The following is a 55848-nucleotide window of genomic DNA, read 5'->3' on the forward strand; positions in this document are numbered from 1 at the left end:
AGTTTATTGACACTGATTACTTCGGCGTTAGTTGGTATAATAATGTTTATAGTGATGATTTGGCGTTTATGTCTATTATCAAAAGAAGAATGGTACACTTTACCAAAAGGGGATAAGGTATACAACTTCTTAGAACGAAAGGGAAACTTATGCGATTAGATAAATATTTAAAGGTAGCACGCTTAATTAAGCGCCGTTCAGTAGCAAAGGACATTTCAGACCAAGGGCGAATTGATATTAATGGTAAAACTGCCAAGTCATCTAGTGATGTTAAAGCTGGTGATGAATTGACTATTCGTTTCGGAAACAAAACGTCAGTTATTTCAGTAGATGAAATTGTTGAGACAACCAAGAAGAATGAGGCGCAACATATGTACAGTATCGTCTCAGAGTCTTATGAACAAAATTTTGACGAGGACGTAAAGTAACGCTCTGTTACTTTTTTATATGAAAATGTTAAGAAACACTAACGAGAGTTAAGAAATTTTAATTCTTGCGGTAAAGTTGTGATAATAAAAAAGTAAGTAAACGATTGGAACAACTCGGAAGGCAATTAGTGATGCGTAAAACAAAAGAACAATCAAATATACGGCCACTAAATGCTGCCGGTAAACACCATATCGCGATTGAAGAACAACAAGCGAAATATACACGTTATATTCACTTGCGGCGCCGCTTTCTTTTGGGTGTCTTCATGATTATTGTGGCAGTTTTTGCTATGGTGAATTTTCATAAGCAGTATACCAAATATACGACAGCTTCTGCCGGTCTGGCTGAAACGACTAAGACACTTGCAACTGCCAAGACATCACATTCTGATTTAAAACAAGAAGTTAAAGATTTGGATGATGATAGCTACTTAGAAAAGTTAGTACGTGAGAAGTACATGTATACAAAAGATGGCGAGACCGTCTTTAATATTCCAAACTAGAATTTATAGACTTATAATTAATACATTTTTAGCGCAAAAAGTGGTTGGGACATTTGCTTTGTCTCAACCACTTTTGTTTTAGTCAAAAAAGAAATAGACTGATGTCTAGATTCAACCCGCTTTGGTTCACACTATGTATTTTTAGCCTATAATAGACTTAGCCAGAAAAAGGAGTACGTGTATAGGAATGCAACCTAGAGTTTTACGAGCTAATTTAATCCGCCACATTCGTGAACAACAGTTATTTGATGCAACAGATCATGTATTGGTTGCTGTGTCGGGTGGACAAGATTCATTACGATTATTAAGATGGTTAACGGAAGGTGATTTACCACAAGACCTGCAACCAAAGGTTAGTGCAATCTACATTAATCATCAACTGCGTTCTGATGCTCCGCATGAAGAAGCGTTGGTCAGGCAAGTTTTTGCGCAAACACCGCATTTGCAGTCAGCAACTGTCAGAACATTGGATTGGGCAGCAGCGCCAACCGTTTCAGTCGAGGAACAAGCACGCGAAAAACGATATGGCATCATGTTTTCAGTTGCCAAACAGGTTGGTGCCAATATGATTGTGACCGCTCATCATCGGAACGATCAGGTTGAGACTATTTTATACAAATTAGCACGTGGTAGTCGTTTAGAGCAGCTGACCGGGATGCCCGCTAAACAAAGACTAGCGAATGGCTTGCAATTAGTACGACCATTTTTAGGATTGTCTAAGATGGCATTAAAGGATATTGTTAAGGAACCTGTGCAAGAATGGATTGATGATTATACAAATGATGATCAACGCTATGCTCGTAATCGTTTACGCCATGCGGTTATTCCAGACTTGCAGCATATAAATAAGCAAGCTATGACGCATATTATTGATTTTGCCGATCAATTAACAGCGTTACAAGCATTAGCTGCACCACAAATTGACCAATATGTAGTAGCATTGGAAGCAGGCCAATTGGACTGGGAGTTACCTCAGGAACAATTGCTGTTAGTGTTACAACAATGGTTAAAAAAACAACAAGTGTTAGATATTAAGAATCGCCAATTACAACAGGCGATTCAATTAATGAAAAATAAAAATGTTGCTGCTGGTACTATTCATTTGAATGACCATCAAAGACTAATTAGAGACCATCAATGGTTGAGTTTAGTAAAAAGTTAAAAGTTTTTCAGTTCTTTTAGTTATTGACTAAACATTTAGGGTCAAACATGGTATTCTTAAATTTATGTAACAGTAGGGGAATTAAGATTTAGGAGATTAATAAAACATGAACCAACCGGACATGAACAATGATATCGAACGGGTATTGTATAGCGAGGCAGAAATTGCACAAGCTGCCAAACGAGTTGGCGAACAATTAGCTGCTGACTACCAAGATCGAACACCAATTATCTTATCAGTATTAAAAGGTGCGGTTTTGTGGACAGTTGATGTGATGCGTCATATGCAATATGCAGAAGTCGAGTTCATCGATGTTTCCAGTTATAATGGTGGTATTGCCTCATCAGGTAATGTAGATTTGGTAACAGACCTACAGTCTGATATCAATGGACGCGATATTGTCATTATGGAAGATATTGTTGATACAGGTCGGTCACTAAAGTTCATGATTGAATTATTAAAGAGCCGTGGCGCAAAATCAGTGAAAACTGCTAGCTTGTTGGACAAAAAAGACGGACGTGTTGTCGAAGCAACTGTTGATTATGTTGGTTTTGACGTACCGAAAGCCTTTGTGGTAGGGTATGGACTGGATTACAAGCAGTTATACCGTAATTTGCCATATGTTGGCGTTTTGAAGCGCGAAGTTTATGATCCACAACATGCTGATATTGTTGACACGGTGGATATCACACCAAATCACTAATTTAAACTGGAAAATGAATTAATAGGATCGTACATAATATAAGGTAGTAACTGCTATTGCTATCTATAGGAGGAATTGATGAAAAACCAACGAAAAGGGAATTTTGTCCGTAATAGTTTGTTTTACGTAATCGTAGTCCTCGGTATTATGGGGTTGATATATTGGGTAGCCGGGCCCACACAGACCTCTAATATTAAGACTATCTCTACGTCAACATTTATGACGGAATTACGTGACAAAAAGATTGATAAAGTCACGATTCAACCTGACGATGGGGTCTACACCGTTAAGGGTGATTATACAAAAGCGCAATCAAGTAAAAAGTCTAGCAACAATGACGCCTTTACCTCGTTGTTAGGTGGTGGTCAATCGGGGAAGGCAACTTCCTTTGAGACAAAGTTGGTTGGTAGTGACGATGTTATTGCAAATGTGCAAAAGACTGCTGATAAAGCAGATACAGATATCACGACAAAGGCGCAGCCTACTAATTTCTGGGGAACGTTCCTAGTAACTATTTTGCCATTGATCTTGATGGTTGGTTTGTTCTACCTAATGATGGGTGGTATGAACCAAGGTGGTCAAGGTGGCCGTGGTAATATGATGGGAATGGGTAAGTCAAAGGCTAAGCCCGCTGATCCATCAGAAAACAAAAAGCGCTTTAAGGACGTTGCTGGTGCTGAAGAAGAAAAGCAAGAACTGGTTGAAGTTGTTGAATTCTTGAAGGATCCAAAGAAGTTCTTAAAGTTAGGTGCTCGTATACCATCTGGTGTGCTTCTAGAGGGACCTCCCGGAACTGGTAAAACTTTGTTAGCCAAGGCAGTTGCTGGTGAAGCTGGTGTACCATTCTTCTCAATTTCTGGTTCTGACTTCGTTGAGATGTTCGTTGGTGTTGGTGCAAGTCGTGTTCGTGACTTGTTTGAAAATGCTAAAAAATCTGCACCATCAATTATCTTTATCGATGAGATTGATGCGGTTGGACGTCAACGTGGTAACGGCATGGGCGGTGGTCACGATGAACGTGAACAAACGCTGAACCAAATGTTGGTTGAGATGGATGGATTCGAAGGTAATGAGGGTGTTATCGTCATGGCGGCCACAAACCGTTCTGATGTACTTGACCCAGCGTTGCTTCGTCCAGGTCGTTTCGACCGTAAGATTTTGGTTGGCCGTCCTGATATCAAGGGCCGTGAGTCTATCTTGAAGGTCCACGCCAAGAATAAGCCGATCGATTCAAGTGTTGACTTAACAGAAATTGCTAAGCAAACACCTGGCTTTGTCGGAGCTGACTTGGAAAACTTGTTGAACGAAGCGGCATTGTTAGCTGCTCGTCGTAACAGTACTACCATTACAGGTAAGGATTTGGATGAAGCTGAAGACCGTGTTATTGCTGGTCCAGCTAAGAAGGATCGTGTTGTATCAGCCAAGGAACGTAAGACTGTTGCTTACCATGAGGCAGGACACGCCATTGTCGGTCTTGTTTTGAACGAGGCGCGTGTTGTCCATAAGGTTACGATTGTTCCTCGTGGACGTGCTGGTGGATATGCCATCATGCTACCTCGTGAAGATCAAATGTTGATGAATAAGACGGACGCTATGGATCAGGTTGCTGGTTTGATGGGTGGACGTGCTGCTGAGGTATTGATATTTAATCAACAGTCTTCAGGAGCTTCAAATGACTTTGAGCAAGCTACTGGCATTGCCCGCGCTATGGTCACACAGTATGGTATGTCGGATAAGCTTGGTATGGTGCAATTGGAAAAAGATGGTGGTCAGCAATATGGTCAACCACTTTACTCAGACACCACTTCACGCCTAGTTGATGAAGAAGTACGTAAAATCACGACTGATGGTTATAACACAGCTGCTGACATCATTACTAAGTACAAGGATAAGCATGAGGCAATTGCCCAAGCTTTGCTAGAGTACGAGACGTTGGATGAGAAGCAAATCTTGAGCTTGTTCAACACTGGTAAAATGCCTGATGAATCTGCTTCTGAATCTGAAAAGTCAACACCAATGTCATATGAGCAGGCTAAGCAAGCTGCCAATGATAAATTGACTGAAGATGAAGATGTTGCATCTGAAAAGGCAACGGCTTCAGAGTCATTAACACATGATGATGAGTCATCAGATAATGATAACGATGATGATCGTGCTTAATGTTTAATAAATAAGCAATATAAAGTGGTTGAGACAGAATAAATGTCTCAACCATTTTTTGTTTAAAGTGCATTCGTTACAACCAGCTTCAAAACGACTTTTGTCACGCTCTCCATAAACGTGTTCCAAAAAACTGAAGCCTTAATGTAACAACAATGGCGTAATTCAGCCCCTTCGCTGCGCTACGAGTCAAAATAACGCCGTCATTGTTACAACCGGCTTCAAAGCGTTTTTTGTCACACTCTCCTTTTTAGGCGCTGTATGTTACACTTGATAACGGAAAAACAATCAGAAAAGGGAAATCAATATGGCAGATAAATTAGTACGTGCGGTAACAAATGATGGTAAGTTTCGTGCCATTGCAATTGAAGCAACGGACATGATGAAAACAGTTGCCACGTTTCATGATGCTTCACAATTAGGCATTACGGTTTTGGGACGCGCTTTACTTGGTTCATTGATGGTATCGAATGCTATTCTGAAAGGTGATGAGCGTTTGGCTATCAGCATTGATGGCCAAGGACCTGCGGGCAAAATAGTTGTTGAAGCGTCAGCACAAGGAGAGGTTCGTGGATATGTATCTAATCCACAAGTAACTTTACCTTTAACTTCTCAGGGACAACCCGATGTGGCAAAAGCTGTCGGCACAGATGGCTATCTTTCAGTTAGAAAAGATTTTGGAACGGATGAACCATTTACAGGGCAAGTTGCTTTGGTGACTGGTGGAATTGGAGATGATTTAACTTATTACATGGCTAAGTCTGAGCAAATTCCTTCAGCTGTAGCAGTGTCTGTACTAGTTGATCCAGATGGTTCCGTGGTGACGGCAGGTGGATTTATGATTTCGACATTGCCTGACGCAACTGATGAAGATATCGCATCGTTGGAAGATAAGTTGGCTAATTTTCCAGCAATCTCAACGCAAATGCTTGAAGGGTTTACACCAACTGATTTACTAAATAAACTATTTGGGGCTGATCAAGTGAAAGTGTTGACAACAACTGAAGTTAATCTATACCCAGAAATTGCCAAGCATGATTATGCACGTATGTTAGCAACATTGCCGTTGTCAGAATTACAAGAAATTTTGGCTGAAGACCATGGCATTGAAATTGTTGATCGTTTTACGGGTAAGATTATTAACTTTGACGAAAATGAATTACAAGCTATTATTGCTAGTAAAGATGCAAATGGTTTGTAAAATTAGTCCTGAGACTTGCAAAATGGACGGAAGATTGGCAAACTTATAAATATGTATGGTGGCAACATCAACGAATCAATAAAGGAAAAATGAGGCAGGAATAGGAATATGGCTGACCAACAAGTGTCGTTAAACGACCAAATGATCAAGCGCCGTGAAAAGATGACTGAACTGCGTGATGCAGGTATCGATCCATTTGGTCACCGCTTTGATCGGACGCATATGGCATCTGAACTACATACATTGTATGATGATGTTTCAGGCGAAGATTTAGAAACACAAGCAAATGAAGTTGCAATTGCTGGACGTATGATGACAAAACGTCGTTCAGGTAAGATTAGTTTTGCTGACATTAAGGATCGTTCAGGACGTATCCAAGTGTTCGTACAAAAGCCAGTTGTAGGTGAAGACATCTATGAGTGGTTTAAGAAATCTGATTTGGGTGACTGGTTAGGTTTCAAAGGAACAATGATGAAGACTCGTGCCGGAGAGTTATCATTGAACGTTACTGAAATCACGCATCTTTCAAAGGCTTTGCGTCCTTTGCCAGATAAGTTCCATGGTTTGACTGATGTTGAAACAAAGTATCGTCAACGTTACTTGGACTTAATTGCTAACGATGATTCATTTGAACGTTTCCAAAAGCGTTCAAAAATCATTTCTGCTGTGCGTGCTTACATGGACGGTGATGGCTTTACTGAAGTTGAAACACCAATGCTACAAAATGCAGCCGGTGGTGCAGCTGCACGTCCATTTATTACGCATCACAATGCATTGAACATTGACCTATACATGCGTATTGCGCTTGAGCTACATTTGAAGCGTCTAATCGTTGGTGGTATGGAACGTGTTTATGAAATTGGTCGTGTTTTCCGTAATGAAGGAATGGATCCAAAGCATAACCCTGAGTTTACTGTTATGGAATCTTATGCTGCATTCTGGGACTTAGGCGATGTCATGACTGAAACAGAAAATATCTTTAAGGCAGCTGCTAAAGCTGTTTCTGAAGATCTGACAGTTACTTATCAAGGACAGACGATTGACTTGAGCAAGACGTTTGCTCGTAAGCATATGGTTGATTTAATTAAAGAACAAACTGGTGTTGATTTCTGGCAAGAATATACACTAGAAGAAGCTCGTGCAATTGCCGATGAAAAGGGTGTTAAGTATGAACAATACTGGGGTGTTGGTCATATTATTAACGAGTTCTTTGAAGAATTTGTTGAATCTACTTTAGTTGAGCCAACGTTTGTCTATGGACATCCTGTTGAAATCTCACCATTAGCAAAGAAGGCTGATGATGACCGTTTTGCACAACGTTTTGAATTGTTCATCGCCGGTGGCGAGTATGCTAACGCCTTTACTGAATTGAACGACCCAATCGATCAACGTGAGCGTTTTGAAGCACAAGCGGCAGAACGTGATGCTGGTAACGATGAAGCGGAAGGCATTGACGAAGACTTTATTGAGTCTTTGGAATACGGTATGCCGCCTACAGGTGGATTAGGTATTGGTATTGATCGTTTGATCATGCTATTAACAGATGCTGAAACAATTCGTGATGTTTTGTTGTTCCCAACAATGCGTTAATAGAATTACAAATAAGTATAAAAGGCGATTGAGACATTTATTTTGTCTCAATCGCCTTTTTGTTTTTGATAAAATTAAAGCTTGCATTTTACCGTGCATAGTCGTATTATATAAAAGTTGGGTTTTGGAGATGGTGAAAATAATCAATTCAAAATCCATCAAAACTTATCTAAATTAGAGTGTTGACATTTACAAATGCATACTGTAATATAGTTTAAGTTGTGAGTCGCAACGCTTATTCAAAATTTTGATTTTGAATTTAGTAGTTGACAACCGTTGCGGTTGTTGATATACTGATTAAGTTATGAGACACAACGTAGACCATTGAAAACTGAATATCGTTTCGATGAAACAAATGTGTAGGGTCATCAAGTATTTTACTTGATACAAAACATTTGCGAAGTCAATTCGCTAGTAAATTCGTTTAACTTCTGTTAAACAACAAATAACAAATGAGTTATACTCAAGCTTTTAAAATGAGAGTTTGATCCTGGCTCAGGATGAACGCTGGCGGCGTGCCTAATACATGCAAGTCGAACGCTTTGTCTTTAATTGATATGAAGAGCTTGCTCTGATTTGATTTTATCTGACAAAGAGTGGCGAACGGGTGAGTAACACGTGGGTAACCTACCTCTTAGCAGGGGATAACATTTGGAAACAAGTGCTAATACCGTATAATACTAACAACCGCATGGTTGTTAGTTGAAAGATGGTTCTGCTATCACTAAGAGATGGACCCGCGGTGCATTAGCTAGTTGGTAAGGTAATGGCTTACCAAGGCGATGATGCGTAGCCGAGTTGAGAGACTGATCGGCCACAATGGGACTGAGACACGGCCCATACTCCTACGGGAGGCAGCAGTAGGGAATCTTCCACAATGGGCGCAAGCCTGATGGAGCAACGCCGCGTGTGTGATGAAGGGTTTCGGCTCGTAAAACACTGTTATAAGAGAAGAACGACATTGAGAGTAACTGTTCAGTGTGTGACGGTATCTTATCAGAAAGGAACGGCTAAATACGTGCCAGCAGCCGCGGTAATACGTATGTTCCAAGCGTTATCCGGATTTATTGGGCGTAAAGCGAGCGCAGACGGTTATTTAAGTCTGAAGTGAAAGCCCTCAGCTCAACTGAGGAAGGGCTTTGGAAACTGGATAACTTGAGTGCAGTAGAGGAAAGTGGAACTCCATGTGTAGCGGTGAAATGCGTAGATATATGGAAGAACACCGGTGGCGAAAGCGGCTTTCTGGACTGTAACTGACGTTGAGGCTCGAAAGTGTGGGTAGCAAACAGGATTAGATACCCTGGTAGTCCACACCGTAAACGATGAGTGCTAGATGTTCGAGGGTTTCCGCCCTTGAGTGTCGCAGCTAACGCATTAAGCACTCCGCCTGGGGAGTACGACCGCAAGGTTGAAACTCAAAGGAATTGACGGGGACCCGCACAAGCGGTGGAGCATGTGGTTTAATTCGAAGCAACGCGAAGAACCTTACCAGGTCTTGACATCCCTTGCCAATCCTAGAAATAGGATGTTCCCTTCGGGGACAAGGTGACAGGTGGTGCATGGTTGTCGTCAGCTCGTGTCGTGAGATGTTGGGTTAAGTCCCGCAACGAGCGCAACCCTTATTATTAGTTGCCAGCATTCAGTTGGGCACTCTAGTGAGACTGCCGGTGACAAACCGGAGGAAGGTGGGGATGACGTCAAATCATCATGCCCCTTATGACCTGGGCTACACACGTGCTACAATGGCATATACAACGAGTCGCTAACCCGCGAGGGTACGCTAATCTCTTAAAGTATGTCTCAGTTCGGATTGTAGGCTGCAACTCGCCTACATGAAGTCGGAATCGCTAGTAATCGCGGATCAGCACGCCGCGGTGAATACGTTCCCGGGTCTTGTACACACCGCCCGTCACACCATGAGAGTTTGTAACACCCAAAGCCGGTGCGGTAACCTTTTAGGAGCCAACCGTCTAAGGTGGGACAGATGATTAGGGTGAAGTCGTAACAAGGTAGCCGTAGGAGAACCTGCGGCTGGATCACCTCCTTTCTAAGGAAAATCGGAATCCTGCACATTCAACGAAACGATATTTAGTTTTGAGTGGTTTACACTCAATGAAGACAGAGAGTCGAATCTCTGGGACTGTAGCTCAGCTGGTTTAGAGCGCACCCCTGATAAGGGTGAGGTCGGAGGTTCGAGTCCTCTCAGTCCCATGATATGGGGAATTAGCTCAGCTGGGAGAGCACCTGCTTTGCAAGCAGGGGGTCATCGGTTCGAACCCGATATTCTCCATAGCAACCTGATGGGTTGCTATTAGTTCTTTGAAAACTGAATCATAATTGTAAATTTTTAAATTCATTTAAATTGATTTTTATCAATTAAATTGAGCCGAAAAAATACACCGCGTAATTTTTTGAGTTTTTTAAATAAGTTTAAAATCGCTTGTGACCATTGTGTCACAATACTCAAACGAAATCATCAACGTAAGTTGATCGGTTAAGTTATTAAGGGCGCATGGTGAATGCCTTGGCACTAGGAGCCGATGAAGGACGGGACTAACACCGATATGCCTCGGGGAGCTGTAAGTAAGCTTTGATCCGGGGATTTCCGAATGGGGGAACCCAACTTGTTATGCAAGTTATCGTTTTAATGAATACATAGTTAAACGATGGTAGACGTTGTGAACTGAAACATCTCATTAGCAACAGGAGAATAAAGAAAAATCGATTTCGTCAGTAGCGGCGAGCGAACACGGAGAAGCCCAAACCAGAGTGCTTGCACTCTGGGGTTGTAGGACTACCGTTGTGGAGTTACAAATTTGTTTATTAGCAGAATCAGCTGGGAAGCTGAGCGACACTGGGTGATAGCCCCGTATGCGAAAGTAAGCAAACTCCCGTGTAGGATCCTGAGTACGGCTGGACACGTGAAATCCAGTTGGAAACTGCGAGGACCATCTCGTAAGGCTAAATACTCCCTAGTGACCGATAGTGAACCAGTACCGTGAGGGAAAGGTGAAAAGCACCCCGGAAGGGGAGTGAAAAAGTTCCTGAAACCATGTGCCTACAACAAGTTAGAGCCCGTTAATGGGTGATAGCGTGCCTTTTGTAGAATGAACCGGCGAGTTACGATAATATGCAAGGTTAAGGTGGAAAGACCGGAGCCGTAGCGAAAGCGAGTCTGAAATGGGCGACTGAGTATGTTGTTGTAGACCCGAAACCAGGTGACCTACCCATGTCCAGGGTGAAGGTGTGGTAAAACGCACTGGAGGCCCGAACCCATACATGTTGAAAAATGTTGGGATGAGGTGTGGGTAGCGGTGAAATTCCAATCGAACTTGGAGATAGCTGGTTCTCTCCGAAATAGCTTTAGGGCTAGCCTCGGAAGAAAGCGTGTTGGAGGTAGAGCACTGTTTTGGTGCGGGGCCCATCTCGGGTTACTAAACTAAGATAAACTCCGAATGCCAATCACGTATGTCCGGGAGTCAGACAGTGAGTGATAAGATCCATTGTCGAAAGGGGAACAGCCCAGATCGTCAGTTAAGGTCCCTAAGTGTGTGTTAAGTGGAAAAGGATGTGAAGTTGCATAGACAACTAGGATGTTGGCTCAGAAGCAGCCACCATTTAAAGAGTGCGTAATAGCTCACTAGTCGAGTGATTTTGCGCCGAAAATGTACCGGGGCTAAACACACCACCGAAACTACGGGTGCCACGTAAGTGGCGCGATAGGAGAGCGTTCTAAGCGCAATGAAGTCAGACCGTGAGGACTGGTGGAGCGCTTAGAAGTGAGAATGCCGGTATGAGTAGCGAAAGACAGGTGAGAATCCTGTCCACCATATGACTAAGGTTTCCTGGGGAAGGCTCGTCCTCCCAGGGTTAGTCGGGACCTAAGGCGAGGCCGAAAGGCGTAGTCGATGGCTAACAGGTTGAGATTCCTGTACCAGGTGAACATGTTTGAACGATGGAGGGACGCAGAAGGCTAACGGATCCCAGCTGCTGGAAATGCTGGGCCAAGCAATGAGTCTTAGTGTGAGTTAAATGCTTGCACTTATACGGACAAGTTGTGATGGGGACCGAAATAAAGTAGGGAAGTCTGTGATGTCACGCTGCCGAGAAAAGCTTCTAGTTAGTGTTTACCTGCCCGTACCGCAAACCGACACAGGTAGTCGAGGAGAGCATCCTAAGGTGAGCGAGTGAACTCTCGTTAAGGAACTCGGCAAAATGACCCCGTAACTTCGGGAGAAGGGGTGCTCAGCGCAAGCTGAGCCGCAGTGAATAGGCCCAGGCGACTGTTTATCAAAAACACAGGTTTCTGCAAAATCGTAAGATGACGTATAGGGGCTGACACCTGCCCGGTGCTGGAAGGTTAAAAGGAGTACTTAGTTTCGACGAAGGTACGAATTGAAGCCCCAGTAAACGGCGGCCGTAACTATAACGGTCCTAAGGTAGCGAAATTCCTTGTCGGGTAAGTTCCGACCCGCACGAAAGGTGTAACGATCTGGGCGCTGTCTCAACGAGAGACTCGGTGAAATTTAAAGACCCGTGAAGATGCGGGTTACCCGCGACAGGACGGAAAGACCCCATGGAGCTTTACTGTAGCTTGATATTGAGTGTTTGTGCAGCTTGTACAGCATAGGTAGGAGCCGTAGAAATCGGGACGCTAGTTTCGATGGAGGCAAACGTGGGATACTACCCTCGTTGTATGAACACTCTAACTCACACCACTAAGCGTGGTGGAAGACAGTGTCTGGCAGGCAGTTTGACTGGGGCGGTCGCCTCCCAAAAAGTAACGGAGGCGCCCAAAGGTTCCCTCAGAATGGTTGGAAATCATTCGCAGAGTGTAAAGGCACAAGGGAGCTTGACTGTGAGACTTACCAGTCGAGCAGGTACGAAAGTAGGGCTTAGTGATCCGGTGGTTCCGCATGGAAGGGCCATCGCTCAACGGACAAAAGCTACCCTGGGGATAACAGGCTTATCTCCCCCAAGAGTCCACATCGACGGGGAGGTTTGGCACCTCGATGTCGGCTCATCGCATCCTGGGGCTGTAGTCGGTCCCAAGGGTTGGGCTGTTCGCCCATTAAAGCGGTACGCGAGCTGGGTTCAGAACGTCGTGAGACAGTTCGGTCCCTATCCGTCGCGGGCGTAGGAAATTTGAGAGGAGCTGCCCTTAGTACGAGAGGACCGGGGTGGACGTACCACTGGTGTATCAGTTGTTCCGCCAGGAGCATCGCTGAGTAGCTATGTACGGATGAGATAAACGCTGAAAGCATCTAAGTGTGAAACTCGCCTCGAGATGAGATTTCCCATTCAGAAATGAAGTAAGACCCCTCAGAGATGATGAGGTAGATAGGCTAGAAGTGGACGTGTGGTGACACATGGAGCGGACTAGTACTAATGGTTCGAGGACTTAACCAAGTAGCAAGTGGTGTAAGGCAAGAAATAAGCAATTATGATTCAGTTTTGAGGGAACTAAGTTCACTCAATAAAAACGTGTCGTGATGATGGCACTGAGGTCACACCTGTTCCCATACCGAACACAGTAGTTAAGCTCAGTAGCGCCAAAAGTAGTTGGAGGATCGCCTCCTGCGAGGATAGGACGTCGCGATGCATAATTCCGAATTAGCTCAGTTGGTAGAGCACACGACTGTTAATCGTGCTGTCGTCGGTTCGAGCCCGACATTCGGAGTAATTGCCGACTTAGCTCAGTTGGTAGAGCAACGGTATCGTAAACCGTAGGTCGAGGGTTCGAATCCCCCAGTCGGCATGCGTTCACTCTTACAACCCTTGGTACGAAGGCATTTGTAAGAGTATTTTTTTATTTTGTAGCACTTTTGTAGCACTAGAGATTATTTAGTAGTGCCATTGACTTGTTAGTTTGGTCATTTCTTTGAGTTTGTAGTAAATGAGTGTAAACTGATAATGTAATATCTATGCTTGAATGACCAAGTCTTTCAGAGACATATTTCACATCAACTCCTTGAGATAATAACCAACTAGCATGTGTGTGACGTAGTCCATGAAATGTAATCATTTTATCAGAGTTAATTTCTTTTAGATTACGTGTTAATTGTTTATTAGCTGCTTCATTTGTTGGTGGATAACTGTTAAATCCAGTAAATACAAATCTGGTATTTTGATGTAGTTTGTACCATTCAGTTAAATCTTTAATTAATACATCAGGAACATCAACTTTTCTAGTTGATGTTTTTGTTTTTGTTGGTTTAAACGACTTACGTGGACTATCCCAAGTCTTGTTGATTGAAATAATATTGCTAGTAAAATTAATATCCGTCCATTCTAGCGCTGCAATTTGAGTAGCGACATCCTGTATGAAGTCCCATTAAAATCATCATATCTGTAACAGGGCGTTCTTCAACAGGGCGAGAGACTAAATTACCAACTAATAATTTCATTGTATCGGCTTCTAAAAATTTTAAATTTCGGTCTTTACCAGCAAGACCTGTTGTATTGGTTCCTTGCGTAAAGTCTTTCACTATAACATCTTCTGAAATGGCTGATGTAACCATTTGATGAACATGCATTTTTATTTTCTTAGTTGTTTCTATTGCGTATTTCTTTCCCATGTCATTTAAAAATTTTTGAAATCGTGCTCTAGTCATATTTTCGATTGTGACATTTTCAAATGCTCTATGCAGATGTTTACTAGTTAGCTCATACCATTTTATTGTAGAGTATGTTATAAATGGCTTTTTATATATCTCAAACCAATTATCAAAGTAGACAGGAAATGGCGTTTTGGTATTAAAAGTAATCGCATGTTTTTGTTTTGCCACCTCCACTTCATTTGCCCAGCCTTGAGCTTCTGATTTTGTCCTGAAGCCTGATTTTGTTTTTCTACGACGCTCACCATCCATCAATACAAAAACGTTTGCAGTCCAAGTCTTACCACGTTTATAAATGCTTGCCATTAGTTTAAACCTAACCTTTCTTGCTAAAAATTAGACAGTTTATTGACTTATCTGGGTCTTGTTATACTTGTTGATAGAACAAAAGCGCACTAATGCTTTGTTAATATTATTTGCACATCCATCTGTTTGGCGACGGGGGATGTGTTTTTTTTGGTATTTTATAATGTCAATATTGTTGGTGAAAATACATTTGGTAAATCAAGTTTAGAAAAATCTTTATCATTAGAAAGAATTGCTGCACCTTTTTCTGATGCAATTTGAACCAAAACAGCATCTGTGAAGTCGAGTTTTGCTCGGGTCATTAATTCTAAAGTCGATTTTGATAAATTATCAATGGTGTCAACATATTGAACGGTTAATCCTTGTTGATCAAGAAAATAATATAAAGTAGTTACAACTTCTTTTATAATTTCATTATATTTTTCAGTATTTCTAAAATTGTGTTTAAACCCATAATTTGATAGTACATCTACGCCGTTAAATTCATTTGGATGTTCTTTTGCATATGTCCTGAGATAAAGATTGATATATTCTGAAACAACATGACTGTTAATAAATATTGGTACTTTTTTAATTATCAATTCTTTTAGTACATCACCAGAAGTTCCAGAAGTTGTATTGCTTCCAGGTATTGGCATCCAAGAATATAAAATATTTGTATCAATTAAAACAGGTTTAGTCTTTTTAAGATATTCTAATGCGGGATGTGTAATTGGTTTTGACATAATTAATATTCTCCATTTTTATCCCTTGCATTCTCAATAACCTTTAATATCGTTTTATACTGAGGTATATTAATTTTTTGTGTATCAACTTTGACTAGTTCAGATATAGTTTTTCCATCAGCAACCTTGTATAAATTACCTATTGCTTCGTTCAAAAAAGAAGTCGTCAAAGTTTCAATGTCAGAAAAGTCTAATTCTGAAATAATTGATTTTTGAATATTTTTAGAAATAATGTTAAATATTATTTGTGCATCGTCAGAAGTGACTGCAATCTTTCCATCTATTTTTTTTGAAATATTAATTTTTTGAGTTTCCATAAATAATTTTCTCCCTAACTAAAAAGGTAATTCAGCAGAAATGGTCGTTGAAGTTTGATTTGTATCTTGTTTTTTAATTCTATCATTTAAAAATGAGATTCTAACATAAGTTCCATTAAACTTTTGACTAAGAGTATTTTTCGATATAATTCCATCTCTATTGAGCTTCCAAAATCCGTTTCCAGATACAATAATTAATTCACCGTTACCAATTAAAGAGTCCCCAATATAGGATAGACCCATTCCTCTTGGTTGTTTGCCACTTTTTGAAGTATTACCTGGTTTCGTGGCCCAATCAATCAAGTTTACATCGGTATCATTTATTTGTGCGCCGGTTTTAACAGTTAAAGGAATACCTAATCCATTATCTGAAATAGCAAGCCTAAATTCATTTTTATTAGGATAATATTGACCTGCAAATATTAAGTTCTCTGATCTTGAATGATCTGATATGTTTCTCGCTAATTCAAAAATAGATTCACTGAATCCTAATTGATTCTCATAAGTTTCAAAGTTAGCTCCCCATTTAGGGTGAGAAAAAAGTTCTTCGTGTAGATATTCGGAAACACTTGATAAATCTGATTTTTTTAATCCACCATTGGTTATCTTTATTACTGAAAATTTAACTGTATATCCAGTAGTGGTTGCATGGTAGTTGGAATCACTAAGGTAATGTTCAAGAAAGTTATTTTTAAAAAGTAATTTTTCTGATTCTGTAGGTTTAGTATGATGCCGTAAAAAAAGGGTTAAATCTGGACGTCTAGTATTTAAATTTTCAAATAAAGCTCCAAGTAATGCTGATATTTCACTATCAATCCATTTCAAATTTTCTGTGTCAAATATAACATCGGAATATTCGGGTGTAATACCATGAAATTGATTCAAAATATTATTTATGCTTTGTACATTAGTATATAGTGAACTTGGAAATGTTATTTTGTAACTTTTACCCAAAATATTTTCCTCCATTTGGTTAATACATTTGTCACCGGCAGGGTGGTTTTTTATTTACTGTTTATTTCTGCACGTAAGGCTTCATTTTGCCGTTGCAATTGTTTAATTTCTTTAACATTCATATCAATTAAGCGAAAATCATCGGAGTAATTTTCATGATGTTGCTTTTCCCAAACTCCTACAGCTTTTAACGTGAATCCTTTCTGCACGTATATGTATGCCACCAGTAGGGTGGCTTTTTTATTTGATTCGATCATGACATCGTGTGCCTTATAACATCATCAGGTGCTATTCAATGTTAAAATAAATGAAAAGCAAATCATGAGGAGGGAACAATGAGAATCGATTTAAATAAAAACGATGCTGCTAAACTCAATTACTTGTTAGATTTATTAAAGACATTGGCAGATAATTTTGATACTTATTATTTTTATGAAATAGAAAATTATGTAATGTTTGACAAAAATGGAAATCTTATCAAAGAATCATTACAAATTGATAATATGAATTTTATTGATCGGATTCAACATGAGCTTTCTTATAATTCAGAGAAGGAATAAAGTAATGTTCATATGCTCTTTTTAGAGCTGTAAATAAAGTTTCAACCTCTTGCACATTGGCAAATCCTGAATCATGATGTGAAACTGCATTTCTTGTTAAATATCCACGTTCCATATCAAGCACTTCTGCATTCCCAAATCTAATCTGTTGGTCTTCGGGAAAATTCTTAGTGAAGTTACGCAATTCTCTCATTTTGTCTTGGAAGTCAATATGCGTTGGATTGTCTCTATGTATTGCAAAGCGTGATTTTCCATAGTTGACAGCTGTTTCATAGTAGATATACTCCATCAAACTTCCTATCGATGATGCCGCAACGAAGAACCAACCATTGTTGTATGCGCCTAAAATTTGGCTTAAGTTGTAAGTAAATTGTTCGTCATCTATCGTTTCAATTAATTCCTGGAAATCAAACTTTGATTTATTAAAAAGATTAGTATTAAAAGTGACCAACTCAAATTGCTTTTTTGACAGTAAATCTGTTTTTTGTGTTATCTCTCTTTTTAACCAATGATCCGTAAAGTCCCTTGATGCACTGATTGGATCAAGCACTGCTATTATTTTGTTAAATGACTCTGGAATTATTAACTCAAGGTTGATGTTCTGAAGCAAATTTTGCTTAATTAGGTAGGCTATATATTTTTCATCATCAAAAATGTCATCAACATTTAAATCTCCATCTAATTGACCTCTAAAGTCTCGTTCTATAAAGGAGTCTTTAGATTTATTGTTAATCACGGCAAAGACAGTATATCTTGGTTGAACAAAATAAATATCAAAGTGATTCTGTGTTATTGTTAACAATTTTTGATTTTCTTCGTTAATCTGATTCTTTTCAATTAAAAAATCAATACGATTTCTAAAATTTTTAATAAATTCAGAGTCTTGTATCATTATAATTTCTCCTTGCCATCTTCATGGGTGGCTTTTTTATTAGCGTTGGACTTAATTTCGTTCCTAGTTTCATCAAATATTTTTTTCCACTGCTTCATCTTTTCAAGTTCTTCATCAGTAAAATCACCATTATGAGTATTTTCACTTAATTCACGTAATATTTGCATGTTCGATTTACTATTGGACATTCTTAAACCCTCCTTAGCCATCTTCACGAGTGGTTTCTTTGTTTATTCATAAATCAGATCTTTAACCAGTGGCTCAAACCAACTAGGTAGGTTAAATTCGGTCATAAAATCTGACCAGTTGCGATATTCATTAGGTGTATCTATGTATACTAGCCTTGCAATTATACGGATAGCTCGTTCGTTAGTTTCTCGTTCCTCTTTATTTTTGATGTAAGGGGAGAACCTGTATAAAAATGACGGGTTAGAGAATTCAATGTGACTAATCTCATGAGCTAACCTAAAAGCAACACTAATACGTGAATTATAGTTACGATTTATGTTAATAATTCTATCGTTGCAAAAAGCAACGTCTGGGTCATTTGGCCCGCCTAAAATATCAGTTATTACAATGCCTGACTTTTCAGCCATAGCTAATAACTGCCTTAAAAGTTCTTCGTGCATAGGCTTACTTACCGTTATCTTTCATGGTATTAAGCATAGCAAGAAGGGCTCTCTTATATTCTTCTGATAATGGTTGGCCATCAAACATAGCCATACCTTCTTCTGACAATGCTTTGTCTAGATCTACTGGTTCCTTTCCAGTAGATTTTTTATTTGTTTCCGTTTTATCTTCTACTAAGTCTGCTTTAGTAATGCCAAAGTAATCAGCTAGAAGTTCTATTTTGTCAATTCGAGGGTAGGTTTCAGCAGATAACCAATTATAAAAAGTAGAGTTTTTAATATTTAGATCATCTATGATGTTAGTCCCGTTTTTCCCGTTTTTATTCATGTAGTAACGTAAATTGTCGGCAAATATTTGCTTGCTTTTATTATCAGCCATAATGCCTCCTTCCTAATATATCAACTATTATACGTTGTTATTAAGCTAAAATCTATTAAAATACAACAATAATGTTGACACCCCGTTAAACGGGGTTTATAATTTATGTATACCTTATCGAAAGGAGAGAAGATGTGAGTGGTAAATATACGTTAGCCCAACTAAGGGCAGGAAAGAATTGGTCACAAGCAAACACTGCAAGTGCCTTGGGTGTTAGCACAAATTCTTGGTTTAAATGGGAGAACGGTATCTCATTTCCAACTCAACCAAATGTTGATAAGATTCTTAGAGTTTTTAACGTCAAATATGATGACGTTATTTTTTAAATCAAAAACCCCGTTTAAAGGGGTTTTAAAAATAACAAAAGGGGTAACTTATGACTACAGTAGAACAACTAGTTGAACTTCAAAATGGAGAACCAACGACAACATCATTACAGGTAGCAGAAACATTTGGTAAGAAACATGAAAATGTCTTAAAAGCTATCGATAACATCGTTAAAGGGGGTCTCGTCAATATTAACGAGACCCTCAGAAACAAAGCTATGGCTTACTTTGAGCTAAGTAGCTACAAAAACGAACAGAATCACCAAAGGTATCGCATGTACAAAATGAACTATAAGGGTTTCACATTGTTAGCAGGCGGGTTTACAGATAAAAAGTTCATGGAATACAAAGTAATGTTCGTTGAGCAATTTGACCACATGCAGTATTACATCCAAGAACAACAGCAACAATTCTTCGCACCAGAAACAGTTGATCAACAAATCAAGCGGGAGCAATTAGCAATCGCTAAGGATAATAGCAATAATGCAAAAAGTCGGGAAGTTCGTTCATGGTTGAAGTTAATGAAGAACAAACCTGAAGCAGTTGAAATGGCAGCACCAAAGGTCATGAGCATTCTGTTGGACTTGCCAGAAGAACAATTGCAAATTGAACCTGCTCATCGATACATCTACAGTGCTGAAGAAATTGGCAAAAGATTAGGTGTTGATGCATATGCCATTGGTATTGCAGCACAAAAGCTAGGTTTAAAGGCTACTCGCAAAGAACATCAAAACCGTTGGTCACAAAATAATCTAGTGGGTGCTACAAGCGATGATCAGAAAAGCCGGTGGATGTATACAGAAGAGGCATTTAAGGAAATCAAGAGTTACTTGGAGGTATAGAAAATGGTAGAAGGAGCAACAATACAACTGCCAATAGAAATGCTGACACATTTGAGTGAGTCAGTCGTTGAACAAGCAGTTGCTTTGGCTGAACAAAACATCCTACATCATGATGAATTTGTTCAATTAAATCGCACCGCAAAAACACCAAATAATAAACGAACTTTGGAAGATTATTTAGGTGGCATGAGTTTAAGGGACTTTAATTACTACTGGCGAAGAAGAGTTGAAGCTGAACCTGGTCTAACAATCCCAAAGGGGGAAAGACAACTGTTGTATCACGGTCGAAAAGTCCAACAGTATATTGCAGAACATGCAGATGAAGCTCGAAATAGGAGGAGATAGAACATGAACGAGTTGTTAATGGCGTTACAAATAATTTCAGATCATGGGGCACAAATACTGCTTACTTGGATAGCGGTAATGCTAACAATTTTGGTGTTAGCAAAATATGGAGAAATGATTTGGAAAATCATCCAAGGCTTAGTCCTAATGATTTGCTGGTTACCAATATTCTTGGTAGCTGGTCAAGAGAGAGCCGATGCTATTAAGCCAAAGAAGGTTGCTGATGATATCGATTGAGTTAGCAATAGCATTGAATAATGAACGTAATCATGTGTTTGGCAGTTACTTATTTGCACCGGATATGGCGGTACAAGTCTTACGTATGCGGGCTGAATTGGAACAAGAAATTAACGCAGATATACGAAAAAACGCCTAACCATGGCACTGGTAAGACGTTCGGGTAATTGAGTATGATAGCCAAATTACCCTTCTAACTTAACACAAGGAGGCACTATATGCCAAATGACTGGATAGATCCACCAGATGATGAAGCACCTTGGGGCTATGACTTCGAGGGTGACGAAATCTATTTAGGAGACAGAATTGTGGAAATAGATGGTGAGTACATTCCACTAGAAAAGTCTGAAACATGGATAAAAAACAACGGTTACAAAGTTAATACGGAGGAAAGACAATGACAGAGACATTCAATATTGCAAAAACTGCATCACAACAATTAGTTGCCAACTCAGTAACTAAAGATTTTCAGGATCTAGTTGAAGCACAAGGCTTTAAAGTACCTGACGGGTACCATGTTGCAAATGCACTACAAGAGGTGGTGGCAACATTGCCAACGGTAAAGGGTATTACCAGCGTATCGGCAGATTCAATCAAAAAGACATTGTTTGACATGGTTGTACAGGGGCTAAACCCGGCAAAGACTCAAGTTTATTTCATTGCATACGGTAATCAACTACAAATGCAACGATCATATTTTGGAACACAACAAGTTCTAAAACGTTTGAAAGATATCAAGGATATTCAAGCATATGTTGTACGCAAAGATGAAGAATTTGATGTTGATTACGATGAGAATGGCGGCTTGATTGTCAAAGCACATCACACTGATTTCATGAAGCTAGACAACGAAATTGTCGGAGCCTATGCAGTAATTACTAAGGCTGATGGGGAAAAGCAATACGAGGTCATGACTAAGAAACAAATTGATACATCATGGGGACAAGCAAGGTCTACCAATGTTCATAAAAAGTTCCCTGAAGAAATGGCAAAACGTACGGTTATCAACCGAGCAGCTAAGAATATTATCAATACTTCAGGAGATGACGATAACTTGATTGCAGCGATTAATAGCACCACGGCCAATGAGAATAATTATGATGACGAGCCTAAAGATGTAACGCCAGCACCAAAGCAAAATGCCTTATCTCGCATGGCTAAGGTTGCTGTAAAGGAACCAGAAAAAGTTAAACCAGAACCTGTTGAAGAAGTCAGTGAACCTGAGCCAGAACCAGCTGAAAAGCAGAACGTCATAAGCGACGCAGAATTGCCGTTTAACGACGAAACGACCCAAACTGAAGAATTACCCGAAGAACCAGTTAAAAGCGCACTTGAGCAAGTAAATAGCGAAAATACGGTAGTAGAAATAAAACACTGGTTAGATCAACATCATATGTTGTATCAACAGAGCGCAACTAAAGCCCAATTGCTAGAACGAGTAGCAGATTACTTGAATGAGCAAGAGACTAACCCTGATGAAGAGATTGACATGGGTGACACGCCTTATCAACCAGATGAATTTTGGGGATAAATCATGGCAGAAGAATTAGATTATTACGACCCAAGAGAAGCGTATATTCACATGCACGCATCTACTTTCAAGAACTTCTTGTTCAACGGGGAAGCAGAAGCATTAGCAAATATGGCAGGCACTTATAACATCTTTGATGACGATAAAGCCGTGCTAGTAGGTAATTTCTTACATTCGTATTTTGAAAGTCCACAGGCTCATCAAGCGTTTATTTATGAACATCCTGAAATCATTTCACAACGTGGCAAGACAAAGGGTGATTTAAAAACGGAATTCAAAGTTGCTCAAAAAATGATTAAACGCATTGAAGCAGACCCAGTCATTATGACATTAGTAAACGGTGCGCCTGATAAAGAGTATGTCATTGACGGTTCAATAAATGGTGTTGATTGGCGTGGCAAGTTAGATGCGGTGAACTTAGAAGAACAGTATTTTATCGATTTCAAAACAGTTAGATCACTGAAAGAATTTCACGGTTTGATTGGTGGTGAATGGTCTGACTACTACAACGAATACGAGAATTTTTTCATCAGTAGGGGCTACCACATTCAAATGGCAGCTTATCAAGAAATGTTACGCCAAATGACTGGCAAAGAATTTGAAGTCTACATTGTGGCAGTGAGTAAAGAAGATGAGCCATTAGCTGATATTTACAAGATTGAGCAGGAAACATTGGATCGTGGCATGCGTGAAATTTTAGCAAAGCAAGACCATATCGTCAGGCTAATCAATGGCGAAGAGAAACCGGTTCAAGCAAAAACATACAGTAGATTGTATCGGTCAACATATCGTGTTGATCCAGAAAATGTAGGAGTTTTGTAATGGATTTATGGGGGAAAATTACAGCGATAAAGGGTAATCAAGTAGTTATCACGCTTGAAAATCGTGAAGAGTTGGCTAATTTATCCCTATTCACAACTGCAGAGCAACCACAAGTAATTGTGGACGTGCAAGATGAACGGCATTTAAGTAAACTGCAGCGCAAAAAAGCGTATGCAATCATTGCAGAAATTGCTAAATGGTCGGGAATGTTTCCCGAAGAGTGTAAAGAGTGGATGAAGTATTACTTTACTGCTGAAACAGGTAATCCATACTTTAGCTTTTCCGACACGGATATGACCACGGCTAGACGATTTATCACATTTCTATTGGACTTTGCGATTAGAAACAAAGTGCCGATGAAGCATAGCGGTATGACCTATCAAGACGATTTGGATATGTACATGTATATGTCACTGAAACATCGGTCATGCGTAATTTGTGGCAAAGATGCGCAGATACATCATATCGACACTGTTGGAATGGGTAATGACCGTAAATTGGTTGATCATCGACGCAAACATTTAATTGCTTTGTGTGAAGAACACCATGAAGAGACACATCGAATTGGCTGGCCAACGTTCAAATCTAAATATCATGTCAAAGGCATTTTATTAGATTCGAAAACGCTAAATCAGCTCGGAATTATGGCTTATAAACGAATGGAGGAAATTGATAATGATACGCAGAGAAAGACGTAAAAGTAATTTCAGTCAGATCCCGAATGAAACTTTACGTGATGCAGATTTATCAAACAGCGCATACAGATTACTGATGTACATGTTATCAATGTCAGATGATTGGATATTCAGAAATAGCAAGGTTGCAAAAGACCTAGGGCACAACGCTCGTTGGGTATCAAATAATATTTCTGAACTCGAAAAAGCCGGTTATATCACTCGCAATAGGGTTAGAAATAAGCGTGGTCAAATCATTGAATGGGAACGGATTTTGCATGAATCACCACATGTCGCAAAAGGGACATCTGGTAAACGTTGATATGACGGGATTAGCCACATGTCGCAAAACCGACATGTAGTAAAAGGACACCCTAAGAATATCAATATTATAAGAATATCAATTATTAAAGAATATCAAGCGGTTGTTAGCTAGAGTGAGTCTCATCTCATTAGGAAATTTTATACGTTCACTCGCTAACAAAAAGGATAAATAAAATGATTAATCAAAAACAAATCATGATCGAATGGGAAAAAGCAGAATTACCACGAAATGATAAGACCTATGGGGATATTTCAGCCATTTATAGCGACTTATCTAGTAATGCTGATAATGAATTAGAAGCCAATAAGATGTTTATTCTCGCAATCCGTAAAGCTGCAATGAACGGAGCAAGTACAGGGTTATCCGTTCAAAACAATGTTAGTAGATGGTTAAATGCTGGAGCCACTAATGCAGAGGCAGTAGGAAAATATGAAGATGATTTACAACGAAGGAGACAAAAAGGACGTTTTGGTCAGCCAATCAAACAAGAAAGCAAAGTCTTAGTACCAACAAGCGATGAAATCAAACAACAAAATGAACGTTGGGCCAAAGAACTTGGCTATGAGAATGTTAAGGCAATGGCAAAAGGCACCCGTGACATATTTGTAAATTTAAGGAAAACTCGTGCAGAGCGATTGGCAAATAAACCTAAAACTGGATTAACAGCCAACGGTAACCGAGTATTAAAGAGGTTTTAATGGCAAAGATAGTAATTCCATTGAGTGCATTTATTCTGCCCATGAAAAAGAAAGGCAAGATGCAGCTAGTAAAAATGACCTTAAATAATTGGATTATGATTCATGGTATGAAGGCAGGTCGAATGATTGCTAATAAACGCAAGCATCAGATCCAAGCAAAAATCATCCCATTAGTCGACCAGAGAATTGTTGACGGTCTTGACCCAATTGGCAAACATACGAAATTTCATTTTGAGTGGTACTTTCCTGACAGACGAACTGACTTAGACAACTGGACCTTTACGCACAAATTCATTTTTGACGCCTTTCAGGCCAGTTCAGTCCGGGGTAGGGTATTTATGCCAAACGACAATTTAAACTTCGTGGTGGCCACGTATGACGATTTTATGGGGGTTAATAAGGACGACCCAAGAGTTGAAATAGATTGGAGCCAATCACATGATTAAAAACAACCATGAATATAAGTACCAACTATTCGTTGAAATGTGGGAAGACGACTACACAGTGGCAGAGATTGCTAAAAGGTTGCATTTAAGAGAGTTCACAGTAGCTGGTAAAAATTTTAAGGGTAGATATTACCGTGAACACCCACATGTGAAGCCTGGCAGAATTAATGTCGACAGAATGATGGCGTTAGTCCATGAGCTAGAAAGCCGATATGGCAAGCTTACTGATGAGATATCAGAAGACGACAGGCAATTGATGAAGCTACGCAAAGTGGTACACGCTAATTAGAACAAACAGCCGAGGGTGGAAAGACTGCGAGCCCGTATTAAAGATGAAAATTAGTCAATTGATTGATGAGTTGGAGAACCGCAAACAAAACTATGGTGACATGCCAGTAACTGATATTACTGGTCGAGAGTTAGATCACACAGCAATGGTTTACGAAAAAAATGAGATTTATTTACAGCTTGTTGAATGACGTTTTAAAGCGTTTTAAGCGCTAGACATGTAATTACTAATAAATTGAATTTAAACGTAATAGGGACCAAATCATGAGGGAAAGAGGGGTGAATAACGTGGAATATACAAGCCTAATCAATGCCCAAAATATCGGTGAATTAATCACTGAATTACAAAAGTTAGACCCAAAAACAAAGATCAACTATGAATATGCCAGAATAGAGGTTTTGAAGAATATTTACACGGGCAAGCAGGTATTACGGATAGGAGAATTGAATTGATGAAGAATATTGCACCAGTTAAATTAGCAATGATCCTGATAGCTTTGATGGTTATCGTCGGGATGATTTGCGAAACCATAATTGAGATGGTGGGCTAATGGGACAAAACAAAAATATTGATGAAACAGCAACTCAAGAAGTTATGAAGATTGAAGATGAGTTAGTTACTTCAATTGCTTCATCAGTTGCTGATATTAAAACAAAACGTGACAAAGAGTTGGACCGCATAAGTGAAGATTTGACGTTCACAATGGTTGCGCTATGCATTGTAGCCGTGTTGCTACTCATAACAGCTATCTTCCTGATATTTGCAATTAATAAGGTGGGTATATAAAAACGAATAAGGTGTTGAAATGAAAACATTAATTATTGTAATTGCGATTGTGCTCCTGGTTTTCATTCTGATCATTGGTAGTTTCATTATTAAATTTTTTCAAATGGTATTTAAACAAATGAAAGACAGCAACGCCAAACGCATTGAAATGAGAAAAGACTTTGAACGGATGAAACGTGAAGTTGAAGATAGACATAATAAGTTGAGGTGAAAATATGAAAGCAATTAAGAAACCAATTCCAGTAGACGTGTGGCAAGCAGTTGCTGAAAAACAATTTAACGGCAAAACATTTATTGTGATTGATGGTGCGGACCCGGATGAAGTGAAGAAGCTTGTAGCAGAGGGATATAAGTCAATTGGAAATCAAAAGGATCTACATTTTGAAGTTGAGACATTGGAAGGAACAATGCGAGGAGAGATAGATGATTATCTGGTTCGAGGCGTTCAAGGGGAGTTATATGTGATCAAGAAATATATTTTTGAACAAACATATGATGTGATTGGGTGAATAAAAGGATGGATAAAGCAATAGCAGTAATATTGTTCTTAATACTACTAGCTCTAGTGGTATTCGGATATGTAGGTGTGCTGTAATAGATTTAAAACCGTTTTATGCAAGTGATTGTGTAAGTCGGTTTTGTTTGGTTTAACAGATGTCAATAAAAAATAAGATAAAGGGTTTGCGTGGAGGTTGTTCTAATGGGGTTGTTAGGATTATTAGGTGATTTTGAGTTAGATGAAAAAGCAACAATTAATAATGTCCGTCGTTTCTTTGAACACGATTGGCCAATTATTCAAACAAGGGCACATATTAGTTTTGTGGATGTGAAGTCCCCTGTTATTAGCGGTATGCCAAGTAGTGGTATGACAAGGAATGCAAATGATGATAAGTATTCTATCCATGCACAAGCATCAAAATGGGTAGATGATGTTATTCAGGCTTGTCAGGGGATGCGAGAGCCGCACAGAACATTCCTAGAATTGCGTTATTTCAAGGCTTTGACGTGGCTAGATATAGAAGAAGCAACAGATTACTCATCTAAGCGGGGGCAAGAAATTATAAATGAGGCATTTTTAGGATTTGCGGAAGCTTTTGCAGATACATACGATTATCGAGAATACAAAGTGTGAAAAGTTCGCTATTAGTTCGCATAAAGCGCGCATTTACCGCGTAGTTGTCATCCACATAGCACGCACTAATCGTTGTATTATGATACTATTGAATAATTATTAGTATGAGAGAAAAGTAACAATTATTAAGTAGTTTGTAGTAACATGTGTAATAGTATTGTTATAAATACTTTTTACGTAATATTGGAGGAGCGGTTAATGTTAATGAAGGAACTAGCACGACACATAATAGCGGTAGCAAACAAAAATAGTCTTTCAATAACTAATTTAAAACTACAAAAAGTTTTGTACTTTTCACTGCAAACTGCAATTAAAGAAAAAATATATAAAAAAGAAAAACTAGAAAAAATTTATGACTGTCCATTTCGTGTTTGGAGATATGGGCCTGTTGTAAAAGAAATTTATGATAGTTATAGAATATATGGGGCAAATCCAATTATTGAGGATGAACGTGAGACAATCCTATTCCAGCCACTTAATGATACAATTGTTTACTTATTAAAAGAAAATTCATTTGATTTGGTTAACAGGTCACATCAAGAAAAATTTTGGAGAAAAAATGAAATGCATATTATTGGATGGAGAAGCAATATTAAATACTCCTTGAAAGATATTGTTAAGGATGTCTAACTATGAAAAAAATTGAAGCTATTAACTATTTAGAAGGTAATACTAGTATTGAGTTTCAAAAAAATTTAAAAAAATTATTAACAACCCCATATGAAGAAATTTCTTTTCGATCAAATTTTAAAAAGTTGAGAGAATCTGCCAAAAAGTTAAGTGATGCAGCAGTACCCTACTCAGAGATTGCGACACTTGTATACGCATTTCAATCGCAACCTGAAAATGTTGACGGAGTAGGTCCATTTCTGGATAAGTTTAAAGATATTCTGTTAAAAGAAATAGATAGTGATTCTAATGAAACTGTGCCTGCGGATTTAAATATCCTTATAAAAACTTATGAAAATATTAGTCTATCAGATGCACAGTATAGATCATTACTTGGGGAAGAAAAAATTAAATCACTAAAAGATGGAATTGATGATTTGACAAATAACCTTGATAATAGGATGAATAATATTTATTCAGGCTTTGTTTCGGTATTGGGTATATTCGTTGCAATATCTTTCAGTCTATTCGGTGGAGTAAATCTTTTAGAAAATTTATTTAAAGATATGGCTGGTGGATCTACTCCTGAAAATATAGGGATTTCAATTATGTTGTCAGGTTTTTTTATTGCATTACTTTATATTCTAATACTGGGTTTGACATCAGGGTTATCTAGAATAACACAGAAAGAAAATCATTTTTGGGAAGATTTTAGTTTCAGAACATTATTTATTATAATGTCAATATCATGTGGAATAATAATATTTGGATTTATGTACCATATAGGCACTGTGGATTGGAAAGTTCCATTCTTGAATAATTATATTTTTAAATGGAATGCCATAAACGTTTTAATTATATATTTATTTGTCTGCTTTATGCTATATCGAAGAGCGGCAGCTTTTAAAAACATAGTAGTTAATCCCCAATATTGGTCTGTATCGGGGCAAAGGGATGTTCCAGGAAATAGTAAGTTTTCTTTGATAGATTTAATCTACATTGGACTATTTTTACTTATATTTATAGTTGTTTTCGCACTATTTTAAATTTATTACATTATAGGAATCAGTTTTCAGCTAGCGTATAGTAGAGATGAAAATGGCTATATTAAGAGTGACATCGACGCATTATTCATACTACGAGACTTAAATTGTAAATCTGAAGAGGAAAGTGTAAATCTTTCAATATTAAGTCAATCGGAAACGGTTGGCTTTTTATTTTGCATAAAATCAGGAGTGAACATGAATGGAACCGTGGTATCGAAACGTTGAAGCATCCATTATTGGCAAATTGGATGCACAAGAACGAAAAGAATTAAAGAAACAAGCCCAGATTAAGCAACACAAGTCAGTTAAAAAGAAAAGAGGTGGTGATATGTAATGGATCTAAAAGAACAAGCTAAGCAAGATTATTTAGCTGGTATGAAGATTAAAGATATTGCGCAAAAAATTGGTAAATCTGCCTCAACCATTCGTTCATGGAAATCACGTTACAAATGGAATGATGTTTCAGATAGCGTTGCTAAAGCTACGACAAAAAGTGTTGCAACAAAACGCAACAAAAATGCAACGCAACACAAAAACGTTGCAGTGTCTCAAAAGGCGGACCAGGTGATTGATAAGTTGGCTGATAGCGACTTAACAGATAAGCAAAAAGCCTTTGTTATCGAGTATGTGAGACTTTTCAATGCCACGCAAGCATACATTAATATCTATGATGTGGACTATGCAACGGCAATGGTGAATGGTTCTAGGATGCTAAGAAATGCTAAGATGCAATCGCTTATTCAGGAACTGCGTGAAGCACGATTGCATGACCTAGGAGCAAATCGACAAGACATTTTAACTGACTTAATGAAACAGTCTTTCTCCGATATTGGTAATTATTTGGACTTTGGTAAAAATGACATTCAACTGAAAGATGACTACGGTAAAGATATGCTGGACAAGGACGGTAAGCCGTTAATATCTCATCGTTCATGGGTGCAACTCAAAGATAAATCAAATGTTGACACTAGCTTAATCAAAAAGGTGTCGATTGGTAGAGATGGTGTTGTCCTTGATTTATACGATAAACAAACCGCACAGGCACGTTTGTTGGCAGAGTTGAATAAGCAGCAACCAGATGAACTAAGTAAAGCACAAGTCAAGCGAGCCAAAGCTGAAGCAATATTGGCTGAGGCAAAAGCATCTCGTGTTGATGATGATCAATCGAGTGAAGAAGTAATGTTGGCAAAGATTATGGATGCATTGGAAGTAGGTAATTTGAATGACAAAAAAGAAACTGAGTCTTAAAAGAGCATATACGCCAAAGCAACGTAAAGTCCTAAAAATTGCCATGTCCGATGATTTCAGAACGCTGATATTAGATGGTGCTGTTCGTACTGGTAAGACTGTGGTCAACAATGACGTATTTATTCATGATGTGTTACGAGTGAGCCGTATTGCTCAGCAAAATAATGACTTCAGCCCACAATACATCTTGGCTGGTTACTCAAGTAAGACATTGGATAACAACGTCATCAATGAGTTAACTAAGAAATATGGTTGGGAACCAAAGTATGACAAGCACGGTAGTTTTAAGCTATTTGGTGTGAAGATTGTCGTTGCCTTTACCAATTCTGAACGTGGTGTTGGTGCTGTTCGTGGTATGACTGCTTACGGTGCTTATATCAACGAAGCATCCCTTGCTAATCGTGCTGTTTTTGATGAAATCTTGTCTCGTGCATCAATGCCTAATTCACATATTTTGTTAGATACCAACCCTGATTCACCAACACATTGGCTGAAAAAAGAGTATATCGATAACAAAAACCCTGAAGCAGGTATTAAGCGAGTGCATTTCGTCCTTGATGAAAACACATTTCTATCCCCCGATTACGTGAAGCATTTAAAGGCTGAAACACCAACAGGTATGTATTATGACCGTAAGATATTAGGCTTATGGGTCAACGGTGAAGGTGCGGTTTATCGAGACTTTGACGAGAAAAAGCATTTCATTACCAAAGATGAAGTGCCATCATTAACCAATTACTTTGCTGGTGTCGATTGGGGATATGAACATTCAGGCGTTATCCAAGTGTGGGGTGAAACTGATGATCATAAATATTACTTAGTTGAAGAACATGCAGCACAACATGAAGAGATTGATTATTGGGTCGATATTGCCTTAGATGTTAAGAAACGCTATGGCGACATCCCCTTTTGGTGTGATTCAGCGAGACCTGAACACGTTGCTAGATTTATTAACGAGGATTTAGATGCACGCAATGCTGACAAAAAAATCATGAAGGGCGTGGAAGATGTCGCTAAGATGATTAAAGCCAATCGTTTATTTGTGGTTCGAGCAGCTGCTAAAGAGTTTGAGAGTGAAATCTTTGACTATGTTTGGGATGAGAAAAAGGGCGTGCCTGTTAAGGAAAACGACCACGCAATGGACACCACGCGTTACGCAATACATAACCATATCAGCGAAGATAATGAAGTTGAAATTTTTGGAGGGATTTTCTAATGGCGATAAATTTTAATAGTGATCGGTTGTCGTCTGACGAAAACCATGTCTTTTATTCTGAAAGCATTGGGGATGACTTGCCAATTGCAACCGATGTGAATGAGTTGATTAATGCTCACGCTAATCGATTGAACAATCGTTATAACCGCTTGATGAACTATTATTTGGGTAAGCATAGCATTATTCGAAAGTTGGCCAAAGCAAAAGGAAAACCAGATAACCGATTAGTCATTAACTTTGCTAAGGAGCTAGTCGACAATGAAGTTGGCTTTTTTGCTGGAACGCCAGTGAAGTTTGATTATGACGACAATGGTAATGAAAATAATGAACTTGATCAGCGAATTGCTGATTTTGTTGCGATTAATGATTTAACCGATACAATTGCCGAGTTAGCTAAGCAGGTTGATATCTTTGGGCGGTCATACACGTTGCTTTATCAAGATGAGGATAGCAATACCAGAGTGGCACCAATCGACCCACGCAATGCTTTTGCGGTTTATGGTACACAAATTGGTGCACCCATTGAATATGCCGTGTATTACACGCAACGACAACGCAATGGCGCAATCAGCGGTACGCTGTATACGAAACATTCAGTAGTAACTTTCCACGGTAGTGCAACAGCTGGTATTCAGTACGACGAAGTAACTGACAATCTATTCACTAATGTGCCATTGGTCGAGTTCTTTGCCTCGATTGAGCGACAAGGACTATTCGAGCAAGTAATTAGTTTGATTGATGCTGTAGACATGGCAATGAGTAATAAGGGTAACGACATTGATTACTTCAGCAACACGATTATGAAAGTAGTCAATGCTAAAATCAAAAAAGAAACGGTTGATGAGATGATTGATAAACGATTAATCAATGTGCCGTCTGTTGATGCAGATAGACCAGTTGATATTGATTTTCTCAACAAACCCGATGCTGATTTAATTCAGGAACATTTTTTAGACCGTGCTATTGATGCCATTTATACCAAGTCAAACGTTGCTAATTTCAATGATGATGTGTTTGGTAATGCATCGGGTACAGCATTAGAGTTTAAGCTGCAGTCGATGAGCAATGCAGCAAATATGAAAGAGCGGAAGTTCAAGCTATCAATCAGGCAGTTATTTAAGTTAGCATTTGCGATTGGTGCAACTTTGCCACTTGATATGACTGGTGAGTTAGCTAAAAACGTCAAAGCAACGTTCAAACGGACAGTTCCCCATAACGTCCAAGATGAAGCAACAACGGCTAAGACATTGCTTGATGTTGTTGACCGCAAGACGGCTATTTCCGCTATTTCAACAGTTGATGATCCTGATGCCGTTATTAAGGCACGTGACGAGGAGCAACGTAACAATGCTAACAATGCCTTAGCAACTCTAGGGGATGTCAGTGACAATGATTTCAAGGGTGGTGATAAGTAATGCGAGAAATTGACGAAAAGCGCCACATGCTAGAAACCATGAAGCAAGATTACGACATCAATGTAGGCCTTGAACGGGCAGCAGACAAGTATATCAAACGAATTAGCGCTGAATTAAGCGCTTTTTTTGTTGCTCATGAAAAAGATGACCATATCGACACATCAATCTTGCGTAAATCGCCCACAATTCACGATTTAATGCAGTTAAAAACGTTAGCTAAGGAATTATCCAAGATTAACGAAACCAACGTTAAAAAGCGAAAAATGATGTATTTAAGCATGGGTACAACTGATATGGAATTATACATGCAATCATTAATGGGGTTGATGCTGTTACCAATGGCTAATAATGCTTTTCAACTCATGGAAAAGACGTTGTTAAATGAGTTTCGTGACGAATATCAACGCCAATCAGACGATTTGGGTATTGATAAGCCATTGACTACTGCGAAAATGCAGGAATTGTCTCATCAAGCGTTTGACAATAAAAAGCCTGTAAATGCGTTTTGGCAGTCGTTTGATAAGATACTGGCTAACGTATCGGTCGAGTTAATTAAAGCCGTTCAGCAAGGTGTCAGTGCGAAAGATTGGGCAAAGATTGTCGGAGGTAGGTAGTAATGAGTGAAGATAAATACGATAACTACACCGATGATGATTTTCTAGCTGATCTAAATGCTTATGCGGACCAACGAGATGCTGAACAAGTAGAAGATAATGCTGAATTAAAGCAACATCTTGGTGAAATGGTCGGTGGGTTCCTTGGCGTTTGGTGGTATTTGCGAGCGTTTGGTGCCGCCTCATCTCGCAATATCCGAACTTATGCTGCAGTTGCTGACAGAGAGGCTAAGTTAACCGCTTGGAGCAATGCTGAAAGTGATGTTAAGGTGGAGCATCCCCACTACCAAACAAAAGCTATAATTGTGAATGAGTTTGGTGCATGTAGTAGGTGCCTGCCATATCTTGGTAATGAATATACTTTGTCAGAAGCTAAGAGTTTGGTACCGTTTCATTACAACTGTCGCTGTACAATTGTCAGAGATACGAGTGACTTTGATGTCATGACGGCTGGTACAGCTACTGCAATTGTGAATAATCAACTTTATCGGTATGATGATCCAAAGGGTAATAGACTTGCTCAACAAGATGTTGACGAATTGTTAAATTATTTTGATACTGACAAAGATATTCTAGTTCGTGGTCAAGATATAGATAAACATTTGGAGTATCATGATGCGCTTGGTGTTACATGGAACACTGATACGATATTGATTCATTCTGAAGCTGATCGAGCCACTCTTGCAGAAGAACTTTTTCATAGACAACAATTATTACGTGGAGAAGCGTTCACATTGGAAGATACCAATAGGTTGGAAATTGAAGCCAAACAATATCTTATTAACCATGCTAATGTGCTAAAATTAAGTGATGAAGAAGTTCTATCAACGATAAATCAACTTAAAAGTTATCAAAAGGGAAGGAGTCAATGATGGAATATAATGTATTGTCAGCTCTAACAATTAAAAATATGACTGAAGTTGTATTAGATGTTGATCGATTAAAAGTTTCAGAATATAAAGTGGCTCGTGATTCTGATGGTAATTTTTTTGAGGTGATTAGACCAACTTTGCCAGGCAAGTTGCCAGCTAAAGCATCTTTTTTGCTAAAAGGTACATTTAAGGGCGATACAATTTCACTTTATCAATAAAATATTTATTACTACAACGCTTAGTTATCGTAACTAGGCGTTTTTATTATGCCCAAAACGTGCTTATGGCTTAAAACTGTGCAAGGAAATATAGGCGACGGCCTTAAAACGGAGGTGAAAACATGGCTGAAGAGAATACTGGTGTACAAGGACAACAAGGTTCTGCTGAAGATGGTAATGACGTAACTTTTACAGAGGAGCAACAGGCGCATGTTAATGCAATGATTGCTGATCGTCTGTCTCGTGCTGACAAGTCTAATGAATCAAAGCTGCAAAAAGCGCTTGCTGATGCTCGTGCTAAGTGGGATGAAGAGCAAAAAGAAGCAGCTGACATTGCATCAATGTCTGATAAGCAACGTCAAGAACATGAGCAAGAAAAGGCTAATGAGGCACTGACTCAAGCACAAGCTGAGGCGGATAAATTACGTGCTGAATTAAACCATACCAATATGGTGAATGAGGCAAGTAAGATGTTGGCTGATAAGGGCTTTACGGCTGATGAAGAAACATTAAACTTTGTTGTTCGTGACACGGCAGAGGATACGGCTCAAGCAGTGACGGCATTTGCAAAACTTATTGATGACAAAGTGGAAGCTAAGCGACAAGAAGCTTTGCACGGCCAAACACCCAACAATGCGAGTGCCAGTCAAGGACAGGGTAAGTCCTTTGGTGCACAAATGGCTGAAAAGTCTAACAGTCGTTCTCTCAGCGGTGTTGCTGATGATTTCTTTGGCACAAAAGCCAAGTAAAAGGAGGATATACGCATGAAGTATACGAAAACTACTGCTGATCAAATTAATTGGTTAGCATCGACACATTTGCAATCATTTACTGAATCAGCTGATGCTGAATACGTAAGTGGTGCGGTGTTTAAGAAAGACAATGTGGCTATCGGATTGGTTCTAAACGATGTTAAGGGCTCAACTGATGATCCAATGCCTGCTGCAGTAATGGTTGAGGGTTGGGTACTAGAAGATCGTTTGCCTGCTGCATTGTCTGCTGACGACAAAACAGCCTTGAAAGCTATCGGAATTAAATTCCGTGGGGATGTTCCTGCAGCTGCTACAGCATCATCGGAAGGATAAGGTAATTTAAATTATGGCAAGTATTTTTGATTTATTTCCACACCAAGATATCTTGGACTATACCAAGGCAGTGGCAACTCCTAATTTGCTAGGAGCGGAGTTATTTCCAGCACGTAAGGTGCAATCAAACGATATTAAGATTTTAACATCAGGAACTAAGACACCAGTCATTGCTCATGTTCATGCATTTGATACTGAAGCAGAGCTTGGTGATCGTACAGCGCAAGTATCAGAAACTGAACCATTCTTCCTAAAGAAGAAGTTTGCGCTTAAAGAAGAAGATTTGGTTAAGTTACGCAACCCACGTACACTTGAAGAACAAGCTTATATTCAAGGCACTGTTTATGACGACATGGGCAACTTGATTAAGTCACTGGATGCCGCTACTGAATTAATGCGTATGCAAGCTTTGATGTCAGGTAAGATTACCGTTAAAGATGCTCAAGGTGGCTCATATAAGGTCGATTATGGTATTGGAGCTGATCATAAGGCTTCTACTAACTTCGCTGATGAATCAGTAGACCCTATTGAAACGATCTTGGCATGGGCTGACAAGGTTGATATCACACCAACTCGTGCAATTATGTCTACTAAGGCATTAATGGCATTGCGTAAGAACCCACACGTTGTTGCTGATATCTTTGGTTCAAACAACGGTCGTACAGTGTTGCAATCTGACTTGGATGCATTTATGCAAGCAAATGGGTTACCAGTATTGCGTGCTTATCGTGGTAAGTATGCTGATACTGATGCAAAGGGTAAGCGTACAGTTTCAAACTATGTGGCTGATAATCAATTCGCAATGTTTGCTGATGGAACTGTTGGTGAGACAGTTTATGGTGTTACTCCTGAAGAGTCTCGTGCAATTGCTGATGGTGCTGTTCAAGCTTCACAAGTAGGTAACATCTTTACTGAAATGTTTGACGAAACCAATGACCCAATTCGCACGATCATTAAGGCATCAACTATGGTTGTGCCAACGCTTGCTCAAGCCGATAATATTTTCCAAGCCACTGTTTTGTAAGGAGGTGGGCTAAATGGATACAGTAACTGATCAAAATACAGTTGCAGAAATTAAGGCGTATCTAGATGCACACAATATCGCTTACTCTTCTAGCGCAACTAAAGCTGATTTGTTGGCATTAGTGCCCGCACAAGAAGATGGCGCAGAACCAACTGATACAACTAGCGAAAAGCCAACTGATGATACCGATTCTGGGGATGAATCAACTGAAACAGAGCAACCAGCAGAACCAATTAAGGTATCATCGTTTGACCTCGATAAAACGTCATTATCTGGTGAAGTTGGTGGCACTGAAGTCGTGACTTTGTCAAATATCCAACCAACCAATGCTACCGATAAGACGGTTGAGGCAATTTTGGATGACGGTTCAATTGTTAGCGTGCAGGACAACGGTGATAGCACATATACTGTTAGTTTCCTAGCTGCTGGATCAACGACTATTCATTGGAAATCTCGTGACGATGGTGCCACTCTTGCAGTCCCAGTAGCTGTCACTAAACCAATGCCAACTGCGCCTGAGTTGCAACCATGGGAGATTATGTTAATCAATCATGAGAGTGCACCTTATCCAGTACCTCCAACTGACACCTATACGGTTCAAGCTGGTGAAACGTTAGCAGATATTGCAACAGCACATATGATGAGTTTGGCACGATTGAAAAAGTTAAATGGCTTGACTGTTAATGTATTGCCAGCTGGTCGTGTGATTCGTCTATCTTAGAAAGCGTGGTCATATGGTCGATGCTCAAAATGTGATTAAGCGTATTAAACGCAATACAAAGCTTGATGATGAAGAATTGCTTGCTGAAATTGCACAAGATGCCATTGATAATGCAACGGCTGATGGTTTTACTGGACCAAAGTTAGAAATAGCTGCAGGTTGGTTGGGTTCTCATTTTGCTTCACTGATTAGTGGGGCAAATAGCAATATCAAAAAGCAAACATTGGCTGTTATGTCTATCGAATATCAAAGTTCTGACGGTTCCTCAACTTATTTAGTTGAATATGAACGTATGCGGGACTTATTAAATGGTGGATCTAATCAAGTGGAATTCATTTAGGATGTGAGCTTATGGATATTAGTTTTAGTACAGAGGTTGAATCGAATATTGATGAGCTAGATGAGGCAATCGCCCGTTTAGAGCAACTTGACGGCAAGACAGCTGAGGCAGGACTATTTGGTGGCTTTGCTGCTAAAAAGGCAACATGGCAAGAATATGGGGCGAGTAGGGGCATACCTGCACGTCCTTTTTTGCGCAACACACAATACGAGAATGAAAATCAGTGGGGTCAGAAAATTGGCCAAGATATTATTCAAGTATTTGAAGGTGGCTTGTCGAGTAGCACTGTGTTGTCAAAGCTTGGCTTACTCATGGTTCAAGATATTCGTAAAACGATTGATGCTGGTAATTTTGCACCGCTTAGTCCAGCCACAATTGCTAAAAAAGGTAGCAGTAAGCCGTTGGTTGATACTGGTGACATGTACGGTGCAATCACGCATAGGGAGAGTTAAATATGGCTTTTTATTTAAACATGAGCGCACTGATTGACATGTTTGGTACCAAATTAACGGTATTGACCAATAGTGATGATGGTGAATGGGTAGACGGTATTTGGCATCAAACAGAAAGTAAAGAGATTGATTTGTATGAGCCATTCTTAACGTTCAACATCAATTCAACACTATTGTCTGGTCAGTTAATGCCTGCAGAAACAGGAGAGTTCGATACTGACAAGGCGTATTGGTTTTCGGAAAATGATTATGCTCTCGGGACCAGAGTGAAACATAATAATGAGTTATATCGGGTTACCGGAAAGCATAATTATAGCGATTATTCAAATGTCCTAGAGCATGAGTTAAAGAAAGAGAGTCCCAACAATGAGCAAACTTGATGAAATTAATAGTTTTGATTATTCGAAGCTAAACAAAGCCTTTTCGTCAATTGCTGCGGAAAAGCTCGAATTGGTATTGACTGAAGCCAATGGTGGTGGTCATCAACCGGAAGGCACCTTTATCTCATTTGACATAATCAGTCCATACATTCCCATTGATGAATACTTTGATGTGACACAGAAAGAAGCGTTTGAAGCTGTTGTTAGTTTTACGTTGTTCGATATCAGTAAAACCAACGCTTTGTTTGCTGCACAAGCATGGCGTAAAACATTGACACAGTTTGATGTAGATATTCAGTTGCGACAACAAGGCATCATCATTGCGGAAATAATGCCTACTAATATCCGTTCTATTCCAGAACAAGTTTTTGACAAACATATGGTTGGCTTTGACGTTCGATTACGCTTACAAGAAACATATACAGATGACACCATTGATCCAATCAATGATGTGGAAGTAAAAAAGAGAGGTTAATTCATGGCAAATGAAAATTTAGACGTTCAAGTCATTTTGGACGTTATCAATCCTGCATCCCCAATCAATTTGGGGAATTTAGCGGTATACGTTGTGGCAGACACTGCTAATTCAGAAGAGGTACTGCCTGATACGCAATTACATTCAGCTGACGATATTGCCAACCTTGGTTTGGCAGTTAATGCAGCAACTGAAGCAGTGATCAATGCATACTTTGCACAAGAAAATCATGGTGATACAGTTTATCTTTACGGTATTGAATCATCTGTTGATCAATCAACGACTAAGGATAAGGTGCAAGGTACCTTAACTGACGGTTGGGAGTTTGCAACAATGATTTCGACAACATCATTAGATACAGTAGTGTTAACTAATGCTATTGAATCATATGGGCGTAAGTTAGCTGTATTGGGGATGGATATCAATCTATCAACAGCAAAGGTAAGTGATATTGCATCAATTACTGATGCACCGTTCTATGGAAACGAACGCACCATCGTGTTCATTGCCAATCGTGAAGCGGGCACTACTGAAAAGTACAAGAGTGTTGGGGCTTTGATTGGTGCGCTAGGTAATTCGCAACCAGGTTCTATTACTTGGAAGTTTAAGAAGTTAAAGGGCATTACCGCTACCCAAGTTAACGGCACTGTCGTTGCTAAGGCTACAGAGATTGGTGCCGTGATGTACGTTTATAAGGCAGGCACTGCACAAACATCTGAAGGACTATCAACTGGTCTCGAGTACATTGATAATTTGCATTCAGATGACTGGGTACGTGCTGAAATTGAATCATCAATTCAAAACCTACTGCAAACGACTGATAAGTTGCCATATGGTGCCCAAGGTATTGCACAATTGGAGGCTGCTGTCACAACTGTCTTGCGTACAGCAACTGAAAACGGTGTTATTTTGGTTGACCCTGAAACAAACTCTGGCAAGTTCACTGTCACTGCTGGTTCACGAGAGGAACAAGCAGCTACTGATATTGCTAGTCGTTCATATAAGGGCTTGTCATTTGATTACACTCGAGCTGGTGCAATTCATGATGTCACAGTCCATGGAACAATCGAAAATGTTTAGTGAGGTAATTAAAAATGGCAGATATTCCAGTTTATAATGCGAAAGACGTTGTTCTAACGTTAGGTAACATTGTTATCCAAGGTTTTCAAGATGGTGATATGATTTCTTACACGATTAAAGAAGATCGTGTACAAACGGAAGTTGATGCACAAGGAATTCCATCAATTGCAATCAACAACAATCGTTTAGGACAAGTTACTATCAACCTATCAGGTAATTCAGCATCACATAAGTATCTTAATAGTTTGGCCAATGCAAATAAGATTGTGCCAATTGTTATTAAGACAAAGAACGAAAAGATTACAGGTAATCAAGCAATCATTGCTAAGCCTGCTGACGGTCAATTTGGTAAGCAAACCCCTAAGCGTACTTACACAATTGAAGTCTTGGATATGGACGTTCAGGTTGTTGCTTAAATCATAAATTTTTAGGCGCTTAAGGTTCGATTCCTTAAGCGCTTTTAGTTTGCATTCGCAAACATAAACTTACATTTACACAGGGCTGGTGCCCATATTTTGGAGGATTTAAATCATGGCAGAAGAATTACAAGCAACGCAAGTAGCACAACAAACAGTTCCAGCACAACCGCAAAAACCAGTACAAATTCCAGAGGTTGCTAAGCCAGTTTCAAAGTTTGGGCAACAAAAGGAAGTTGAGATTAAACGTGCAGATGGTGGCGTTGATAAGTATCTATTGCAATATCCAGGTATTCGCAAGGCAATGGAAATTATTGATAATTCAACAATGCCTAACGGGCAATTAGCTCGTTCAATTTTTGCGGACCAATTGCTAGAACATGTTGTTGTTCAACCAGCTAATTTATCATTGGATGACTTTGATGAACGAGAAGGAATTAATCAGTTAGTTGATGCAGCTGATGAGTTTCTTGGCGAGCTCTGGCAGTAAAAAATATTTAAGTGAACAATTATTAGAGGCTGATTTAGATAAGGAATGGCCCTATGTTTGGCCCGTTTATCAGGGTGTTGCTACTACTGAAGAAGTCGACAAAGCAACACTCCAAAAATTACAGTTTCTAAATGGATTAGCAGACAGGAAACAGGAATCATTAGCCAATGCGATTGCTATTGCAGTAGCGAATGTCATGTTTCCTAAAAAATAAGCACATATCGAAAGGGTGGTGGAATTAATGGGATATACCACGACAATTAAAGCGCAAGCTGAGGTTAGCGGACTTGGCGAATTAAAAAAAGCCAGTTCTGCAATTAAGGAACTTAATGAAGCCGCCCGTGCACTTAGCTCAGTTCGTGCAACTAATACGTCATCAGGATTTACGAAAGTAATTTCTGAAGCAAATAAGGCAATTGAAGCATATAAGCGAGTATCAAGTGCAGCAAAAACAGCAGCAGAGGCACAAAAGACGGCTTCTGCCACTGATACATACAGTAAACAAGTCGCTGGAATCAACAAAGTAACAGATGCATACAAACGTCAAGGAACCGCATCTAAGGAAAGTGATGCAGCATCTACAAAAGCAATTTTAAATGCTGAAAAAATATCTCAAGCACAATCTAAGAGTGTCGAGATGGCAGCGAAAGCAGCATCCGCACAATCTCGGCAGGCTGAAGGACTTGCTAAAGTTGCATCTGCTCAATCAAAAGCTGAAGAATATGCAATCAGAGCGGCAAATGCGCAAGATAAAGAAACGGCCGCAATATCAAAGTCTGTTGCACAAGCTGATAAATTGGCATCAGCACGACAAAAAGACTTAGCACTTGCTGAAAAATACACTGCACAGACTAATCAGATCAATAAGCAAGCTGCTATGTATGGTGCTGGTGTTGGTACTGCAGCTGTTTCAAAAAAGAATGGTCGAGTAAAAGAAGCGTTAGGTACTGGGTTAGCAATGTTTGCACCATCAATGTTATTGGCTGGTGGCATTATGAGTGCAGCTGGGGGTATTCGTAACCTATTTGGTGGTGGATACAACATGTTAAAGGAACGTCAAAGTGGACAGGCAATGTGGGCAACTTCTATTCAGGATGCTCATCGAAATATTCAAGGTTCACAACTGATTAATCAAGCAAATAGCGCATCTAATGCAACTATGCAAACAGCGATTTTAGCAGGTAATGATTATACAGAAGCTAACGCATTTGCTAAGCAAATTTATTCATCTGATGCAGGTTCGTATTCAGGAAATGTAGGTAAAACACAGAAACTATTAAAGGGTATTTTTAATATTCAAGATGCGAATGCTTTGAGTCACTCAGAAATGAACCAATTACGAACAGCTGTTGGTAATATCGGTGACTTAGGTAAGATGAACGGAATGTCAGCTAAAAGTCTTAACTTAGTTGATGGTAAGATTACTCGTGCTATTCGTAAGGAATATAAAAAAGAAACAGGTCACGAATTAGGTTTAAACAAAACTGGTACTGGTTATGATTGGGGATCCGTTAGTGCAGCGACTGCCTATCGTGGAATAGATAATTACGGTAATTCTGGTGGACTTGCTAAAGCCTCTGCTAGATTTAATTCAACACTACCTGGTATGTTGCGGGCCGGTAAAAGTGCATCAGAGTTTGCAATTTCTGAAATTCTTGATCAGTTTGGTAAAAAAGTTGGTAAGAGCGGTGGATTTGGTAATCTAGTTGGAAACTTGTCTAAAGAATTTACAGATTTTGACAAAATTAAAGGATTTGCTGATAAAGCCTCTTCAGTTCTTAGTTCAGCAGCAAATGTACTAGGTACTGGAATTTCTAAAATTACAAGTGTTGCTCAATCAGCATGGAAAGGTACTAGCTCATTTAGAAAAGGTTTTGGTAAAGGTTTTGTTGATGAATTCGGTAAAATCAAAGGAATTTTGCCTAAAGGTAGTGGCAAGATGTTTGGTGATATTGGTAACGGTGCCGGTAAAGTATCTGCCTTATTGCTTGCATTGAAAGGTGCATCTAAATTGCCAGTAGTCGGCAAATTGTTCGGTGGGTTAGTTGGACAAGCTGGTAAATTGTTAGGCAAAGTGCCTCTAATTGGTGGCCTATTATCTAAGATATTTGGGAATGGTACAAAAAGTACTGCAGCCGGAACAATGATGACTGCAGCAGATACGATGATGGCAGCTGCTAACAAAATGAATGGCACCGGTACTGGTTCAGGAGCTGGTGGCGATTATGTTACTGGATCCGCAGTATCAGGCAAAGGTAAATTTACCTTAGGACAGAAACTAGCAAATTCAAAGTTTGGTTCAATCATTGATAAGACATTTCTGAAAGGTGCATCACTTGCTGGTAAGGGCGGAATTAAAGGCGGTCTTGGAAAACTATTAATGGGTGGTGCTTCAGGATTAGGAAAGCTATCACTTGGCGGTGCTGGCTTATTAACTAAGTTTGGTAAGACAGGACTTGGTAAGTTTCTAGGTGGCTCAGGTAAATTACTTGGCGCTATTGGTAAACGTGGCGCTGGTGGTTTGAATGCCTTATTTGCTGGTTTTGATGTTTTCAGTGCTTTAAAGAACAACAAGGCAGGCACGACTGATAGATATAAGGGTGTTGGCTCTGGTATCGGTGGCGGTGTTGGTGGAACTTTGGGTGCTGCACTAGGTTCATTGTTGGGGCCAGTTGGAACAATTGCTGGTGGTGCTTTAGGATCATGGGCTGGTGGTAAAGCTGGTTCATGGATAGGTGGCAAATGGAAAGGCATAAAACAAGGTGTTGGCGATAAATGGGGTGACATTAAAGAAGGTGCCAGTCGCTTATGGGGGAAAACTAAGCTAGGTGCCTCTGATTTATTTGGAAAGGCAAGCATTAAGTTTTGGGATATTAAGGACAAGCTAAGCGGTGCCTTCAAAGGATTAAATCCATTCAAAGGCTTTAAGATGCCAAAAATTAGCCTGAAAAATCCATTTAAAGGGTTCAAAATACCCAAATTAAGTAATCCGTTCAAAGGTTTTAAAGTACCTAATTTAACAAAAGAATTAAAGCTACCAAAGATAAGCAATCCATTTAAAAACTGGAAAATGCCAAAAATTAAGATGCCTAAGTTCAAGATTAAGAACCCATTCAAGGACTTTAAACTTCCTAAATTTATGAAAAGCAACCCATTCAAAGGATGGAAGATGCCTAAAATCAAGTTTCCAAAGGCGCCAAATTGGCTAAAGAAAATCACTGGCTGGTCTAAAGGTGCTAATAAAGCAAAAAAGGAAACTGATGGTGCTAACAAGTCGACCAAGGCATCTTCTAAGCATTTAAAAAATGCTGGTAAGGATGGTAAGAATGCTGGTAAATCAATTGGTGGTTCATTTAAAAAGGCGTTTGATAAGGCTGGTAAATCAACAAGTAAGTTTAGTAAGTCAGTTGGTAAAGCATTTAAGGGTGTTGGCAAATCTGGTAAAAGCTCAATGAGCAAAATTGCTTCAAGCATTAAATCAGGTATGAACAAAGCCAAGCGTGCTGCCAAATCAGGTGCAAAGGGCATTACAAGTGCTTTGAAGTTTAAGAATGTTGGTAAATCAGCAAAGTCTGCATTTAGTAAATTGAGTTCGTCTGTTCGTAGCGGTCTGAATAAGGCTAAACGAGCAGCTAAAAGTGGTTCTAAGGGAATTACTAATTCAATAAAGTCTGGTTTGCGTGGTGTAAGCCGTGCTGGTAAGAGTTCGTTTAATAAACTAAGTTCAAGCGTACGAAGTGGCATGAACAAGGCTAAACGTGCTGCACGTTCTGGAGCCAAAGGCATTGCAAGCTCTGTTAAATCAGGGCTAAACAAAGTTGGCAGTGCTGGTAGAAGTAGCCTTAATAAATTGGCCAGTTCAGTTCGTAGTGGAATGAATAAAGCTAAGCGTTCAGCTAGATCAGGAGCTAACGGCATCATTAGCGCTATTAAATCAGGCATGAACAAAGCATCATCTGCTGGTCGCGGTGCTATGAGTAAGTTTAGTAGCTCAATTAAAAGTGGTATGAGTAAGGCTAGAAGTGCTGCACGTTCGGGCGCCAACCAAATATCATCTGCAATTAAGAGTGGTTTATCAAAGGCTGCAAGTGCTGGAACTAGCGCCATGAATAAACTATCAAGCACGATTACGAGCGGTATGAATAAAGCTGCAAATTCTGCAAAGTCTGGTGCTAATAAAATTAGTACGGCATTAAAGTCTGGCTTTGCTCGTGCAGTATCAGCTGCGCAATCAGCAACATCAAGAATTGCTGCATCAATGAATAAAATTGGTTCAAGTGCAAGTTCTGCTTCTGGCAAGGTGCGTTCTTTAGCAGCAGCAATTAATGGACTACATTCAAAGACAGTGACCGTTACGGTAAATACAAAGGGTAAAGTGCCACATGCTAAGGGTACGTCTGGTGCTCGTGCTGCCTTTGCTTCAATAATGCCTGGTTATGCTAAGGGTACTAAGGGTGGCGGACATCCTGGTGGATTGGCTCTGGTTAATGACTCAAAGACATCTAACTGGCGTGAGGCTTTCATGTTGCCTGATGGATTAGTTGGTATTTTCCCTAAGAAACGCAACTTAACAGTGCCATTGCCAACAGGTACACAAGTACTAAATGGTGACGACACGAAGAAGATGTTCCCACATTATGCAAAGGGTACTGGTGGTGCTAAACCAGCATTTAAGCAAGGCGCAACCATCAATGTGACGGTCAACATCAATGGTAGTGCATCTGCAAATGATGCCAACACGATTGCAAATACAATCGGTGAGAAGTTGTTAACAGTTATTCAGCCACAAATGATTTAGGAGGTAGACGATTGGCAAAATTAACTGATTCAAAAGGTAAGACAGTCGTGCTTTCTGTTGAAACGGAAAATGAGCAATTTGGAAATACGGTTTCTACTCATCCAGTCGAAAACGGTTCACCGATTACTGATCATTCACAAATGGAAAGTAAAACGTTTGAGTTTTCAGGAAAGATAATTGGAAAAAGCCAAGCCGAAGTTGATGATAAGTATATGCAATTGTTGAATTGGTCCCAAGGGTCAACACTTTTACAATTTCGTGGCGCCATTCGTCATAATGGGATGCTTATTAGCCACCTTGAAAAGACTTATGATGAGGGTGGTTTTCAAAATGCTGTGAAGTTTAATATCTCATTAACGGCTGTTTATACGGTCAATGTTTACTGGGCCAAGGCTAAAAATTCAGGTAAAAAGCAAGCTAAAGCTCCAAGCAGTGGTGTTTATGTGACAGTGCGCCCTGGTAACACTTATTGGGGCTGGTGGATGAAATATGGCACACCAATACAAACACTTAGAAATTGGAACCACTGGCCTGATAGACGTATTCCAATCGGAGCTAGAGCGAGGGTGAAATAATGGATGAACGAGGTTTGATTGATGTAGATGTTGTGAGTTTGCCAGAGGAGTTTGAGATTGAATTAGCTGGTGATAATGTTTACTTACGTTTTGATTTTAACGAAGAAGGTCAGTTTTATACGGTTGATCTATTCAACAATGCGTATGAACCAATCATTACTGGCGAACGCTTAGTATATGGCCAACGCTTGTGGCGAGACTTCACTAAGCCAGAAATACCACAAGTTGATATTGTACCGTTTGATATTTCGCACAAAGAAAATACCGTCACGTCTGATAATTTTGGACGGACGGTATTTTTATATCTGATGACTTTTGAAGATGATGAGGTGATGTAATGGCTGTCACAATGCAATATTTGTTTGAGGTGTATGTGGAAATTTACACCAATGGTGGCACGTTGAAGTATGTGCATAATAACAACCCAAGTCAGTCAATGGATATTGAATTTAGCTTACCATTTGACAATACAAGTGATCGGAGCGTTGGTGAAGTGACAATTTGGAACATGAGCCAAATTAGTTTCAATCGTATCGCACAGGGAAATCGAATTGTTATTAAAGCTGGTTACCACGGAGATGTTGGGGTCATATTTGATGGCGAAATATTCCGTCCAACGGTGCCAAGTCGTGAAGGTGGTGACTTAAACTATACCTTGCGAGTTGTTGAGGGTAAAGAATACCGCAAACTGAAGCATGTTTCGTTAACGTTTGGGGAAGGCACCACTGCTAAAACAATCATCAATAAAATCGTGCAAACAACAGGTATCAATCTGAATTTTGTTTCGCTAGGTCGCAATTATGTATTTAAGGAAGGCTATACAGTCGATGGCTCGCCATTTGATGCATTGAGTGACGTGGCTGAACAAGCACGAGCTGCATTGTTTTATCGACGTGGTCAATTAACCATGCGTTGGTTATACGATGACAAAGTAACTGGTAATTTCTATTTGGCTAATAATACGGGCCTCATTTCATCACCAACAATGGAACGACGTGATGATGATTGGGTCGAAGATGATGACGATGATGGCCTAGGTCGTTTCACATATTCAGCTGATTCAATTCTTAATTACCGAATTACTACTGGCGAGCATGTGCATTTAAAGAGTGAATCTGTTGATGTGTGGGCTGCAGTATTAAGCGGTGAACATACATTTGACGGTGAAAATCCGACAACATCATTAGAGTTAGGGGTGAAGTAAATGGCAGATACCGGACAAAGACCAAAAATGCGGGATAATGACGTCTCATTCTTTTTGAATGTACTACCAAACACCATTAAAGCAACGCTAAATGTTGCACAATTAGGTAAGGTCACACGCTTATACGATGACAATAAAAAAGCAGAAGTCCAGCCACTGGCGTTAAGTTCGGATGAAACACCACGAGCACGTTTAATTGGTGTTCATGTGGGCAAAACTAAACGGAGTATTATTGCCGTTGGTGATGTGGTGGTTGTCATGTTTATGGACCGTTCAATTGCTAATTTTGATGGATCTAACAAGTTGTTTAAATTGTCTGCTAACAGATTACACGATTTGAATGATTCCTTCATCGTGGAGGTGTATTGAATGAGAGATATTCGTTTAGACGATACTGGTGGCTTAAATTTCAAGAGTGTTGTCACGCAATCAGAGGAAGTCATGCAATCAATACGCATCATTCTTGAAACAAAATTAGGCGAATTTATTGGTGATCCTGAATTAGGGTTAGATCGAACTGACTTAATGGAGAAAAATTTTGATGCTCGATATGCTAGTCAATCGATTCATGATGCGCTTGGTCAGGATAATCGAGTTGAAGTTATTAGTGTTGACGTGATACCCGATTTTTATAGGCGGACCGCAACAGCACAATTGGCTTTAGCAGTTGATGGTGAGGCAAAAGAAACGGAGGTGCAATTAAATGTTGGATGATAACGGATTTACACGACCAACGTATGATGAATTGGTTAGTGATCTAACTGCAAAATGGTTAGAACTATTTGGTAGTGATTCAGATACAAGTTCACATTCAGTTGCTGGCGTATTTATTAGGTTGATTGCCTACTTCATGAATATACTTTATCAATTGGCTGAAAAGGTGTACAACGCACAGTTTTTAAGTACTGCAACAGGCGTGTCACTTGATAAATTAGCTGCAAATTATGGGCTTTATCGCAATCCGGCAGCGCAAGCCATAACTGAATTAACATTCACTGGAACTCCAGGTTATATTTTGCCAGCCAATACACTGTTTAAAACAGCAGAAGGTATTGAGTTTCAAACAGCTGACGATTTGATATTTTCAGTTGACGGAAGAGGTAATGGCACTGCTTATGCCGTTGATGTTGGTTCGGTCTATAACGTCCCAGCTAATACGATTATTTATCAAGTTGAACCAACTTCGGATATTATTTCCGTTACTAATGCTGAACCTGTCGAATCTGGTGCAGATTCTGAAACAGATTTAGAGTTGGCCAATCGAATTAGAATTGCGAATGACACACGACCATCAAGTCCAGCCAACGGTATTATTTCAGCCGTCATGGCAGTGACTGGTGTCAAAACCGTTCAAGTAGTACAAAACAACACTTTAGAAGAAGATGAGTTCGGTAATCCGCCTAAGACAATTCACGTATATGTTGACGGTGGGGATGAAGAAAAAATTGCTGGTGCTTTATTTAATTCTGTATCGGCAGGTATTCAAACAGTTGGATCTAAACAACAAGCAATGACCGATAACGCTGGCTTTAGCGACAACGTCATTGCATTTGATTATGCACAACAAACCGCAATCTATGTGTCGATTAATGCGCAAACTAATTTAGATTTTGAAACAGACGGAATTCAGCAAATTAAAAATGCAGTTAATGATTACCTCACCAAAGTGCCAATGGGTGGCATTGTTAGATTTTCATATTTGTATAAATACGTTTATGACAAAGTTCCCGGAATTGATGTTATTGAAGTGAAAATTGGTTCAAGTAAGGATAGCCTGGCAATGGCGGATGTACAATTACAGCAATTTGCAATTCCAGTGACGACAGCTGATAGTTTGGTGGTGACGGAAAATGCATGATTTTAAAGAATTGTTTCTCTCTAAATTGCCTAGCCCCATCAATCGATTTGCGGAAGATACGATTACTTTTGCGGAATGGCTAAATGCGATATTTCAAAAATTAATTGGTTTGTATCAAACAATTGAAGCGTTTCGAGACATTAATAAAGCAAATGGTAAGGCACTAGATAGAATTGGCGATCAATTCAATCAGCAACGTGGATCAGCAGATGATGATTTTTACCGCATCATTATTAGGTCTAAGCAAGCCACCAATATGGGTAATTCAACGGTCAATGGCTTAATCAATATGATTGCACGTTCGTTAGACATTCAGCCAGATAAAATTCGAATTGAATCATTGCGACAATATGAAAACGGTACGCTAAATGATGGTGAACCGTTAGCGATTAGAATTAGCAATATTCCACTAGAATGGGCCCGCTCTGATTTTGAACAGAATTATATTTTGGAACGAATTAAAAATGGTGTTGCTGCTGGTGTCCGAGTAGATGAAGTGAGTTTTGTTGATAATTCTAATGCTGTGTTGTCTGTTCGTGGCTTAACATCAGCAACAATCACATATGAAGTCAAAGGAGAGGGGTAATAGATGGCAAATAAATTTACGAATTTTAAATTCACCACTGAAGGTAAAGATACCTTAACTGAAGTACTTGCTGCAAAAGGCAGTATTGCTATCACACAGGCTTATACTTTTGCGACAAAGTTAACGGATACTTTGGTATTCACGCAACTTTCATCACTAGGTCCTAAGCAAATTAAGTCAGTTGGAACTGTATCAGCACAAAGCAACACGGTTGAAACTCGGTTGCAGATTGATAATGCTGATTTAACATCTGATTACAATCTACAAGGAATCGCTCTTGTAGGGACGTTTAACAAGACTAATTTCGTGTTAGGTTATATTAACACCAATGAAGCTACCAATGTGCCAGCATTCAGTGGAAATCAGGTTCAAACAATTGCCTTAGATGTTTCTTTTGCAATTTCTGATACATCTGTTATCACGATCAACACACAAACTGCTGGAATGTTGACGGTTGCTGATTACAATGCTTTGGTTGCTTATATTAAAGACCAAGTGGCACCATTATCAGTAGATAAAAAGGTTGTTCACTTAACTAACAATGAAATCATTGATGGTATTAAGACATTCAAGCAAAAAATTACTGGTTCGATATCGGGCAATGCCAATACAGTTGATTACATTAATATTCACCAAATTACTGCAAATATTGATTTAAATACTCTGACTACAAATGGTAACTATTTATCGACATTAGAGACGAAGACTACCAGCAATAAGCCAGGTGGAACATCAGAACAGTACACGCTTATTTCCACCGGTAATATTCAAGTATTTAACGATATAAAGACGGATAAAACATATATACGTAATTACATTAAATCTGATACATTTACATCTTGGAAGGTTGTTATTGAAGACATTGATCAAACATTAAATGCACAATTTAATTTCACTAAAGTGCCAACTGTTAATAGTAAGCCAGTGGCAATTCAGGCTGATTTACAAACTGAAACCACTAATCGTACTAATGCAGATAAGACTATTAACAATTCTCTAACAACAGAAGTTTCTGACCGTAAAAGTGGGGACACTATAAATGCAAATGCTATTCAAGCTGAAGCTACTGCACGTTCGCAAGCGGATAGTTCAGCTGCTGCTGCCCTTAATACTGAAAAAGCAACACGTTCAGCTGCAGATGCTACATTAACTAATAGTGTTAGTGATACGCAAGCAGACTTACAAACGGAAGTTGCTAATAGAGCTAGTGCTGATAAAAATATTGATAATTCTGCAGTTCATAAAACTGGAAACGAGTCTATTGCTGGAAATAAAACGTTTAGTAACAATGTAAATGTTAATCATATCATGCAGGCTGATTGGTTTTACAAACACGTTCCAGCGGGGACTGCATCTAGTCAAATTATGGAAGTTATGGACGATAACCTTAGCGATGGTAAGCCGCACTCTATTGGAAAATATTATTCAGGAGCGCCTGATGGTAATGGTATTAGTATCACAGGTAACGGTTTAACTGCGATTGGTGGTGGTGAATCTAGTAGTGCTATTTTAGATGCTATTGCTAATGGAACAACTGACATAAGTATCTTACCCCCTAACGCTTTAAATTCTGAAAATCTTATTCTTGCTTCTGACCAAGCAATTTATTTCTTACAAAGTCAGCAAAACGCACCAAATTACACTAATATTTGGCGATTAAATACTGGTGGATATTGGGATCGTTATGATGAAACTTCTAAAAAATGGATCAATGTTATTCCTAATGTATCTAATTTATTAGCGCAAGATGATTCTGTAGTTCATAATTCAGGAAATGAAACTATTGCAGGTACTAAGTCATTTAGTTCAACAGTTAATGGTAGTGTTTCAGGCAATGCTGGTTCAGCAACGAAGTTGCAGACAGCTCGAAGCGTTGGTGGAGTAAACTTTGATGGTACGTCAAATATTAATTTACCAGGGGTAAACACTCAAGGTAATCAAGATACGACTGGAAACGCAAGCACGGCTGATAAATTGCATACTGCTAGGACAATTGGTGGTGTTAGTTTCGATGGTGGCAGTAACATTAACCTTCCAGGCGTTAATACGCAAGGTAATCAAAATACAACTGGTAATGCAGCATCAGCAACTAAATTACAAGTGGCTCGCAAAGTAAATGGAACTGCATTTGATGGAACCAAGGATATCAGCGTTAATGCAGCAAATGATAGTAATCTTGTTCATCAAACTGGTAATGAAAGCATTTCCGGCTATAAAACTTTCAATAATACTCTGACAGTTAATGGTATATCTAAGGCTGATTATTTTTATAAACATGTTGCAAAAGGAACTACTTCTAGCAAATTTATGGAAGTTATAGATGATAATCTTGGTGATAATAGTCCGCATCCTATTGGTACATATTATTCAGGATATACGCATGGCAATGGTATTTCTATTACTGGTTATGGATTAACTGGAATTGGTGGTGGTGAATCTGTCAATGCCATTTTTGATTTAATCGTAAAAGGTGAGAATGATACTACTGCATTACCTATGTCAACAGTGGGAGACGAGAAACTCATACTAGCTTCTGATCAGGACATTTATTTTTTGATGAACCAACAATCAGCACCTAATTATGGTAATAATTGGCGATTCTCATCAGGAGGTTGGCTCGACAGGTATGACGCAACTGCGCAAAAATGGGTAAATGTATTACCAAATACAAGTGGACTAGTTGCGCAAGATTCTGCTGTTGTACATAATTCAGGAAATGAGACTATTGCAGGTACTAAAACGTTTAGCTCAACAATTGGCGGTAGCATTTCGGGCAATGCTGGTTCCGCAACAAAACTGCAGACAGCTCGAAGAGTTGGGGGAGTGAACTTTGATGGAACCGCAAATATCAATTTGCCAGGAGTGAACACCCAAGGAAATCAGAACACCACAGGAAATGCAGCAACAGCAACTAAGTTACAAACGGCTCGTAAGGTAAATGGAACACCATTTGACGGAACGAAAGACATTTCAATTAACGCTGCCAATGATAGCAATATTGTTCATCAATCTGGTAATGAATCAATCGCAGGAAACAAGACATTTACAGGTACAGTAACTGCTGGTGGAACGCAATTGACTGACTCTGGTTGGAAATCATTGACACCATCTGTCGGTGGTACTGTAAAGTATCGGAAGGTTAATGGCATTGTCTATGTGGAGGCTGGTAGTATACCTTCTCTAAATAATGAGGGGAAAACACTTGTTACCTTACCAGCTGGATATAGACCAAACGATACGATATGGTCACCTTGGTTTGCTGGAGGTAATATGGGTAATATGACTATTGATAGTGATGGTTCGCTAACAAAGGCGTCTACTAATAACCCAGGTAAGGACCAAGTACAGATTTCATTGTTTGTGTCATATCCTGCAGATAATTAGTAGATATTAAGGAGGGTTTACTTTGATTAAACACATAATTAAGAATAAGTTCTGGATAATAACCGGTGCTGAACTGATAACGATTGCGTTTATGTTCAGTATCGGTTTTTCAGTTATTGACATTCATGTACCAGCTTCGTTTCAGTTAGTTGCTCATCCTAGTTTCAGATTGCTAGTCATTGCTGATGGTGTCGCCATGATTGTTCAATCAGTTTGGGATATTACTTGGTACTACATTCGTGAAGTGACACGTTTAGCTGCAGCAGGCGTTCTTGGCATGATGATGAGTGCATTTTTGTTGAGTGATCTAAACACACTTCACATTACATTGGTTCCGCTTGGTCTGATGTTTTTATTAGTCAGAATACTGATTGATTTGTTGACTGACAATACATTGTTTAAAGTACGGAGGTAGGTTAATGAGTCAAGCTACTTGGACAGCTTTATTGGGCTTTCTTTCCGCCTCAGTGGCTGGAGTGTTGGCCATTTGGAAAATGAATGTCGCTAAAACTGTCTCAGCTGATAAAGATTTTATTACGATGTATAACGAGTTGATGAAATCAAACAATAAGCTAATTGAACAAAATGCTGAACTGACAGCAGAATTACAAAAAGCACATGCATCTATTGAAAAATTGACGCAACGCATTAAAGAATTGGAGGATAAGTTAGAAAATGAACATTAATCATATTAGTGAATGGGTATTAGCTCTTTGGAGCACGGGAGTATTAACGGCAGTTGCACACGCAGCGAGCCGTTTTTTTGTTGCCCACACCAAGAATAAGAATTTGTTACTATTGAATGAGTGGGCAATGCAAGCTGTGCAATATGCAGAAACACATCTACAAGGATCAGTGGAAAAGAAACAATCTGCTTTGAATTTCTTAACTGAACGCTTAAACGCCAACAAGCTCGGCTTGAAATTTGATGACAAGCAACTCGACACTGTGATTGAACTCGCTGTAATGGCTCTACATAATGGAGGTAAGACTAATGACCAAATTTGAATTTAATGATGTGGCAAATTATCAACCAGATACATTGGCTTACTTCCAAGGCTTGAAAGCTAAGGGCTCTCGTGCAGCAATTGTCAAAATTACGCAGGGGACAGGCTACATTAACCCTAAAGCAACTAACCAAGTTAATCACGCTGATCAAGCAGGACTAAAAACTGCCGGTTATCACTATGCTATGTTCGGTGGCAATGTAGCTAACGCTCATGCTGAAGCTAAGTATTTCCTTACACAAGCAAAGGCACGACTAGCTAAGGGCTCAATCTTAGCATTAGATTATGAAGGTGCTGCCACAACCGGTACCAATAAGAACGCCAATGCCAATGCAATTATTGCTTTTATGCAAGACGTTAAGAATGCTGGCTTTATTCCATGGTTCTACACTGGTAAGTACTTCATTAATGAACATGTTAACCATGCTGCCGTTAATAAAGCATTTCCTAATGTAACTTGGATAGCTGGTTATCCTGGAACGTCATATCCAGATTTTAACTACTTCCCATCAGTAGACGGGGTGATTGCTTGGCAATACACTAACAATTGGAAGTCATTAGGACTGGACGGTTCAACATTGCTGCTTGATTGGTCAGAAAAAACTGTTCAAGCGCAAGCGACTACAAAACCAGTTGCTAAGCCAACTGTGAACCAGCCCGATCAGGTCTTACATGTTGGTGAGCATTTCAAGGGTCGTCCTGCATATCGAGTAGATGCCATGAAATATGTCAATGGTATGTGGCAGGTTGTTAACTATGAACTTGCTGGCGGTAAGGATATCAATTGGATCACTAATGGACTAGGCGTTGCATCAGTCGATAAGGTCGACAAGAATGGTAAGAAAACTGCTAGTCAAAAATTGGCAGTTGGCGATTACTTCCGACTACATTCTGATCGGATTGAAGTACTTGGTGTTGATAAGAACGGAATTGCATTTGGAACACGTTATGGCAACGTGTGGGAGGATGCAGGAACACTAACTGAAGTTAAATAAAATCAAGCCCACTAGGTTATTCTGAAAGAATGACTTAGTGGGCTTTTTTTTATAAGAAGATATTAAATATCAGTATTTTTAGAAGAAATCAGATAAGCATTTTAAATAATTATAAGAACGGTTTGTTACAAAGTTGATATTGACGATTATGTCGTGTACGA

At 39.3% G+C, this 55848-nt stretch carries 72 protein-coding genes, 4 tRNA genes, 3 rRNA genes and 1 pseudogene (1 of these 80 cut by a window edge); 70 read left to right on the forward strand and 10 right to left on the reverse strand.

The annotated features are described in order from the left end of the window. The 15 genes from FOL01_RS00545 to FOL01_RS00615 all read left to right on the forward strand — a co-directional run. Positions 1–159: the 3' end of a polysaccharide biosynthesis protein gene (locus tag FOL01_RS00545; protein ID WP_075268825.1), read on the forward strand. The gene continues 1440 nt to the left of window position 1, outside the view; the window shows 159 of its 1599 coding nt (coding positions 1441–1599); the start codon falls outside the window, past its left edge; the stop codon is at positions 157–159. After that, positions 150–428: an RNA-binding S4 domain-containing protein gene (locus FOL01_RS00550; RefSeq protein ID WP_075268826.1), complete on the forward strand. Its 279-nt coding sequence runs from the start codon at positions 150–152 to the stop codon at positions 426–428. Before FOL01_RS00545 ends, FOL01_RS00550 begins: the two co-directional genes overlap by 10 nt. A 131-nt stretch (positions 429–559) precedes the next feature. Continuing rightward, positions 560–931, forward strand: a complete 372-nt coding sequence (locus tag FOL01_RS00555) for an FtsB family cell division protein (protein ID WP_075268827.1) — start codon at positions 560–562, stop codon at positions 929–931. Positions 932–1118: 187 nt separating this feature from the next. Beyond that, the gene (gene tilS / locus FOL01_RS00560; protein ID WP_075268828.1) at positions 1119–2093 is read left to right on the forward strand and encodes a tRNA lysidine(34) synthetase TilS; all 975 of its coding nucleotides are present in this window, start codon (positions 1119–1121) and stop codon (positions 2091–2093) included. Between the two features lie 106 nt (positions 2094–2199). Beyond that, positions 2200–2796, forward strand: a complete 597-nt coding sequence (gene hpt / locus FOL01_RS00565) for a hypoxanthine phosphoribosyltransferase (protein ID WP_083603381.1) — start codon at positions 2200–2202, stop codon at positions 2794–2796. A 78-nt stretch (positions 2797–2874) separates the two neighbouring features. After that, a complete protein-coding gene (ftsH, locus tag FOL01_RS00570; protein ID WP_075268829.1) occupies positions 2875–4956 on the forward strand; it encodes an ATP-dependent zinc metalloprotease FtsH in 2082 nt (693 codons plus the stop codon). 307 nt (positions 4957–5263) lie between these two features. Further along, positions 5264–6157, forward strand: a complete 894-nt coding sequence (gene hslO / locus FOL01_RS00575) for an Hsp33 family molecular chaperone HslO (RefSeq protein ID WP_075268830.1) — start codon at positions 5264–5266, stop codon at positions 6155–6157. Between the two features lie 108 nt (positions 6158–6265). Then, positions 6266–7747: a lysine--tRNA ligase gene (gene lysS, locus FOL01_RS00580; protein WP_075268831.1), complete on the forward strand. Its 1482-nt coding sequence runs from the start codon at positions 6266–6268 to the stop codon at positions 7745–7747. Between the two features lie 472 nt (positions 7748–8219). Next, a 16S ribosomal RNA gene (locus tag FOL01_RS00585) occupies positions 8220–9794 on the forward strand. A gap of 89 nt (positions 9795–9883) precedes the next feature. Continuing rightward, positions 9884–9958 (forward strand) — tRNA-Ile (locus FOL01_RS00590). Between the two features lie 6 nt (positions 9959–9964). Next, positions 9965–10037, forward strand: a tRNA-Ala gene (locus FOL01_RS00595). A 202-nt stretch (positions 10038–10239) separates the two neighbouring features. Continuing rightward, positions 10240–13156, forward strand: a 23S ribosomal RNA gene (locus tag FOL01_RS00600). A 76-nt stretch (positions 13157–13232) separates the two neighbouring features. Further along, positions 13233–13349 (forward strand): 5S ribosomal RNA (rrf, locus tag FOL01_RS00605). Together the 16S, 23S and 5S rRNA genes with 4 tRNA genes alongside form the textbook arrangement of a ribosomal RNA operon. A 5-nt stretch (positions 13350–13354) precedes the next feature. Next, positions 13355–13427, forward strand: a tRNA-Asn gene (locus tag FOL01_RS00610). A gap of 5 nt (positions 13428–13432) precedes the next feature. Beyond that, positions 13433–13505 (forward strand) — tRNA-Thr (locus FOL01_RS00615). 75 nt (positions 13506–13580) lie between these two features. Here FOL01_RS00615 and FOL01_RS10755 read toward each other — a convergent pair. The 6 genes from FOL01_RS10755 to FOL01_RS00640 form a co-directional block, all read right to left on the reverse strand. Further along, a complete protein-coding gene (locus FOL01_RS10755) occupies positions 13581–14072 on the reverse strand; it encodes a site-specific integrase (RefSeq protein WP_083603382.1) in 492 nt (163 codons plus the stop codon). Then, positions 14023–14670 (reverse strand): site-specific integrase family protein, encoded by a 648-nt coding sequence (locus tag FOL01_RS10760; protein ID WP_083603383.1) that lies wholly within the window; start codon positions 14668–14670, stop codon positions 14023–14025. Before FOL01_RS10760 ends, FOL01_RS10755 begins: the two co-directional genes overlap by 50 nt. 158 nt (positions 14671–14828) lie before the next feature. Further along, positions 14829–15395 carry a type II toxin-antitoxin system VapC family toxin gene (locus FOL01_RS00625; protein ID WP_075268832.1) on the reverse strand — a complete coding sequence of 189 codons (567 nt, stop codon included), beginning with the start codon at positions 15393–15395 and terminating at the stop codon, positions 14829–14831. Positions 15396–15397: 2 nt separating this feature from the next. Further along, positions 15398–15712: an STAS-like domain-containing protein gene (locus tag FOL01_RS00630; protein WP_075268833.1), complete on the reverse strand. Its 315-nt coding sequence runs from the start codon at positions 15710–15712 to the stop codon at positions 15398–15400. Positions 15713–15730: 18 nt separating this feature from the next. Further along, a complete protein-coding gene (locus tag FOL01_RS00635) occupies positions 15731–16681 on the reverse strand; it encodes a hypothetical protein (RefSeq protein ID WP_156834956.1) in 951 nt (316 codons plus the stop codon). A gap of 35 nt (positions 16682–16716) precedes the next feature. Then, the gene (locus tag FOL01_RS00640; RefSeq protein WP_156834957.1) at positions 16717–16890 is read right to left on the reverse strand and encodes a hypothetical protein; all 174 of its coding nucleotides are present in this window, start codon (positions 16888–16890) and stop codon (positions 16717–16719) included. 111 nt (positions 16891–17001) lie between these two features. Here FOL01_RS00640 and FOL01_RS00645 point away from each other — a divergent pair, with 111 nt between their 5' ends. Then, positions 17002–17226 (forward strand): hypothetical protein, encoded by a 225-nt coding sequence (locus tag FOL01_RS00645; RefSeq protein ID WP_075268836.1) that lies wholly within the window; start codon positions 17002–17004, stop codon positions 17224–17226. Here the strand turns inward: FOL01_RS00645 and FOL01_RS00650 are convergent. The 4 genes from FOL01_RS00650 to FOL01_RS00665 are packed head-to-tail and all read right to left on the reverse strand — an operon-like array spanning position 17177 to position 19126. Beyond that, the gene (locus tag FOL01_RS00650) at positions 17177–18118 is read right to left on the reverse strand and encodes a hypothetical protein (RefSeq protein WP_075268837.1); all 942 of its coding nucleotides are present in this window, start codon (positions 18116–18118) and stop codon (positions 17177–17179) included. The two genes, FOL01_RS00645 and FOL01_RS00650, sit on opposite strands and share 50 nt — an antisense overlap. Further along, positions 18118–18306, reverse strand: a complete 189-nt coding sequence (locus tag FOL01_RS00655) for a hypothetical protein (protein WP_075268838.1) — start codon at positions 18304–18306, stop codon at positions 18118–18120. The genes FOL01_RS00650 and FOL01_RS00655 overlap by 1 nt, the downstream gene beginning before the upstream one ends. Positions 18307–18348: 42 nt before the next feature. Beyond that, a complete protein-coding gene (locus tag FOL01_RS00660) occupies positions 18349–18747 on the reverse strand; it encodes a M78 family metallopeptidase domain-containing protein (RefSeq protein ID WP_052348422.1) in 399 nt (132 codons plus the stop codon). 4 nt (positions 18748–18751) lie between these two features. Continuing rightward, the gene (locus FOL01_RS00665) at positions 18752–19126 is read right to left on the reverse strand and encodes a helix-turn-helix domain-containing protein (protein ID WP_075268839.1); all 375 of its coding nucleotides are present in this window, start codon (positions 19124–19126) and stop codon (positions 18752–18754) included. 134 nt (positions 19127–19260) lie between these two features. On the opposite strand from FOL01_RS00665, the gene FOL01_RS00670 reads away from it, so the two are divergent. The 54 genes and pseudogenes from FOL01_RS00670 (at position 19261) to FOL01_RS00925 (ending at position 55687) form a co-directional block, all read left to right on the forward strand. Further along, a complete protein-coding gene (locus FOL01_RS00670) occupies positions 19261–19452 on the forward strand; it encodes a helix-turn-helix domain-containing protein (RefSeq protein WP_052348421.1) in 192 nt (63 codons plus the stop codon). A 50-nt stretch (positions 19453–19502) separates the two neighbouring features. Further along, positions 19503–20294, forward strand: a complete 792-nt coding sequence (locus tag FOL01_RS00675; RefSeq protein ID WP_075268840.1) for a Rha family transcriptional regulator — start codon at positions 19503–19505, stop codon at positions 20292–20294. Between the two features lie 3 nt (positions 20295–20297). After that, positions 20298–20639, forward strand: coding sequence for a hypothetical protein (locus FOL01_RS00680; protein ID WP_075268841.1), 342 nt, complete (start codon positions 20298–20300; stop codon positions 20637–20639). A 3-nt stretch (positions 20640–20642) separates the two neighbouring features. Then, positions 20643–20876, forward strand: coding sequence for a hypothetical protein (locus tag FOL01_RS00685; protein ID WP_075268842.1), 234 nt, complete (start codon positions 20643–20645; stop codon positions 20874–20876). After that, positions 20863–21015 (forward strand): hypothetical protein, encoded by a 153-nt coding sequence (locus tag FOL01_RS10940; RefSeq protein WP_156834958.1) that lies wholly within the window; start codon positions 20863–20865, stop codon positions 21013–21015. The genes FOL01_RS00685 and FOL01_RS10940 overlap by 14 nt, the downstream gene beginning before the upstream one ends. Positions 21016–21094: 79 nt before the next feature. Then, positions 21095–21277: a YqaI family protein gene (locus FOL01_RS00690; protein WP_042493169.1), complete on the forward strand. Its 183-nt coding sequence runs from the start codon at positions 21095–21097 to the stop codon at positions 21275–21277. Then, complete coding sequence (locus FOL01_RS00695; RefSeq protein ID WP_075268843.1) at positions 21274–22407, forward strand: RecT family recombinase; 1134 nt, start codon at positions 21274–21276, stop codon at positions 22405–22407. The genes FOL01_RS00690 and FOL01_RS00695 overlap by 4 nt, the downstream gene beginning before the upstream one ends. A gap of 3 nt (positions 22408–22410) precedes the next feature. Next, entirely contained in the window at positions 22411–23229 is an 819-nt protein-coding gene (locus tag FOL01_RS00700; protein WP_075268844.1) for an LCABL_13060 family 5'-3'-exonuclease, read from the forward strand. After that, the gene (locus tag FOL01_RS00705) at positions 23229–23927 is read left to right on the forward strand and encodes a putative HNHc nuclease (RefSeq protein ID WP_075268845.1); all 699 of its coding nucleotides are present in this window, start codon (positions 23229–23231) and stop codon (positions 23925–23927) included. The genes FOL01_RS00700 and FOL01_RS00705 overlap by 1 nt, the downstream gene beginning before the upstream one ends. Continuing rightward, on the forward strand, positions 23905–24225 hold the full coding sequence (locus FOL01_RS00710; protein ID WP_075268846.1) for a helix-turn-helix domain-containing protein: 321 nt from the start codon (positions 23905–23907) through the stop codon (positions 24223–24225). Before FOL01_RS00705 ends, FOL01_RS00710 begins: the two co-directional genes overlap by 23 nt. Positions 24226–24401: 176 nt before the next feature. Next, entirely contained in the window at positions 24402–24926 is a 525-nt protein-coding gene (locus FOL01_RS00715; RefSeq protein ID WP_075268847.1) for a hypothetical protein, read from the forward strand. After that, on the forward strand, positions 24926–25372 hold the full coding sequence (locus FOL01_RS00720; RefSeq protein ID WP_075268848.1) for a hypothetical protein: 447 nt from the start codon (positions 24926–24928) through the stop codon (positions 25370–25372). The genes FOL01_RS00715 and FOL01_RS00720 overlap by 1 nt, the downstream gene beginning before the upstream one ends. Then, the gene (locus tag FOL01_RS00725; protein ID WP_075268849.1) at positions 25365–25661 is read left to right on the forward strand and encodes a hypothetical protein; all 297 of its coding nucleotides are present in this window, start codon (positions 25365–25367) and stop codon (positions 25659–25661) included. The genes FOL01_RS00720 and FOL01_RS00725 overlap by 8 nt, the downstream gene beginning before the upstream one ends. A 43-nt stretch (positions 25662–25704) precedes the next feature. Beyond that, positions 25705–25851: a hypothetical protein gene (locus FOL01_RS10945; protein WP_156834959.1), complete on the forward strand. Its 147-nt coding sequence runs from the start codon at positions 25705–25707 to the stop codon at positions 25849–25851. Between the two features lie 97 nt (positions 25852–25948). Beyond that, the gene (locus FOL01_RS00730; protein ID WP_156834960.1) at positions 25949–26113 is read left to right on the forward strand and encodes a hypothetical protein; all 165 of its coding nucleotides are present in this window, start codon (positions 25949–25951) and stop codon (positions 26111–26113) included. Positions 26114–26210: 97 nt separating this feature from the next. Then, positions 26211–26447, forward strand: coding sequence for a hypothetical protein (locus FOL01_RS00735; RefSeq protein ID WP_075268851.1), 237 nt, complete (start codon positions 26211–26213; stop codon positions 26445–26447). Positions 26448–26466: 19 nt separating this feature from the next. Then, positions 26467–26658 (forward strand): hypothetical protein, encoded by a 192-nt coding sequence (locus tag FOL01_RS00740; RefSeq protein WP_075268852.1) that lies wholly within the window; start codon positions 26467–26469, stop codon positions 26656–26658. Positions 26659–26662: 4 nt separating this feature from the next. Further along, positions 26663–26956 (forward strand): hypothetical protein, encoded by a 294-nt coding sequence (locus FOL01_RS00745; RefSeq protein ID WP_083603384.1) that lies wholly within the window; start codon positions 26663–26665, stop codon positions 26954–26956. Between the two features lie 191 nt (positions 26957–27147). Next, positions 27148–27579, forward strand: a complete 432-nt coding sequence (locus tag FOL01_RS00750) for an ArpU family phage packaging/lysis transcriptional regulator (protein WP_075268853.1) — start codon at positions 27148–27150, stop codon at positions 27577–27579. Positions 27580–27777: 198 nt separating this feature from the next. Next, entirely contained in the window at positions 27778–28209 is a 432-nt protein-coding gene (locus FOL01_RS00755; protein WP_075268854.1) for a Panacea domain-containing protein, read from the forward strand. A gap of 2 nt (positions 28210–28211) precedes the next feature. After that, entirely contained in the window at positions 28212–29234 is a 1023-nt protein-coding gene (locus tag FOL01_RS00760) for a hypothetical protein (protein ID WP_075268855.1), read from the forward strand. A gap of 199 nt (positions 29235–29433) precedes the next feature. Next, the gene (locus FOL01_RS11450) at positions 29434–29568 is read left to right on the forward strand and encodes a hypothetical protein (RefSeq protein WP_257787095.1); all 135 of its coding nucleotides are present in this window, start codon (positions 29434–29436) and stop codon (positions 29566–29568) included. Then, entirely contained in the window at positions 29568–30482 is a 915-nt protein-coding gene (locus FOL01_RS00765; protein WP_075268856.1) for a terminase small subunit, read from the forward strand. The genes FOL01_RS11450 and FOL01_RS00765 overlap by 1 nt, the downstream gene beginning before the upstream one ends. Next, complete coding sequence (locus tag FOL01_RS00770) at positions 30457–31698, forward strand: PBSX family phage terminase large subunit (RefSeq protein ID WP_156834961.1); 1242 nt, start codon at positions 30457–30459, stop codon at positions 31696–31698. The genes FOL01_RS00765 and FOL01_RS00770 overlap by 26 nt, the downstream gene beginning before the upstream one ends. Continuing rightward, a complete protein-coding gene (locus FOL01_RS00775; RefSeq protein WP_075268857.1) occupies positions 31698–33113 on the forward strand; it encodes a phage portal protein in 1416 nt (471 codons plus the stop codon). Before FOL01_RS00770 ends, FOL01_RS00775 begins: the two co-directional genes overlap by 1 nt. Beyond that, entirely contained in the window at positions 33113–33727 is a 615-nt protein-coding gene (locus FOL01_RS00780; protein ID WP_075268858.1) for a hypothetical protein, read from the forward strand. Before FOL01_RS00775 ends, FOL01_RS00780 begins: the two co-directional genes overlap by 1 nt. 2 nt (positions 33728–33729) lie before the next feature. Next, complete coding sequence (locus FOL01_RS00785) at positions 33730–34599, forward strand: hypothetical protein (RefSeq protein ID WP_075268859.1); 870 nt, start codon at positions 33730–33732, stop codon at positions 34597–34599. Beyond that, complete coding sequence (locus FOL01_RS00790; RefSeq protein WP_140837358.1) at positions 34596–34817, forward strand: hypothetical protein; 222 nt, start codon at positions 34596–34598, stop codon at positions 34815–34817. Before FOL01_RS00785 ends, FOL01_RS00790 begins: the two co-directional genes overlap by 4 nt. A 122-nt stretch (positions 34818–34939) precedes the next feature. Next, positions 34940–35566 (forward strand): DUF4355 domain-containing protein, encoded by a 627-nt coding sequence (locus FOL01_RS00795; protein WP_075268861.1) that lies wholly within the window; start codon positions 34940–34942, stop codon positions 35564–35566. Between the two features lie 15 nt (positions 35567–35581). Continuing rightward, the gene (locus FOL01_RS00800) at positions 35582–35902 is read left to right on the forward strand and encodes a hypothetical protein (protein WP_075268862.1); all 321 of its coding nucleotides are present in this window, start codon (positions 35582–35584) and stop codon (positions 35900–35902) included. A 13-nt stretch (positions 35903–35915) separates the two neighbouring features. Further along, a complete protein-coding gene (locus FOL01_RS00805) occupies positions 35916–36926 on the forward strand; it encodes a major capsid protein (protein ID WP_075268863.1) in 1011 nt (336 codons plus the stop codon). A gap of 25 nt (positions 36927–36951) precedes the next feature. Further along, positions 36952–37050, forward strand: a pseudogene (locus FOL01_RS11285) (HeH/LEM domain-containing protein); the annotation flags it as partial. Then, complete coding sequence (locus tag FOL01_RS11290; protein WP_257787099.1) at positions 37048–37647, forward strand: LysM peptidoglycan-binding domain-containing protein; 600 nt, start codon at positions 37048–37050, stop codon at positions 37645–37647. The pseudogene FOL01_RS11285 and the gene FOL01_RS11290, both read left to right, overlap by 3 nt. Positions 37648–37660: 13 nt before the next feature. After that, positions 37661–37987, forward strand: a complete 327-nt coding sequence (locus FOL01_RS00825) for a hypothetical protein (protein WP_075268864.1) — start codon at positions 37661–37663, stop codon at positions 37985–37987. 11 nt (positions 37988–37998) lie between these two features. Continuing rightward, a complete protein-coding gene (locus FOL01_RS00830; protein ID WP_075268865.1) occupies positions 37999–38439 on the forward strand; it encodes a phage virion morphogenesis protein in 441 nt (146 codons plus the stop codon). 2 nt (positions 38440–38441) lie between these two features. Next, on the forward strand, positions 38442–38819 hold the full coding sequence (locus FOL01_RS00835; protein ID WP_075268866.1) for a hypothetical protein: 378 nt from the start codon (positions 38442–38444) through the stop codon (positions 38817–38819). After that, the gene (locus FOL01_RS00840; RefSeq protein ID WP_075268867.1) at positions 38806–39294 is read left to right on the forward strand and encodes a phage neck terminator protein; all 489 of its coding nucleotides are present in this window, start codon (positions 38806–38808) and stop codon (positions 39292–39294) included. Before FOL01_RS00835 ends, FOL01_RS00840 begins: the two co-directional genes overlap by 14 nt. Before the next feature lie 3 nt (positions 39295–39297). Next, positions 39298–40374 (forward strand): DUF3383 family protein, encoded by a 1077-nt coding sequence (locus FOL01_RS00845; RefSeq protein WP_075268868.1) that lies wholly within the window; start codon positions 39298–39300, stop codon positions 40372–40374. Between the two features lie 14 nt (positions 40375–40388). Next, a complete protein-coding gene (locus FOL01_RS00850) occupies positions 40389–40790 on the forward strand; it encodes a phage structural protein (protein ID WP_075268869.1) in 402 nt (133 codons plus the stop codon). 115 nt (positions 40791–40905) lie between these two features. Continuing rightward, entirely contained in the window at positions 40906–41280 is a 375-nt protein-coding gene (locus FOL01_RS00855) for a hypothetical protein (protein WP_083603386.1), read from the forward strand. After that, entirely contained in the window at positions 41252–41494 is a 243-nt protein-coding gene (locus FOL01_RS00860) for a hypothetical protein (RefSeq protein ID WP_075268870.1), read from the forward strand. The genes FOL01_RS00855 and FOL01_RS00860 overlap by 29 nt, the downstream gene beginning before the upstream one ends. 27 nt (positions 41495–41521) lie before the next feature. Continuing rightward, on the forward strand, positions 41522–46078 hold the full coding sequence (locus FOL01_RS00865) for a hypothetical protein (RefSeq protein WP_075268871.1): 4557 nt from the start codon (positions 41522–41524) through the stop codon (positions 46076–46078). Positions 46079–46089: 11 nt separating this feature from the next. Continuing rightward, positions 46090–46653, forward strand: a complete 564-nt coding sequence (locus FOL01_RS00870) for a LysM peptidoglycan-binding domain-containing protein (protein ID WP_075268872.1) — start codon at positions 46090–46092, stop codon at positions 46651–46653. Beyond that, entirely contained in the window at positions 46653–46991 is a 339-nt protein-coding gene (locus FOL01_RS00875) for a phage baseplate plug family protein (RefSeq protein ID WP_075268873.1), read from the forward strand. Before FOL01_RS00870 ends, FOL01_RS00875 begins: the two co-directional genes overlap by 1 nt. Next, the gene (locus FOL01_RS00880; RefSeq protein ID WP_083603387.1) at positions 46991–47857 is read left to right on the forward strand and encodes a phage protein; all 867 of its coding nucleotides are present in this window, start codon (positions 46991–46993) and stop codon (positions 47855–47857) included. Before FOL01_RS00875 ends, FOL01_RS00880 begins: the two co-directional genes overlap by 1 nt. Then, positions 47858–48226, forward strand: coding sequence for a hypothetical protein (locus FOL01_RS00885; RefSeq protein ID WP_083603388.1), 369 nt, complete (start codon positions 47858–47860; stop codon positions 48224–48226). Continuing rightward, complete coding sequence (locus FOL01_RS00890) at positions 48227–48571, forward strand: GPW/gp25 family protein (RefSeq protein WP_075268874.1); 345 nt, start codon at positions 48227–48229, stop codon at positions 48569–48571. Then, complete coding sequence (locus tag FOL01_RS00895; protein WP_075268875.1) at positions 48561–49715, forward strand: baseplate J/gp47 family protein; 1155 nt, start codon at positions 48561–48563, stop codon at positions 49713–49715. Before FOL01_RS00890 ends, FOL01_RS00895 begins: the two co-directional genes overlap by 11 nt. Further along, positions 49708–50301 (forward strand): hypothetical protein, encoded by a 594-nt coding sequence (locus tag FOL01_RS00900; RefSeq protein ID WP_075268876.1) that lies wholly within the window; start codon positions 49708–49710, stop codon positions 50299–50301. Before FOL01_RS00895 ends, FOL01_RS00900 begins: the two co-directional genes overlap by 8 nt. A 3-nt stretch (positions 50302–50304) precedes the next feature. Further along, entirely contained in the window at positions 50305–53685 is a 3381-nt protein-coding gene (locus FOL01_RS11230) for a pyocin knob domain-containing protein (protein WP_075268877.1), read from the forward strand. A 22-nt stretch (positions 53686–53707) separates the two neighbouring features. After that, on the forward strand, positions 53708–54100 hold the full coding sequence (locus FOL01_RS00910; protein ID WP_075268878.1) for a hypothetical protein: 393 nt from the start codon (positions 53708–53710) through the stop codon (positions 54098–54100). A gap of 4 nt (positions 54101–54104) precedes the next feature. Further along, positions 54105–54371: a hypothetical protein gene (locus FOL01_RS00915; protein WP_042493126.1), complete on the forward strand. Its 267-nt coding sequence runs from the start codon at positions 54105–54107 to the stop codon at positions 54369–54371. Beyond that, positions 54361–54693, forward strand: coding sequence for a phage holin, LLH family (locus FOL01_RS00920; RefSeq protein ID WP_075268879.1), 333 nt, complete (start codon positions 54361–54363; stop codon positions 54691–54693). Before FOL01_RS00915 ends, FOL01_RS00920 begins: the two co-directional genes overlap by 11 nt. Further along, positions 54680–55687 (forward strand): GH25 family lysozyme, encoded by a 1008-nt coding sequence (locus FOL01_RS00925; protein WP_075268880.1) that lies wholly within the window; start codon positions 54680–54682, stop codon positions 55685–55687. The genes FOL01_RS00920 and FOL01_RS00925 overlap by 14 nt, the downstream gene beginning before the upstream one ends. The last annotated feature ends 161 nt before the right edge of the window (positions 55688–55848 follow it).

Source organism: Weissella thailandensis (assembly GCF_001932615.1).
Classification (GTDB): Bacteria; Bacillota; Bacilli; order Lactobacillales; family Lactobacillaceae; genus Weissella; species Weissella thailandensis.

Coding starts and splice junctions, on each gene's coding strand:
- FOL01_RS00680 (WP_075268841.1), top strand. CDS start 20,298: ATGGTAGAAGGAGCAACAATACAACTGCCAATAGAAATGCTGACACAT.
- FOL01_RS00760 (WP_075268855.1), top strand. CDS start 28,212: ATGAAAAAAATTGAAGCTATTAACTATTTAGAAGGTAATACTAGTATT.
- FOL01_RS10760 (WP_083603383.1), bottom strand. CDS start 14,670: ATGGCAAGCATTTATAAACGTGGTAAGACTTGGACTGCAAACGTTTTT.
- FOL01_RS00770 (WP_156834961.1), top strand. CDS start 30,457: ATGACAAAAAAGAAACTGAGTCTTAAAAGAGCATATACGCCAAAGCAA.
- FOL01_RS00785 (WP_075268859.1), top strand. CDS start 33,730: ATGAGTGAAGATAAATACGATAACTACACCGATGATGATTTTCTAGCT.
- FOL01_RS00915 (WP_042493126.1), top strand. CDS start 54,105: ATGAGTCAAGCTACTTGGACAGCTTTATTGGGCTTTCTTTCCGCCTCA.
- FOL01_RS00865 (WP_075268871.1), top strand. CDS start 41,522: ATGGGATATACCACGACAATTAAAGCGCAAGCTGAGGTTAGCGGACTT.
- FOL01_RS00885 (WP_083603388.1), top strand. CDS start 47,858: ATGGCAGATACCGGACAAAGACCAAAAATGCGGGATAATGACGTCTCA.
- FOL01_RS00890 (WP_075268874.1), top strand. CDS start 48,227: ATGAGAGATATTCGTTTAGACGATACTGGTGGCTTAAATTTCAAGAGT.
- FOL01_RS00860 (WP_075268870.1), top strand. CDS start 41,252: ATGAGTTTCTTGGCGAGCTCTGGCAGTAAAAAATATTTAAGTGAACAA.
- FOL01_RS00695 (WP_075268843.1), top strand. CDS start 21,274: ATGACAGAGACATTCAATATTGCAAAAACTGCATCACAACAATTAGTT.
- FOL01_RS00635 (WP_156834956.1), bottom strand. CDS start 16,681: ATGGAGGAAAATATTTTGGGTAAAAGTTACAAAATAACATTTCCAAGT.
- FOL01_RS00705 (WP_075268845.1), top strand. CDS start 23,229: ATGGATTTATGGGGGAAAATTACAGCGATAAAGGGTAATCAAGTAGTT.
- FOL01_RS00755 (WP_075268854.1), top strand. CDS start 27,778: ATGTTAATGAAGGAACTAGCACGACACATAATAGCGGTAGCAAACAAA.
- FOL01_RS00775 (WP_075268857.1), top strand. CDS start 31,698: ATGGCGATAAATTTTAATAGTGATCGGTTGTCGTCTGACGAAAACCAT.
- FOL01_RS11450 (WP_257787095.1), top strand. CDS start 29,434: ATGGAACCGTGGTATCGAAACGTTGAAGCATCCATTATTGGCAAATTG.
- FOL01_RS00850 (WP_075268869.1), top strand. CDS start 40,389: ATGGCAGATATTCCAGTTTATAATGCGAAAGACGTTGTTCTAACGTTA.
- FOL01_RS00710 (WP_075268846.1), top strand. CDS start 23,905: ATGATACGCAGAGAAAGACGTAAAAGTAATTTCAGTCAGATCCCGAAT.
- FOL01_RS00745 (WP_083603384.1), top strand. CDS start 26,663: ATGAAAGCAATTAAGAAACCAATTCCAGTAGACGTGTGGCAAGCAGTT.
- FOL01_RS00625 (WP_075268832.1), bottom strand. CDS start 15,395: ATGTCAAAACCAATTACACATCCCGCATTAGAATATCTTAAAAAGACT.
- FOL01_RS00660 (WP_052348422.1), bottom strand. CDS start 18,747: ATGCACGAAGAACTTTTAAGGCAGTTATTAGCTATGGCTGAAAAGTCA.
- FOL01_RS00665 (WP_075268839.1), bottom strand. CDS start 19,126: ATGGCTGATAATAAAAGCAAGCAAATATTTGCCGACAATTTACGTTAC.
- FOL01_RS10940 (WP_156834958.1), top strand. CDS start 20,863: ATGATATCGATTGAGTTAGCAATAGCATTGAATAATGAACGTAATCAT.
- lysS (WP_075268831.1), top strand. CDS start 6,266: ATGGCTGACCAACAAGTGTCGTTAAACGACCAAATGATCAAGCGCCGT.
- FOL01_RS00780 (WP_075268858.1), top strand. CDS start 33,113: ATGCGAGAAATTGACGAAAAGCGCCACATGCTAGAAACCATGAAGCAA.
- FOL01_RS00900 (WP_075268876.1), top strand. CDS start 49,708: ATGCATGATTTTAAAGAATTGTTTCTCTCTAAATTGCCTAGCCCCATC.
- FOL01_RS00685 (WP_075268842.1), top strand. CDS start 20,643: ATGAACGAGTTGTTAATGGCGTTACAAATAATTTCAGATCATGGGGCA.
- FOL01_RS00920 (WP_075268879.1), top strand. CDS start 54,361: ATGAACATTAATCATATTAGTGAATGGGTATTAGCTCTTTGGAGCACG.
- FOL01_RS00645 (WP_075268836.1), top strand. CDS start 17,002: ATGAGAATCGATTTAAATAAAAACGATGCTGCTAAACTCAATTACTTG.
- FOL01_RS00650 (WP_075268837.1), bottom strand. CDS start 18,118: ATGATACAAGACTCTGAATTTATTAAAAATTTTAGAAATCGTATTGAT.
- tilS (WP_075268828.1), top strand. CDS start 1,119: ATGCAACCTAGAGTTTTACGAGCTAATTTAATCCGCCACATTCGTGAA.
- FOL01_RS00845 (WP_075268868.1), top strand. CDS start 39,298: ATGGCAAATGAAAATTTAGACGTTCAAGTCATTTTGGACGTTATCAAT.
- FOL01_RS00825 (WP_075268864.1), top strand. CDS start 37,661: ATGGTCGATGCTCAAAATGTGATTAAGCGTATTAAACGCAATACAAAG.
- FOL01_RS00880 (WP_083603387.1), top strand. CDS start 46,991: ATGGCTGTCACAATGCAATATTTGTTTGAGGTGTATGTGGAAATTTAC.
- FOL01_RS11230 (WP_075268877.1), top strand. CDS start 50,305: ATGGCAAATAAATTTACGAATTTTAAATTCACCACTGAAGGTAAAGAT.
- FOL01_RS10945 (WP_156834959.1), top strand. CDS start 25,705: ATGAAAATTAGTCAATTGATTGATGAGTTGGAGAACCGCAAACAAAAC.
- FOL01_RS00675 (WP_075268840.1), top strand. CDS start 19,503: ATGACTACAGTAGAACAACTAGTTGAACTTCAAAATGGAGAACCAACG.
- hslO (WP_075268830.1), top strand. CDS start 5,264: ATGGCAGATAAATTAGTACGTGCGGTAACAAATGATGGTAAGTTTCGT.
- FOL01_RS00830 (WP_075268865.1), top strand. CDS start 37,999: ATGGATATTAGTTTTAGTACAGAGGTTGAATCGAATATTGATGAGCTA.
- FOL01_RS00630 (WP_075268833.1), bottom strand. CDS start 15,712: ATGGAAACTCAAAAAATTAATATTTCAAAAAAAATAGATGGAAAGATT.
- FOL01_RS00750 (WP_075268853.1), top strand. CDS start 27,148: ATGGGGTTGTTAGGATTATTAGGTGATTTTGAGTTAGATGAAAAAGCA.
- FOL01_RS00840 (WP_075268867.1), top strand. CDS start 38,806: ATGAGCAAACTTGATGAAATTAATAGTTTTGATTATTCGAAGCTAAAC.
- FOL01_RS00715 (WP_075268847.1), top strand. CDS start 24,402: ATGATTAATCAAAAACAAATCATGATCGAATGGGAAAAAGCAGAATTA.
- FOL01_RS00700 (WP_075268844.1), top strand. CDS start 22,411: ATGGCAGAAGAATTAGATTATTACGACCCAAGAGAAGCGTATATTCAC.
- FOL01_RS00790 (WP_140837358.1), top strand. CDS start 34,596: ATGATGGAATATAATGTATTGTCAGCTCTAACAATTAAAAATATGACT.
- FOL01_RS00925 (WP_075268880.1), top strand. CDS start 54,680: ATGACCAAATTTGAATTTAATGATGTGGCAAATTATCAACCAGATACA.
- FOL01_RS00765 (WP_075268856.1), top strand. CDS start 29,568: ATGGATCTAAAAGAACAAGCTAAGCAAGATTATTTAGCTGGTATGAAG.
- FOL01_RS00855 (WP_083603386.1), top strand. CDS start 40,906: ATGGCAGAAGAATTACAAGCAACGCAAGTAGCACAACAAACAGTTCCA.
- FOL01_RS00655 (WP_075268838.1), bottom strand. CDS start 18,306: ATGTCCAATAGTAAATCGAACATGCAAATATTACGTGAATTAAGTGAA.
- FOL01_RS00800 (WP_075268862.1), top strand. CDS start 35,582: ATGAAGTATACGAAAACTACTGCTGATCAAATTAATTGGTTAGCATCG.
- hpt (WP_083603381.1), top strand. CDS start 2,200: ATGAACCAACCGGACATGAACAATGATATCGAACGGGTATTGTATAGC.
- FOL01_RS00805 (WP_075268863.1), top strand. CDS start 35,916: ATGGCAAGTATTTTTGATTTATTTCCACACCAAGATATCTTGGACTAT.
- FOL01_RS00725 (WP_075268849.1), top strand. CDS start 25,365: ATGATTAAAAACAACCATGAATATAAGTACCAACTATTCGTTGAAATG.
- FOL01_RS00555 (WP_075268827.1), top strand. CDS start 560: ATGCGTAAAACAAAAGAACAATCAAATATACGGCCACTAAATGCTGCC.
- FOL01_RS00795 (WP_075268861.1), top strand. CDS start 34,940: ATGGCTGAAGAGAATACTGGTGTACAAGGACAACAAGGTTCTGCTGAA.
- FOL01_RS00735 (WP_075268851.1), top strand. CDS start 26,211: ATGGGACAAAACAAAAATATTGATGAAACAGCAACTCAAGAAGTTATG.
- FOL01_RS00875 (WP_075268873.1), top strand. CDS start 46,653: ATGGATGAACGAGGTTTGATTGATGTAGATGTTGTGAGTTTGCCAGAG.
- FOL01_RS00720 (WP_075268848.1), top strand. CDS start 24,926: ATGGCAAAGATAGTAATTCCATTGAGTGCATTTATTCTGCCCATGAAA.
- FOL01_RS00690 (WP_042493169.1), top strand. CDS start 21,095: ATGCCAAATGACTGGATAGATCCACCAGATGATGAAGCACCTTGGGGC.
- ftsH (WP_075268829.1), top strand. CDS start 2,875: ATGAAAAACCAACGAAAAGGGAATTTTGTCCGTAATAGTTTGTTTTAC.
- FOL01_RS00550 (WP_075268826.1), top strand. CDS start 150: ATGCGATTAGATAAATATTTAAAGGTAGCACGCTTAATTAAGCGCCGT.
- FOL01_RS00740 (WP_075268852.1), top strand. CDS start 26,467: ATGAAAACATTAATTATTGTAATTGCGATTGTGCTCCTGGTTTTCATT.
- FOL01_RS00835 (WP_075268866.1), top strand. CDS start 38,442: ATGGCTTTTTATTTAAACATGAGCGCACTGATTGACATGTTTGGTACC.
- FOL01_RS00895 (WP_075268875.1), top strand. CDS start 48,561: ATGTTGGATGATAACGGATTTACACGACCAACGTATGATGAATTGGTT.